The organism is Duganella guangzhouensis (assembly GCF_009674535.1).
Taxonomy (GTDB): Bacteria; Pseudomonadota; Gammaproteobacteria; order Burkholderiales; family Burkholderiaceae_D; genus Rugamonas; species Rugamonas guangzhouensis.
Window position 1 is genome coordinate 1 of record NZ_WKJK01000028.1, and the last position, 55,116, is coordinate 55,116.

Annotated in this window: 42 protein-coding genes, 1 tRNA gene and 1 rRNA gene; 18 read left to right on the forward strand and 26 right to left on the reverse strand. The window is 63.2% G+C overall.

What is annotated here, in order from left to right:
- Positions 1-116: ribosomal RNA gene (locus tag GJ699_RS31240) — 16S ribosomal RNA — on the reverse strand; the annotation flags it as partial.
- Between the two features lie 293 nt (positions 117-409).
- Positions 410-1,186, reverse strand: coding sequence for an enoyl-CoA hydratase (locus GJ699_RS31245; RefSeq protein ID WP_154383334.1), 777 nt, complete (start codon positions 1,184-1,186; stop codon positions 410-412).
- Between the two features lie 72 nt (positions 1,187-1,258).
- Here GJ699_RS31245 and GJ699_RS31250 point away from each other — a divergent pair, with 72 nt between their 5' ends.
- A complete protein-coding gene (locus tag GJ699_RS31250; protein ID WP_229262386.1) occupies positions 1,259-2,551 on the forward strand; it encodes an MFS transporter in 1,293 nt (430 codons plus the stop codon).
- Positions 2,552-2,614: 63 nt separating this feature from the next.
- Positions 2,615-3,052, forward strand: a complete 438-nt coding sequence (locus GJ699_RS31255) for a universal stress protein (RefSeq protein ID WP_154383335.1) — start codon at positions 2,615-2,617, stop codon at positions 3,050-3,052.
- Here GJ699_RS31255 and mltA read toward each other — a convergent pair.
- Positions 3,049-4,272: a murein transglycosylase A gene (gene mltA / locus GJ699_RS31260; protein ID WP_154383336.1), complete on the reverse strand. Its 1,224-nt coding sequence runs from the start codon at positions 4,270-4,272 to the stop codon at positions 3,049-3,051. The genes GJ699_RS31255 and mltA overlap by 4 nt on opposite strands.
- A gap of 98 nt (positions 4,273-4,370) precedes the next feature.
- Positions 4,371-4,745 (reverse strand): Co2+/Mg2+ efflux facilitator ApaG/CorD, encoded by a 375-nt coding sequence (gene apaG, locus GJ699_RS31265; RefSeq protein ID WP_154383337.1) that lies wholly within the window; start codon positions 4,743-4,745, stop codon positions 4,371-4,373.
- A 169-nt stretch (positions 4,746-4,914) separates the two neighbouring features.
- On the opposite strand from apaG, the gene rpe reads away from it, so the two are divergent.
- The 7 genes from rpe to trpC all read left to right on the forward strand — a co-directional run bounded on the left by rpe (position 4,915) and on the right by trpC (position 11,069).
- Positions 4,915-5,580: a ribulose-phosphate 3-epimerase gene (rpe, locus tag GJ699_RS31270; protein ID WP_154383338.1), complete on the forward strand. Its 666-nt coding sequence runs from the start codon at positions 4,915-4,917 to the stop codon at positions 5,578-5,580.
- Between the two features lie 4 nt (positions 5,581-5,584).
- A complete protein-coding gene (locus GJ699_RS31275; RefSeq protein WP_154383339.1) occupies positions 5,585-6,277 on the forward strand; it encodes a phosphoglycolate phosphatase in 693 nt (230 codons plus the stop codon).
- A 200-nt stretch (positions 6,278-6,477) separates the two neighbouring features.
- The gene (gene trpE, locus GJ699_RS31280; protein ID WP_154383340.1) at positions 6,478-7,974 is read left to right on the forward strand and encodes an anthranilate synthase component I; all 1,497 of its coding nucleotides are present in this window, start codon (positions 6,478-6,480) and stop codon (positions 7,972-7,974) included.
- Between the two features lies 1 nt (position 7,975).
- On the forward strand, positions 7,976-8,539 hold the full coding sequence (locus GJ699_RS31285) for an anthranilate synthase component II (protein WP_154383341.1): 564 nt from the start codon (positions 7,976-7,978) through the stop codon (positions 8,537-8,539).
- Positions 8,540-8,556: 17 nt separating this feature from the next.
- Positions 8,557-9,594, forward strand: a complete 1,038-nt coding sequence (trpD, locus tag GJ699_RS31290) for an anthranilate phosphoribosyltransferase (RefSeq protein ID WP_154383342.1) — start codon at positions 8,557-8,559, stop codon at positions 9,592-9,594.
- A gap of 3 nt (positions 9,595-9,597) precedes the next feature.
- Positions 9,598-10,266: a LysE family translocator gene (locus tag GJ699_RS31295; RefSeq protein WP_154383343.1), complete on the forward strand. Its 669-nt coding sequence runs from the start codon at positions 9,598-9,600 to the stop codon at positions 10,264-10,266.
- Positions 10,267-10,268: 2 nt separating this feature from the next.
- Positions 10,269-11,069 (forward strand): indole-3-glycerol phosphate synthase TrpC, encoded by an 801-nt coding sequence (trpC, locus tag GJ699_RS31300; protein ID WP_154383344.1) that lies wholly within the window; start codon positions 10,269-10,271, stop codon positions 11,067-11,069.
- Here trpC and GJ699_RS31305 read toward each other — a convergent pair.
- From GJ699_RS31305 to GJ699_RS31335, 7 genes are all read right to left on the reverse strand, one after another.
- Positions 11,066-12,238 carry a GGDEF domain-containing protein gene (locus tag GJ699_RS31305; RefSeq protein ID WP_229262387.1) on the reverse strand — a complete coding sequence of 391 codons (1,173 nt, stop codon included), beginning with the start codon at positions 12,236-12,238 and terminating at the stop codon, positions 11,066-11,068. The genes trpC and GJ699_RS31305 overlap by 4 nt on opposite strands.
- A 146-nt stretch (positions 12,239-12,384) precedes the next feature.
- Positions 12,385-14,205, reverse strand: coding sequence for a M61 family metallopeptidase (locus tag GJ699_RS31310; protein WP_154383372.1), 1,821 nt, complete (start codon positions 14,203-14,205; stop codon positions 12,385-12,387).
- Positions 14,205-14,771, reverse strand: coding sequence for a nucleotidyltransferase family protein (locus tag GJ699_RS31315; RefSeq protein ID WP_154383345.1), 567 nt, complete (start codon positions 14,769-14,771; stop codon positions 14,205-14,207). The genes GJ699_RS31310 and GJ699_RS31315 overlap by 1 nt, the downstream gene beginning before the upstream one ends.
- A 5-nt stretch (positions 14,772-14,776) precedes the next feature.
- Positions 14,777-17,002 (reverse strand): xanthine dehydrogenase family protein molybdopterin-binding subunit, encoded by a 2,226-nt coding sequence (locus GJ699_RS31320; RefSeq protein ID WP_154383346.1) that lies wholly within the window; start codon positions 17,000-17,002, stop codon positions 14,777-14,779.
- A gap of 13 nt (positions 17,003-17,015) precedes the next feature.
- Positions 17,016-17,474: a (2Fe-2S)-binding protein gene (locus GJ699_RS31325; RefSeq protein WP_154383347.1), complete on the reverse strand. Its 459-nt coding sequence runs from the start codon at positions 17,472-17,474 to the stop codon at positions 17,016-17,018.
- Between the two features lie 31 nt (positions 17,475-17,505).
- Positions 17,506-18,234 carry a DsbC family protein gene (locus GJ699_RS31330; protein WP_154383348.1) on the reverse strand — a complete coding sequence of 243 codons (729 nt, stop codon included), beginning with the start codon at positions 18,232-18,234 and terminating at the stop codon, positions 17,506-17,508.
- A gap of 21 nt (positions 18,235-18,255) precedes the next feature.
- Entirely contained in the window at positions 18,256-19,476 is a 1,221-nt protein-coding gene (locus GJ699_RS31335; protein WP_154383349.1) for an FAD-dependent monooxygenase, read from the reverse strand.
- 77 nt (positions 19,477-19,553) lie between these two features.
- Here GJ699_RS31335 and GJ699_RS31340 point away from each other — a divergent pair.
- Together GJ699_RS31340 and GJ699_RS31345 are read left to right on the forward strand one after the other, a co-directional pair.
- Positions 19,554-19,629 (forward strand) — tRNA-Phe (locus GJ699_RS31340).
- 276 nt (positions 19,630-19,905) lie between these two features.
- A complete protein-coding gene (locus GJ699_RS31345) occupies positions 19,906-20,136 on the forward strand; it encodes a hypothetical protein (RefSeq protein ID WP_154383350.1) in 231 nt (76 codons plus the stop codon).
- A gap of 303 nt (positions 20,137-20,439) precedes the next feature.
- On the opposite strand, the gene GJ699_RS31350 is transcribed toward GJ699_RS31345, so the two are convergent.
- On the reverse strand, positions 20,440-21,936 hold the full coding sequence (locus GJ699_RS31350; protein ID WP_195763690.1) for a family 43 glycosylhydrolase: 1,497 nt from the start codon (positions 21,934-21,936) through the stop codon (positions 20,440-20,442).
- Positions 21,937-22,211: 275 nt separating this feature from the next.
- Between GJ699_RS31350 and GJ699_RS31355 the strand changes: the two genes are divergently transcribed.
- From GJ699_RS31355 to GJ699_RS31375, 5 genes are all read left to right on the forward strand, one after another.
- Positions 22,212-22,982 carry a ParA family protein gene (locus tag GJ699_RS31355; protein ID WP_154383352.1) on the forward strand — a complete coding sequence of 257 codons (771 nt, stop codon included), beginning with the start codon at positions 22,212-22,214 and terminating at the stop codon, positions 22,980-22,982.
- A gap of 86 nt (positions 22,983-23,068) precedes the next feature.
- Entirely contained in the window at positions 23,069-26,053 is a 2,985-nt protein-coding gene (locus GJ699_RS31360; RefSeq protein ID WP_154383353.1) for a ligand-binding sensor domain-containing diguanylate cyclase, read from the forward strand.
- An 82-nt stretch (positions 26,054-26,135) separates the two neighbouring features.
- Positions 26,136-27,491: a prephenate-dependent tRNA uridine(34) hydroxylase TrhP gene (gene trhP / locus GJ699_RS31365; RefSeq protein WP_154383354.1), complete on the forward strand. Its 1,356-nt coding sequence runs from the start codon at positions 26,136-26,138 to the stop codon at positions 27,489-27,491.
- Between the two features lie 79 nt (positions 27,492-27,570).
- Positions 27,571-28,434 carry a CAP domain-containing protein gene (locus tag GJ699_RS31370; RefSeq protein WP_154383355.1) on the forward strand — a complete coding sequence of 288 codons (864 nt, stop codon included), beginning with the start codon at positions 27,571-27,573 and terminating at the stop codon, positions 28,432-28,434.
- A gap of 76 nt (positions 28,435-28,510) precedes the next feature.
- Positions 28,511-30,523 (forward strand): DUF4910 domain-containing protein, encoded by a 2,013-nt coding sequence (locus GJ699_RS31375; protein ID WP_154383356.1) that lies wholly within the window; start codon positions 28,511-28,513, stop codon positions 30,521-30,523.
- Here GJ699_RS31375 and GJ699_RS31380 read toward each other — a convergent pair whose 3' ends face one another.
- From GJ699_RS31380 to GJ699_RS31405, 6 genes are read right to left on the reverse strand one after another with little or no spacing between them, the layout of a single operon-like run.
- Positions 30,524-31,060, reverse strand: a complete 537-nt coding sequence (locus GJ699_RS31380) for a DUF2058 domain-containing protein (RefSeq protein WP_154383357.1) — start codon at positions 31,058-31,060, stop codon at positions 30,524-30,526.
- A gap of 38 nt (positions 31,061-31,098) precedes the next feature.
- Complete coding sequence (locus GJ699_RS31385) at positions 31,099-32,532, reverse strand: efflux transporter outer membrane subunit (RefSeq protein WP_154383358.1); 1,434 nt, start codon at positions 32,530-32,532, stop codon at positions 31,099-31,101.
- Between the two features lie 13 nt (positions 32,533-32,545).
- Positions 32,546-33,430: an efflux RND transporter periplasmic adaptor subunit gene (locus GJ699_RS31390; RefSeq protein WP_154383359.1), complete on the reverse strand. Its 885-nt coding sequence runs from the start codon at positions 33,428-33,430 to the stop codon at positions 32,546-32,548.
- 2 nt (positions 33,431-33,432) lie between these two features.
- Complete coding sequence (locus GJ699_RS31395) at positions 33,433-33,639, reverse strand: DUF1656 domain-containing protein (RefSeq protein ID WP_371867726.1); 207 nt, start codon at positions 33,637-33,639, stop codon at positions 33,433-33,435.
- Positions 33,636-35,684, reverse strand: a complete 2,049-nt coding sequence (locus GJ699_RS31400; protein ID WP_154383360.1) for an FUSC family protein — start codon at positions 35,682-35,684, stop codon at positions 33,636-33,638. The genes GJ699_RS31395 and GJ699_RS31400 overlap by 4 nt, the downstream gene beginning before the upstream one ends.
- 18 nt (positions 35,685-35,702) lie before the next feature.
- A complete protein-coding gene (locus GJ699_RS31405; RefSeq protein ID WP_154383361.1) occupies positions 35,703-36,152 on the reverse strand; it encodes a MarR family winged helix-turn-helix transcriptional regulator in 450 nt (149 codons plus the stop codon).
- A gap of 115 nt (positions 36,153-36,267) precedes the next feature.
- Between GJ699_RS31405 and GJ699_RS31410 the strand changes: the two genes are divergently transcribed.
- Both GJ699_RS31410 and GJ699_RS31415 read left to right on the forward strand, forming a co-directional pair.
- Entirely contained in the window at positions 36,268-38,106 is a 1,839-nt protein-coding gene (locus GJ699_RS31410) for a S9 family peptidase (RefSeq protein ID WP_154383362.1), read from the forward strand.
- Positions 38,107-38,134: 28 nt separating this feature from the next.
- Complete coding sequence (locus GJ699_RS31415) at positions 38,135-40,090, forward strand: alpha/beta hydrolase family protein (RefSeq protein ID WP_154383363.1); 1,956 nt, start codon at positions 38,135-38,137, stop codon at positions 40,088-40,090.
- Here the strand turns inward: GJ699_RS31415 and GJ699_RS31420 are convergent.
- The 8 genes from GJ699_RS31420 to GJ699_RS34295 all read right to left on the reverse strand — a co-directional run.
- Positions 40,074-42,503 carry a cyclic nucleotide-binding domain-containing protein gene (locus tag GJ699_RS31420; RefSeq protein WP_154383364.1) on the reverse strand — a complete coding sequence of 810 codons (2,430 nt, stop codon included), beginning with the start codon at positions 42,501-42,503 and terminating at the stop codon, positions 40,074-40,076. The two genes, GJ699_RS31415 and GJ699_RS31420, sit on opposite strands and share 17 nt — an antisense overlap.
- Before the next feature lie 2 nt (positions 42,504-42,505).
- On the reverse strand, positions 42,506-43,855 hold the full coding sequence (locus GJ699_RS31425) for a multiheme c-type cytochrome (protein ID WP_154383365.1): 1,350 nt from the start codon (positions 43,853-43,855) through the stop codon (positions 42,506-42,508).
- Complete coding sequence (locus GJ699_RS31430) at positions 43,852-47,613, reverse strand: LVIVD repeat-containing protein (RefSeq protein ID WP_154383366.1); 3,762 nt, start codon at positions 47,611-47,613, stop codon at positions 43,852-43,854. Before GJ699_RS31430 ends, GJ699_RS31425 begins: the two co-directional genes overlap by 4 nt.
- A gap of 1 nt (position 47,614) precedes the next feature.
- Positions 47,615-49,789 (reverse strand): SH3 domain-containing protein, encoded by a 2,175-nt coding sequence (locus GJ699_RS31435; protein WP_195763691.1) that lies wholly within the window; start codon positions 49,787-49,789, stop codon positions 47,615-47,617.
- Positions 49,779-51,665, reverse strand: coding sequence for a heme-binding protein (locus tag GJ699_RS31440; protein ID WP_229262388.1), 1,887 nt, complete (start codon positions 51,663-51,665; stop codon positions 49,779-49,781). Before GJ699_RS31440 ends, GJ699_RS31435 begins: the two co-directional genes overlap by 11 nt.
- A 17-nt stretch (positions 51,666-51,682) precedes the next feature.
- Complete coding sequence (locus tag GJ699_RS31445) at positions 51,683-53,137, reverse strand: cytochrome c3 family protein (protein ID WP_154383368.1); 1,455 nt, start codon at positions 53,135-53,137, stop codon at positions 51,683-51,685.
- 4 nt (positions 53,138-53,141) lie between these two features.
- Entirely contained in the window at positions 53,142-53,957 is an 816-nt protein-coding gene (locus GJ699_RS31450; RefSeq protein ID WP_154383369.1) for a hypothetical protein, read from the reverse strand.
- A gap of 107 nt (positions 53,958-54,064) precedes the next feature.
- The coding region (locus tag GJ699_RS34295; RefSeq protein WP_195763692.1) for a tetratricopeptide repeat protein at positions 54,065-55,116 on the reverse strand (1,052 nt) is incomplete at its 5' end.

Sequence of the window (55,116 nt, forward strand, 5' to 3'; positions counted from 1 at the left end):
TATATTACTCACCCGTTCGCCACTCGCCGCCAGGTTGCCCCGCGCTGCCGTTCGACTTGCATGTGTAAGGCATGCCGCCAGCGTTCAATCTGAGCCAGGATCAAACTCTTTAGTTTAATCTCTGTTTATGACCACTGCTGGTCATGGTTCGCTCTTCTCAAAATACTGACAGTATTTCTACTGAATATTTCTTTGTTGAGCATTTAATGCTTTTTGTTGCAGCATCAAACGCCCACACTTATCGACTGTAAATTTTTAAAGATCCTGTTCGGTCTTGCTAGCTGAAGAAGCGTTTTGTTCATCAGCAGAGAAGAAAGAGTATGAAGCATTTCTTATTTCTCGTCAACCCCTCGCTTTCTTCGTTTTCGCTTTTCAGCGTCTGCGTTGTCTTGCGAGGGACAGAATCATATCAAAGACCCTCGAAGTTTGGCAAGCGCTTTTCGAGGAAAGCTTTCATGCCCTCTTTCTGCGACGGCGTGCCGAACGCCGACTGGAACAGTTGGCGCTCATAAGAGACGCCCTGCGACAGCGTGGTTTCAAACGAACGGTTGACCGCGTCTTTAATCTGGATCGCCACCGAGGTCGACATCGACGCGATCTGCTTGCCCACCGCCAGCACCTCTTCTATCAACTTATCCGCCGGCACCACGCGCGACACCAGGCCGATGCGTTCCGCCTCAGCCGCATCAATGGTGCGCGCGGTCAGCAGCATGTCCATGGCCTTGGCCTTGCCCACCGCGCGCGGCAGACGCTGGGTACCACCCGCGCCAGGCGGCACGCCGACCTTGATTTCCGGCTGGCCGAATTTGGCGCTGTCGGCCGCGATCAGGAAGTCGCACATCATGGCCAGCTCGCAGCCGCCGCCCAGCGCAAAGCCGGCCACGGCGCCAATCACTGGCTTGCGCACGCGCAGGATGTGCTCCCAGTTGCGACCTATATAGTTGTCGCGGTGCGTGTCTGGATAGGTATAGTCCACCATGGCGGCGATATCGGCGCCGGCTGCAAACGCTTTTTCGCTGCCGGTCAGTATGATGCAGCCAATGGCCGGATCGGCGTCGAACTTATATAAGGCCTCGCCCAACTCGTTCATCATATTGTCGTTCAGCGCATTCAGCGCCTTCGGACGGTTCAGACGGATCAGCGCGACTTTGTCGTGCACTTCTACGATCAGGTCTTGATACGACATATGTTTCTCCTCCATGGTGGAAATTTACCGACCGATTGTAGCCGCTATCCCCGGCACTGGTATGATTGAAATTTGGCAATCTGTACTAAAGTGCGTGCTTTCCTGAATTCCTTCCGCAGCGACGAGCTGCTGCGCAACGGCGACTTCCGCCGCTACTGGGCCAGCGCCATCCTCAACGGCTTTGGCAGCTATATCAGCGCGCTGGCGCTGCCGCTATGCTCGGTGCTGCTGCTGAAAGCCTCGCCGGCGCAGATGGGCATGATGGGCGCCGCCGCCGCCCTGCCCTATGCGCTGCTGTCGCTGCCGGCCGGTGTCTTCCTCGACCGCAACCGCAAGCTGCCCATCCTATTGGCCAGCAAGGCGATTCAGGCGCTATCGCTGGTCAGCATTCCGCTGGCCTGGTGGCTGGGCATGCTGACGGTGCAATGGATGTATGTGGTGTCCTTCATCTCCGGCTGCTGCGCGGTGGTGGGTGGCGGCGCCGAACAAGTGTTCCTGACTAATATGATCGGCCACGACAAGCTGACCGACGCCCAGTCCAAGTTCACCGCCACCGATTCCGCCGCCCGCCTGCTGGCGCCCGGCTTTGCCGGCGTGCTGATCCAATGGCTGACCGCGCCCTACGCGGTGCTGCTGAACGCCATCGGCTTTGTGGTCTCGATCGGCCTGCTGCGCGATGTGAAAGCCAACGATCCCAAGCCGCCACCATCCAACAAACATCCGCTGCGCGATATCCAGGACGGTTTCCGCTTCATCTGGAGCCAGCCGCTGCTGCGCACGCTGGCCGGGGCCTCGGGCGCATGGCATATGCTGTTCTACGGCTTCGCCGCGCTGCATGTGATTTTCGCCACGCGCGAACTGGGCATGAGCGCCGGCATGCTGGGCGTGGCGCAGATGGTGGGCGGTGTCGGTGTGCTGGCCAGCTCACTGATGCTGAAACCGGTATCGCGCCGCTTCGGGCCGACCGGCACCATGTTGTTCGGCATGGGCCTGTGCGCGTTTGCCTATACCGCTACGCCGCTGATCCCGGCCAATCTGTTGGGCTATCCGCTGGCCAGCGCGATTGCCTGCGCCGCCATGTCGTTCTTCCTCGATTGCGGCGTGATGCTGTTCCTGCTGCCCTACACCACCATGCGCCAGGCGGTGACGCCGGATGAATACCTGGGCCGGATGGTCTCCACCATGCGCTTTCTGACGGTGGCGACCGCGCCGCTGGGCGCGCTGGCGGCCGGCTACCTGGGCGAGCATTTCAGCGTGCGCACCGGCCTGGCTTGCGTGGCGGCCGGCGGCGTCGCGCTGGCGCTGTATCTGTCATTGTCGCCGGCGATGCGCCAGGCGCGCGTAACGGCGCCGGCGTTGTCCTAACGTGCGCCGCTGAAGGCGGCAAGACATTAGGCTGACTCCAGTGCTCACTGCAAGGAGACCGCCATGTTCAAATCGATTCTGTTCCCCACCGACGGCTCGGACCTGTCGGACCAAGCCGCCGCCATCGTGGTGGAATTCGCCCGCCTGCATCAGGCGCGCATTCTCGCCATTTCCGTGGTCCAGCCCTTGCTGATGCCGGCGCTGGGCGACAGCGGCGCCATGCTGGACGCCGGCCAGTACGAAACGCAGATGCAGGACTCCGCCCGCGATCACCTGAACAAGGTGGCGGCGGCCGCCAGCGCCGGCGGCATTCCGTTTGAAGGGGTGATTGCGATGTCGCCCAATCCCTATGAAGAGATTGTCGACGCCGCGAAAAAACACGGCTGCGACATCATCGTGATGGCCTCGCATGGACGCAAGGGCCTGAACAAGCTATTCCTCGGCAGCGAGACGCAACGCGTGCTGTCGCACACCTCGCTGCCGGTTCTGGTGCTGCGTTAGAATTTCTTCGGCAAGAGTACCCAGATACTGCCGCGCTGCTTCATGCGGCCGGCATTCTCGGCCGCCTCGGCGCCAAAGCCGAAGAAGTAGTCGACCCGGATCGCGCCACGAATCGCACCACCGGTGTCCTGCGCCATCACCAGCCGCTGCAGCGGAATATCGCTGTTGGGCTGGGTGGTGGACAGGAATACCGGCGCGCCCTGCGGCAGCTGGGTGGCGTCGATGGCTACCGAGCGCTGCGGCGTCAGCGGCACGCCCAGCGAACCTTTCGGTCCCACTTTCGGGTCAGGCAGCTTCTCCTCTTTAAAGAACACATAGCTCGGATTGACGTTGAACAGCTCCTGCATGCGGGTCGGATGGCCGGCGATCCACGCCTTGATGCCCTGCGCCGACGCCTGCTCCAGGGTCAGCTCGCCCTTCTCCACCAGATATTTGCCGATCGATTTATACGGATGGCCATTCTGGTCCGCATACGCCACGCGCACGGTTTCGCCGGTGTCGGCCAGCTGCACACGGCCCGAGCCCTGCACCTGCAGGAAGAAGGATTCGACCGGATCGTCGACCCACAGCAGTTCCTTGCCGCTGAAGCTGGCCGCTTCAATGTCGGCACGGGTGGAATACGGCACCACCTTCTTGCCCACCAGCTTGCCGCGCAGGCGCATGCCCTTCAGCTCCGGATAGACGCTGGCCAGGTCGATGGTCAGCATATCGTCCGGCACTTTATATAGCGGCGTCTGATACGGACCGCCCTTTTTGCGGGCGCCGTGCAGCAGCGGCTCGTAGTAGCCGGTGATCAGGCCGTCGCTGGCGCCATCTGGCGCGATTACCTGATTCGGCTCCAGGAACGCTTCGAAGAAGGTACGGATCGCCTTTTCATCATTGGCGCTGACGGTGCGCGCCACCGTGCACGGCTCTTTCCAAAGCGCCTGCTTGATCAGCACCGAGCACGACGACGTGAAGGCCGGCCAGGCGGCGCGCAGATCGTCCTTGTCCCAGCCCGGCAATTGGGCGAAAGTGGCTGGCACCATTTGCAGCTTGGTCGGCTGGGCAGGCGGCACAGGTGTTGGCGGCACCGGCGGCGTGGGCGGGGTCGGCTGGACCACTACCGGCGGCACCGGCTCGGCCGGCTTCTCCGGCGGGATCGGGGTGGAAGTACAGGCCGCGAGCGCAAGCGCGACGACGCTCAGCGGAACGAGTAGACTACGACGTGAGTGAGACATAAAAAAGGATAACTATGTGGTTTTTGATGTTAGAAGCAGGCGTGGCCTTCTTCCTGCTGGTCTTCATCGTGTGGTGGACCATGCGCGGCAAGAAGTAATCAGTGCAGCGTGCGCGGCAGCGACAACACGAATTCCGGGATCTTGGCCTCGAACTGATGGCCATCCTCGGCCACGCAGAAGTATTCGCCGACCATCGAGCCCTGCTGGGTTTGCAGCGCGGCGCCACTGGTGTATTCGAATTGCTCGCCCGGCGCCAGCAGCGGCTGGTGGCCGACCACGCCCAGGCCGCGCACCTCTTCGACGTGATTATTGGCGTCGGTGATGACCCAATGACGCGAGATCAGCTGCGCCGCGACCGTGCCGGTGTTCTTGATCGTGATCGAGTAGGTGAACACGAAACTGGTGCGTTCCGGGTCCGACTGCTCCGGCAGGTACTGGGTTCTGACCGACACGGTAAATTCATAAGAGGGCATCAACATTCCTTAAAGCTTGGTAAAAACGTAATCGTTGGCGATTGCATATCGGCCGCCATCCATTGCACCGCAAATCCGCCCCGTATGCAAGGACGGCGCGCCTGAAAACCGGCACGGCCGGCCGGACCAGCGTAAAATAACGCATCTTTTTTATCGCAAGCCTAAAGCCATGACCACTTTCCGCATCGCTCCCAGCATTCTGTCCGCCGATTTCGCCCGCCTGGGTGAAGAGGTACGCAATGTCGTATCGGCCGGCGCCGACATCATCCACTTTGACGTGATGGACAACCATTATGTTCCCAACCTGACCATCGGCCCGCTGGTGTGCCAGGCGATCCGTCCGCACGTGGATGTGCCAATCGATGTGCACCTGATGGTCAAGCCGGTGGACCGCATCATCCCGGACTTCGCCAAAGCCGGCGCCAACATCATCACCTTCCACCCGGAAGCATCCGATCACATCGACCGCTCGCTGCAACTGATCCGCGACCACGGCTGCAAGGCCGGCCTGGTGTTCAACCCGGCCACCCCGCTGAGCTACCTGGAGCACGTGATGGACAAGGTCGACATGATCCTGATTATGTCGGTCAACCCAGGCTTTGGCGGCCAGTCCTTCATCCCGCAAGCGCTGAAGAAAATCGCTGAAGCGCGCCGCCTGATCGACGAATCCGGCCGCGACATCCTGCTGGAAGTCGATGGCGGCATCAAGATCGACAACATCGCCGCCGCCGCGGCCGCCGGCGCCGACACCTTCGTGGCCGGCTCCGCCATCTTCGGCCAGCCTGACTACAAGGCGGTGATCGACGCCATGCGCGCCAACCTGGCCAAGGTATAAACAGATGAGCGTACTGGCAGGCGTCCGCGCCGCAATCATCGACCTCGACGGCACCATGCTGGACACGATCCCCGACTTCCACGTCGCGATCAACGGCATGCGCGCGGAACTCGACCTGCAACCGATCAGCCAGCAGCAGATTGCGCTGATGGTCGGCAAAGGCTCGGAAAACCTGATCCGCTCCGTGCTGGGGCTGGACTGGGACGCCGACCGCGTCGAGGCCCACTTTGCGCAAGCGATGGACGCCTACCAGCGCCACTACCTCAGCATCAACGGCCAGTACAGCACCCTGTTCCCGCAAGTGGAACAAGGTCTGGCGGCGCTGCAGGCACAGGGACTGCGCCTGGCCTGCGTGACCAACAAGCCGATCAGCTTCACCACCCCGCTGCTGAAGCTGAAGGGACTGGACCGCTATTTCGAAGTGGTCTACGGCGGCGACTCGCTGCCGCGCAAGAAACCGGACCCGCTGCCGCTGCAAACGGTGTGCGCCGATTTCGGCCTGCAGCCGTCCCAGGTGGTCGCGATCGGCGACTCCTCGAACGACGCGCAAGCCGCGCGGGCAGCGGGTTGCCCGGTGCTGACGGTGCCATATGGTTATAACCACGGAGAGTCTATACACGATACGGATTCCGATGGTATAGTAGACACGCTGCTAGAAGCGGCTAGCCTGATTCGTTCGCAAACCACCATTAGCTGAACTAACCTGACCGAAATGTCTCTCATCAAAAAACACATCGTCAACCAACCAGGCTCGATTGAGGCCTGGCTGTGGCGACGCTGGCAATCCTGGCAAAACTAAGCCGAACTGATTGCTGTCGTCCGCCCGCTTGCGCGCGACAGGTTTTTTGAAAATACCACCGCCGGCACCTCCTCAATCCGGCGGCATGGAGAGAAGACATGACCGAACTCGAATTCAAATCGTTGGCCACCGACGGCTATAACCGCATTCCTTTGATCGCGGAAGCATTCGCCGATCTCGAAACCCCGCTCACGCTGTACCTGAAACTGGCCCAGAGCCAGAACGCCGGCAAGAACACCTTCCTGCTGGAGTCGGTGGTGGGCGGCGAGCGTTTCGGCCGCTACTCCTTCATCGGCCTGCCGGCCAGCACGCTGCTGCGCACCACCGGCAACCGCACCGAAATCGTCAAGAACGGCGCGGTGATCGAGACCCACGAAGGCAATCCGCTCGACTTCATCGAGGCATATCAGAAGCGCTTCAAGGTGGCGATCCGTCCCGGCATGCCGCGCTTCTGCGGCGGCCTGGCCGGCTACTTCGGCTACGACACCGTGCGCCACATCGAAAAAACGCTGGCCCACAGCGCGCAGAAGGATGATCTGGGCCTGCCCGACATCCAGCTGATGGTGACCGAGGAACTGGCCGTCATCGATAACCTGAGCGGCAAGCTGTATCTGATCGTCTATGCCGACACCACCCAGCCCGAATCCTACGCCAAAGCCAAGCAGCGCCTGAAAGACCTGCGCGTGATGCTGCGCCGTGGTGTTGAAGTGCCGGTGGCCACCGCCTCGGTGCGCACCGAAGCGGTACGCGAATTCGCCAAAGAGGATTATCTGAAAGCGGTCGCCCGCGCCCACGAATACGTGCTGGCCGGTGACCTGATGCAGGTGCAGATCGGCCAGCGCATCCGCAAGCCGTATGTCGATTCGCCACTGAGCCTGTACCGCGCGCTGCGTTCGCTGAACCCGTCGCCGTATATGTACTACTACAATTTCGGCGACATGCAAATCGTTGGCGCCTCGCCGGAGATTTTGGTACGCAACGAGACCGCCGCCGACGGCGAAAAGAAAGTCACGCTGCGTCCGATCGCCGGCACCCGTCCACGCGGCGCGACGCCGGAACGCGACGCCGAACTGGCCAAGGAACTGCTGGCCGACCACAAGGAAATCGCGGAACACGTGATGCTGATCGACCTGGCGCGCAATGACCTGGGCCGCATCTCCAACATCGGCAGCGTCAAAGTGACCGACCGCCTGGTGATCGAAAAATACTCGCATGTGCAGCACATCGTCTCCAACGTCGAGGGCAAGCTGAAAGACGGCCTGTCGAATCTGGACGTGCTGCGCGCCACCTTCCCGGCCGGCACGCTGACCGGCGCGCCGAAAGTGCGCGCGATGGAAATCATCGACGAGCTGGAAATCTCCAAGCGCGGCATCTATGGCGGCGCCTGCGGCTATCTGTCGTTCGGCGGCGAGATGGACGTGGCGATCGCGATCCGCACCGGCGTGATCAAGGACGGCAATCTGTACGTGCAAGCCGCCGCCGGCATCGTCGCCGACTCGATCGCCGAGATGGAATGGCAGGAAACCGAACACAAGGCGCGCGCTGTGCTGCGCGCCGCCGAGCAAGTGCAAGATGGTCTGGATGGGGAGTTCTAACATGCTGCTGATGATCGACAATTACGACTCCTTTACCTACAACATCGTGCAGTATTTCGGCGAGCTGGGTGAAGATGTACGCGTCTACCGCAACGATGAAATCACCATCGCGGAAATCGAGGCGCTGAACCCGGACCACATCTGCATTTCGCCGGGTCCGAAAGACCCGTCGCAGGCCGGCATTTCGATTGAAGTGCTCAAACACTTCGCCGGCAAAAAGCCGATTCTAGGCGTCTGCCTTGGCCACCAGGCCATCGGCGAAGCGTTCGGCGGCAAGATCATTCGCGCCAAGCAGGTCATGCATGGCAAAACTTCTTTAATCGCGCATACGGGTGTGGGCGTCTTCAAGGACATCCCATCTCCCTTCACAGTGATTCGCTATCACTCGCTGGCAATCGAGCGTAGCTCGCTGCCGTCCTGCCTGGAAGTCACGGCATGGACCGACGATGGCGAAATCATGGGCGTGCGGCACAAGGAATACGACATCGAGGGTGTGCAGTTCCACCCCGAGTCCATCCTGTCCGAACACGGCCATCAACTGTTGAAGAACTTCCTCGTCCGCTGATTAAAGAAGGAACCGTCATGCCTATCACTCATCAAGAAGCACTGGTGCGCTGCATCGAGCACCGCGAAATTTTCCACGACGAGATGCTGCACCTGTTCCGCCAGATCATGTCGGGCGAAATGTCGCCCACCATGGTGGCCGCCCTGACCATGGGCCTGCGCGTGAAAAAAGAAACCATCGGTGAAATCGCCGCCGCCGCCACGGTGATGCGCGAATTCTCCACCAAAGTGCCGATGGCCGACACCACCGGCCTGCTCGACATCGTCGGCACCGGCGGCGACGGCGCGCATACCTTCAATATCTCCACCACCGCGATGTTCGTGGCCGCAGCTGCGGGCGCGCGCGTGGCCAAGCATGGCGGCCGCAGCGTGTCGTCGTCGTCCGGCAGCGCCGATGTAATCGAATCGCTGGGCGCCAACATCAACCTGAAGCCGGAGCAGATCGCGCAATCGATCGCGCAGACCAGCATCGGCTTCATGTTCGCGCCGAATCATCACGCCGCCATGAAGCATGTGGCGCCGGTGCGCAAGGAACTGGGCGTGCGCTCCATCTTCAACATTCTCGGCCCGCTGACCAATCCGGCCGGCGCGCCGAATATTCTGATGGGCGTGTTCCATGCGGACCTGGTGGGTATTCAGGTGCGCGTGCTGCAGCGCCTGGGCGCGCAGCACGCCATCGTGGTCTATGGCCGCGACAATATGGACGAAGTGTCGCTGGGCGCATCGACCATGGTCGGTGAGCTGATCGACGGCGAAATCCGCGAATACGAAATTCATCCGGAAGATTTCGGCATGCAGATGATCGCCAGCCGCAATCTGAAGGTAGCCGATGCCGCCGAATCCAAGCAGCGCATGATGGAAGCGCTGCGCGGCGAACCAGGTGCGGCCTACGACATCGTGGCGCTGAATGCCGGCACCGCGCTGTACGCGGCCGGTGTGGCCGGCTCGATCGAGGACGGCATCAAGCGCGCGCGCGAAGCCATCACCTCGGGCGACGCGCTGCGCAAGATCGATCAATTCGTCGCCGTCACGCAGGCTCTCGGCAAGGGGAACTGACCCATGTTCGGCATCCACGACCTGACCTTGTTTATCATCTCGGGCCTGCTGCTGAACATCATGCCCGGACCGGACTCGCTGCTGATCATGACGCGTAGCGCCACCCAGGGCTGGCGCGCCGGTTCGGCCGCCGCGCTGGGCATCGGTGCCGGCACCATGGTGCACATTCTGGCTGCGGCATTGGGTCTGTCGGCCGTGCTGTCCACTTCCGCCGCCGCCTTCACGGTGGTGAAATGGGTGGGCGCTGCCTACATCGTCTACATGGGCATCGGCATGCTGCGCGCGAAGCTGCGCGGGGAAGCCGATGTCGTGGCCGAAGTTGAGGCCAACCTCGCAGCACGCACCCGCGCGGCCCAGCCGCTGGCATGGCGTAAAATCTTCCTCCAGGGTTTTCTGACCAATGTGCTGAACCCTAAAGTGGCGTTGTTCTTCCTGGCGTTTGTGCCGCAGTTTATTTCGGCCGATTCCGCCAGCAAGCCGCTGGCGTTTATCGTGCTGGGGGCGATCTTTAATTTCAATGGCATGCTGTACTGCCATGGCCTGGCGCTGTTTACCGCCTTCGCCAGCGCGCGCCTGAACATCAAGCCGCTGGTCTCACTGTGGCTGAACCGCACCATGGGCGGTCTGTTTCTGGCCCTCGGCGTGCGCCTGGCACTCTCGGAGCAAAAATAATCATGTCTGACATTCTGAACAAAATCCTCGCGGTCAAAGCCGATGAAGTGGCGGCCGCCAAAAAATACCGCAGTTTCGCCAGCCTGCGCGACGAAGTCGAATCCAACGCCGAGCTGCGCGCCGGCCTGCGCGGCTTTGAAGCCAGCCTGCGCGCCAAGATCGCCGACGGCAAAGCCGGCATCATCGCCGAGATCAAGAAGGCATCGCCGTCGAAAGGCGTGATCCGCGCCGACTTCCGTCCGGCGGAAATCGCTGCCACCTACGAGGCCAATGGCGCGGCCTGCCTGTCGGTGCTGACCGACGAGCAGTTCTTCCAGGGCTCGGTGGATTATCTGCAGCAGGCGCGCGGCGCCTGCGCGCTGCCGGTGATCCGCAAGGACTTCATGATCGACATCTACCAGATCTACGAAGCGCGGGCGATGGGTGCCGATGCCATTCTGTTAATCGTGTCGGCGCTGGATCATGGCCTGATGGCGGAAATGGAAGCCGTGGCGCACGAACTGGGCATGGGCGTGCTGGTGGAAACCCACGACGGCGACGAGCTGACCGCCGCGCTGAAGCTGAAATCGCGTCTGGTGGGCGTCAACAACCGCAATCTGCGCACCTTCGAGGTATCGCTGAAAAACACGCTGGATCTGCTGGACCGCATGCCGGAAGACCGCCTGGTGATCACCGAATCGGGCATTCTGGCGCCGGCCGACGTGCAAACCATGCGCGACGCGAATGTCCACGCCTTCCTGGTGGGCGAAGCCTTCATGCGCGCGCCGGATCCGGGCCTGGAACTGGCCCGCCTGTTCGGCTAAGCCCTGGCCACTGTACGCAGCGGCGTCACGCTATCCTGCGCGACCTCGACCCGGTCGCGCCCTCTTTCCTTAGCGCAATACAACGCCTTGTCGGCGCGGACCAGAATGCCGTCCAGGCTTTCGTCCGCGCTGCTCTGGCAGGCCACGCCGATGCTGACCGTGTATAGCGGAATCGCCGGGCGTGGCTCACGCAACGTGTCCTGAATGCGGCCGGCGATGTGCAGCGCCCGTTCCACGCCGGTGTCTGGCAGCAGCACGACAAATTCCTCACCACCGAAACGCGCCACGTGATCGGATTTACGCAGTGCTTTGGAAATCATTTGCGCCACGTCGACCAGCACGCGGTCGCCAACGGCGTGGCCGTAACCGTCATTAATCCGTTTAAAGTAATCGACGTCGATATTCAGCATGGTCATGCAGCTGCTTTCGCGGCGCATCAACGCCAGCTCTTTGGCGTAAATATCGGCAAAACCGCGGCGGTTTAATACTTCGGTTAATGGGTCCAGCGTCGAACGACGTTCCAGCGTGGTTTGCAGACGGCGCGTGCACATCATCATAAAGCCTACGCTCATCAGCAATACCATGAAATGGGCGGTGGCCAGATACAGGCTGGCAAACATGCCGGTATCCATCAGATTAACGTCTATGCCTTTGGTTAATGCCAATATGCCGCGCGCCATGACCATCATCGCGTCTATCGCCATTAAGGTGCCGAATAATACGGTGGAAAAATGCCGATTGCCGTATTTAAACACCACGTAAATACCACGCGCGTGCAATATAAATACCAATAACGAGGCAATCGCCACGCGGCTATGGAAATTTGGTTGTACCCACAGCCAATATCCCAAGCCAAATACAATGATCAACCATACGGCGTGGAATAAATTCCAGGAGGGGCGCAGCTGATAAAACTTTTCCGTCCCGATGAGCATTAATCCCAGCCCCCAGGTCATGACGATATTCGAGCACAGCAGCAATATATTCGACTTGCCGTGGACGCCAAAAATCACGGCGCCAGCCACCAGCAATATCAGAGCCAGCGCCCAGTCGCGCAAGCCTTTTATCTCGCGGGGGAAATTCAAATGCGCTGAATACAGCACCCCGCTCATGGCGAACGCCATTAGCGTCGCCATCACGAGGATGGTGTTGGGGTCGAGCGGGATCATGAGCGGCGATTCTAAACCACATTCGCCAGCAGTTGGGGAATTAGCCCGGCACATGCCGGAAGCTGGCATTTACATGCTAAAAACTAGCATGAAATCGGGGTAAAAAAAGGCCGCATCGTTTCGATGCGGCCTTTTTGATAACAAAATCAGCGGCTTGCGCTGGGTCGCAACGGACCGGAGGATTTCTTGGCCGCTGCTTCCACCGTCAGCGAAATACCCGGCACGCGGTCGCCCTGCAGGGTGACATCGAACGCCATTAATTCATCGCGGCGGAATGCCATTACCTGTACGGTTTCACCCACCGCATAACGCGACAGCAGATTATCCAGATTGGTGGCGGTAACGCGCAGACCATCGACGGCAATCAAAATATCGCCGGCCGATAATCCGGCACGATGCGCGGCGCCATTTTCATGGACGGCAGACAGTTTGCAATCATTGCCATCCTTGCCCAGATTGGCATCGAAACTCGGTTTGGCCGATTTACGCTCGTCGTTATATTTAACGCCGAATGGCGCCAGCAGTTTAGCCAATGGCAAATCTTCCGTGCCACGGACATATTTATCGAAGAACGGTTTAAAACGGCCACCGCTGATTTCATCGAAAACTGCTTCCGCTTCGGCTGGCGTAACACCACGGCCGGCGCCAGAATAGAAATCGCGGCCATAACGCTCCCACAAAGTGCGCATGACATCATCCAGCGACTTTTTACCGCCGGTTTTGGCACGGATACTTAAATCCAGCGCCAATCCCACCAGCGAACCCTTGGTGTAATAACTGACGATGGAATTCGGCGCGTTTTCATCCTGGCGATAATATTTACCCCAGGCGTCGAAACTGGAATCAGCCACACTTTGCTTGGTACGGCCGGCGCCACGCAACACGCTGCCCACGGTTTTACCCAGCAATTTGAAATACGCCGGCTCGCCGATAATACCGGCACGCACCAGCATCAAATCGTCGTAATAACTGGTGAAGCCTTCGAACAGCCACAGCAGCGGCGAATAATTCTCGACCTGCAGGTTATACGGCGCAAACGCCGCCGGTTTGATGCGTTTGACGTTCCAGGTGTGGAAATACTCATGGCTGCACAGGCCCAGGTATTGCAGATAGCCGTCGCTGATGTCCTTGCCTTTGGCGGCCGTGGTCGGCAAGTCGCCGCGATTGCAGATCAGCGCGGTGGAGGCGCGATGCTCCAGGCCGCCATAACCGTCACCCACCGCCATGGTCATGAACACATAACGGTCCATCGGCGCTTTTTTCGATTTCGGCTCGAAGAAGGCGATCTGGGTTTCGCAGATCTTTTTCAGGTCGGCGCTCAGGCGCGCCAGATCCAGATTCGGCACACGGCCGGTGATGACGATGTCGTGCGGGATGCCGTGCGCCTTGAAGGTGGCCAGCGCAAAATCGCCCTGCTCCACCGGATGGTCGATCAGCTCATCGTAGTTGGACGCGATGTAGGTGCCGAAACCATAACGTTTCGCTTTCAGCTCCGGCAGCGAGGTGGCCACGCGCCAATCCGCCGCCGCTTCGTCGGCCGGACGCTGGAGATCCACCACGTGCGGCAGGTCTTCCTGGCCCAGCACGCGCAGGAACACGCTGGTGCCGTTGAAGAAGCCGTGATTCTGGTCCAGGTGAGCGGCACGCACCGACAGATCCCAGGCGTAGATTTCGTAATGCACGGTCAGCGCGGCGCGGCTGTCGGCCAGCGCGGCGGCCTGCCACGAATGCTTATCCAGCTTGATCAGCTCCACCGGCTGGCCGTTGGACTCGGCGCGGATGCGGACAATATTGCGCGAAAATTCACGGATCATGTAACTGCCCGGGATCCAGGCCGGCAGCGCGAAAATCTGGCCGCCTTCGGCCGGTGCGGCCACGGTGACGGAAACGTGGAACAAGTGCGCGGCCAGATCATGGCCGACGATGGTATAGGCGATCGCCGCTTGAGTTTTGCTCGGTTTTTTCATCATAAATCCTGTTGGGTGTCGATGTCGCGTACGACGCCTTCATCATCGACCACTACTTCACTGACCGCATGGCTTTTTAAAATCGCGCGCGCGCCCTGATCGCCTTCCAGCGCCAGCAACAGCGGCAAGTGATAAGCACTGAACGCGACCGGATTGCCGCGTCGTCCTTCAAACACCGGTGCGGCGATGCGCGCGCCACGCTCTATTGTAGCGACCAATGCGCGCATGGTGTCCGGACGGACGTGGGGCATGTCACCGAGGCCGATCAGCCAGCCCTCGGCGCCCTTGGTGAATTCGATCGCGGTGGTCAGCGAGGCGGCCATGCCCAGATCGGCGTCGGCGCAGACCCGCACCTCGCAACCGAGGCGGCCCAGCAGCGCGGCGACGCGGTCGTCACCCTCGCGCACCACGGCCAGCACGCGCGGCAGCACGGCCAGCATGTTCTTCGCACTGGCGGCGACGACGATCTCGCCATCCGCCAGGGTTTGCAGCAGTTTGTTTTGTACGCCGGACGGGTCGAAGCGTCGACCGCGTCCGGCTGCGAGCAGGATGCCGGTTAGCGCCATCCAGCTCAGGCGCTGGCCAGGTCGAACGGCAGCTTGCGCAGACGTTTGCCGGTCAGCTTGAACAGCGCATTGGCGAAGGCCGGCGCCAGCGGCGGCAGGCCCGGTTCGCCCATGCCGGTCGGTGGATCGTTGGACGGCACAATGTGGACGTCGATCTTCGGCATGTCGGTCATGCGCGCCACCGTGTAGTCGCTGAAGTTCTGCTGCTCGACCACGCCGTCCTTCAGCGTGATGGCGGCGCCGGACAGCGTCATGCCGAGGCCCATCAGCGCCGCGCCCTGAATCTGCGCTTCGATGGTGAGCGGATTGACGGCGGTGTTGCAATGCACGCCGGCCGTGACCTTGTGCAGCTTAGGGTTGCCGTCTTTAATCGAGGCCACCACCACGTAAGCGATCACGGTGTTGAACGATTCATGTACCGCCACGCCCCATGCCTGGCCCTTCGGCAGCTTCTTGCCGTAGCCCGATTTGGCCACCGCCAGATCCAGCGCGGCGATGTGGCGCTTGCCCTTCTCGCCGACCAGCTTTTTGCGATAGGCCACCGGGTCCATATTGGCCGCGTGCGCGGCTTCGTCGATCAGGGTTTCCATCACAAACGCGGTGTGGGTCGAGCCGACCGAACGCCACCACAGCACCGGCACATTGGTTTTGACGGTGTGGGCGCTCAGGTTCAGCGGCACTTCGTACGGTTCGCCCATGCCTTCGACCATGGTGGAGTCAACGCCGTCCTTGACCATCATCGGCTCGAACGGCGTGCCGCTGGTGATGGACTGGCCCACAATCACATGGTCCCAGGCGACGATCTCGCCCTTGGCATCGATGCCGATATCGGCGCGGTGCACATGCGACGGACGGTAGTAGCCGCCCTTGATGTCGTCCTCGCGGCTCCAGATCACTTTGATCGGCTGCGTGTGGCCTGCGGCCTGCCATACCTTGGCGATGTTGACCGCTTCCACCAGATAGTCGGAAGTCGGCACCGCGCGGCGGCCAAAGCCACCACCGGCCATCATCGTATTCAGCACCACCTGCTCCGGTTTCAGGCCGGCGGTGGCGGCGATCGCGCCCTGATCCACGGTCTGGAACTGCGAGCCGGCCCACACCGTGCAGCCATCCTTGCGCAGGTCGACCACGCAATTCAGCGGCTCCATCGGCGCGTGCGCCAGATACGGGAACTCATACACGGCGGAGATTTTCTTGGCCGCGCCGGCCAGCTTGGAGGTATCAGCCTTGCGCACCGGCGTGCCGGCTTTCTGCGCCAGCGCCTTGTACTCGGTCAGCTGCTTGTCGCTGCTGACTTTCTCGACGCCGCTGGTATCCCATTCGATGGCCAGCGCTTCGCGGCCGCTCTTGGCCGGCCAGTAGCCATCGGCGATCACCACCACGCCGCTGCCGCCACGGTCGGTCTTCACTTCCAGCACATCGATCACGCCCTTGATGGCCTTGGCCTTGCTGGCGTCGAACTTCGCCACCTTGGCGCCGAATACCGGCGGACGCGCCACCACTGCGACCTTGCTGTCCGGCGCCTTGAAGTCCATGCCGAACTGCTGCTTGCCGGTCGACTTGGCGCGCGCATCGAGGCGCTTGACCGGCTTGCCGATGATGGTGAAGTCTTTCGGATCTTTCAGCTTGACGCTGGAGGACACCGGCTGCTTCATGGCCGCATCGGCCATGGCGCCGTAGGTTGCCTTCTGGCCTGCGGGGCCGATCAGCGTGCCCTTGACGGTCTTGATCTGCTCCGCCGGCACATTCCACTGCTGGGCCGCCGCCGCGATCAGCATCGCGCGCGCCTTGGCGCCGATTTCGCGGTACTGGATAAACGAGTGCGCCACACTGCCCGAGCCGCCGGTGATCTGGATGCCGAACAGTGGGTCTTTGTATTGATCGCCGGCCGGCGCCAGCGCGCCACGCACGTGCGACCAGTCGGCGTCCAGCTCTTCCGCGATCAGCATCGGCAGCGCGGTTTGCACGCCCTGGCCGAATTCCAGCCGGTTGACCTGTACCGTCACGCTGTTGTCCGGTGCGATGTGCAGGAAGGCGTTTGGTTCATACACCTTGGCGGCCGGCTGCTGGGCCTTGGCCCAACGGCCTGCGCCCGGCATGAAGAAGCCCAGCACCAGACCACCGCTGGCCACCGCGCCAGCTTTCATGAAGCCGCGACGCGACAAGCCGCGCTCCGAGACGCTGGCAAAGGTCGTTGCAACTGAGCCCTGATTAAGCCATTCGATACGCATGATCGTGTCCTCCTCAGGCAATTGCTTTGGCAGCGTCTTTGATGGCAGCGCGAATGCGCTGATAGGTGCCACATCGGCAGATGTTACCGCTCATGGCGTTGTCGATATCAGCATCGGACGGATTCTTATTCGTGCGCAGCAGCGCCGTCGCGCTCATGATCTGCCCACTCTGACAGTAGCCGCATTGCGGCACGTCGATCTTGACCCAGGCATCCTGCACCGCCTTGCCCACCTTGTCGGTCTCCATCGCCTCGATGGTGGTGATTTTCTGCCCTGCGGCCGCCGAAATCGGCGTCACGCAGGAGCGAATCGGCTGGCCGCCCAGATGCACGGTGCAGGCGCCGCACAGCGCCATGCCGCAACCGAACTTGGTGCCGGTCATATTCAGATTATCGCGCAAGGCCCACAGAATAGGCGTCGACGGATCGGCGTCCACCTGCACATCTTTACCATTGATATTCAACGTGATCATGCAAAAATCTCCCTGTAGTGGACTGCGATGGTTACTGCTTAATCTTGGTGAATTTGTCTTCGAGCGCCTTGTGATCGATCGCGCCAGGGATGCGCGAACCATCGGCAAAGAAAATCGCCGGCGTGCCGGCCACGCCCAGCTTGCGGCCCAGCGCCAGCACCTGGTCGTTCGGTGCCTCGCAATTGGCGGCGGCCACGGGCGCGGCTTTGCCGCTGACCATCCAGTCATCCCATGCCTTGCTGCGATCCGGCGAGCACCAGATGTTCTTCGACTTGACGAAGGAATCATCCGACAGAATGTTGTACATGAAGGTGTAGATGGTGACGTTGTCGGTTTCCTTCAGCGTGGTCTGGCGCAGGCGCTTGCAGTAGCCACAGTTAGGATCTTCGAACACCGCGATCACGCGCGAGCCATCACCCTTGACGGTCTTGATGGCTTTGTCCAGCGGCAGATCGGAGAACTTGATCTTGGTGATTTCGTCGATACGGTCGCGGGTCAGGTCGGCGCCGGTCGACAGATTGAAGATATGACCGTTGATCAGATAGGTGGCCGTTTTATCGGTGTACAGAATGTCAGTGCCGATGCGAACTTCATACAGGCCGCTGTAAGGCGTCGCGGTGATCGAATCGACCTTGACGTTGGTGCCCAGGCGCGGCTCGATCAGCTTCTTGATCGCCTCGGTGGTCGGCGGCGTTTCCGCGCCCACGCAGGAGGCCATCAGCACGGACAGGGACAACAAAACGGACTTACTCTTTCTCATGACTTCTCCGGTAAGTGCTGACTATTTGCCCATCGCGTGCGAGATGAGGCGGCGCTTCAGCACAGGTAATTTATCCAACAAGTTTAATCCGAAATTGCGAACCACGCGCAGGGGCTCGATATCGGTTTCGAAAAGGCGCGCCAAGCCGTCGGTGGTCAGCTGCATCAGCAGCACATCTTCCTTGCGCGCGCGCGCATAGCGGGCCAGCACGCGCTCGTCGCCGACGCTGCGTTGCGGCTCGCGCTCGGACAGGGTTTTAATCAGCTGCGCCACATCGCCAAAGCCCAGGTTCATGCCATGGCCGGCCAACGGATGCACCACGTGGGCGGCGTCACCAATCAGCGCCACGCGCGGTGCCGTCATCGCGTGCGGCCGCATCAAGCGCAACGGGAAATCACGCACCAGTTCCGGCTGCAGTGGCGTCAGCGCGCCCAGCTTCTCGCGCGCGTACAGCGCCAGACGGTCGGCGATCTGCTGCGCCGACTCGGCACGCAGCGTATCGGCCAACTGCTCCGGCGCCGACCACACCAGCGACACCTGATTGCCCGGCAGCGGCAGCAGCGCCACGATACCCTCGGCGCCGGTGAACCACTGATAGGCCGCGCCATGGTGCGGCAGTTCGCATGCAAAATTGGACACCACCGCACTCTGGTTATAGCTGCGGTAATCGAGACCGATATCGCACTGGCCTCGTACCCAGGACTGGGCGCCATCGGCGCCGACCACCAGCGCGGCCTTGATGCTGCCGCCATCGTCCAGCGTGACGGTGGCGCTATCGGCCGCGCGCAGCAGACCGATGGCGCGGCCGCTGACCATCTTCACGTTCTGGGCGAAGCGCAGCGCCGCGTCCAGCGCCTGGTTCAGATTGCGGTCTTCCAGAATCCAGGTCAGCGTATTGGCGTGGGCGCCATAGGAATCGAAAGACAAGCCGCCGGCTTGCGGACCGTCGCCATGGACGATCATCGCATCGACTGGCGCCACGCGGGCGTGGTCCAGCGCGTCCCACACTTTAAGGGACGACAGCAGATGGAAAGCCGTGTGATTCAGCGCGTAGACGCGCGCGTCCCACCCCGGATCGGCTGCCGGCGCACGGGCCGGCGGCGCCGGCGGCACCAGCAAAGTGACACTCAGGCCGGCCTGGGCCAGGCCCAGCGCGGCGGTCTTGGCAATCGCGCCATTGCCAACTATGCAAATATCACTTTCAGTCACGCGCAGCGCTGCGGAAGGGGTGGGCTTATTCATCCGGCCATTATAGCGTTTGTGGGAAATGAAAATTGCCCCTTGCAATCCGCGACCCGCGTGCTATAATTCTGCTCCTTGGCCTGGTAGCTCAGTTGGTAGAGCAGAGGATTGAAAATCCTTGTGTCGGTGGTTCGATTCCGCCCCGGGCCACCAAGATTCCAAAAAGCCCAGCTGCAAAGTTGGGCTTTTTTGCATTCTGCCACGCCAAACTAAGCAGACTCAGCAAACTGCTCAGCCGGATACCGACTCCCTGACGCGGTAAGTGACAGACCCGCCATTCAGCTGAATGCTACAACGGATGCCAGCTGGGCGGCGCAATACCGGCGCAATCTCCTAACGCACCACATCATTCCGCCATCTCCCTATTTTCTTTTGTTTGCGCCGGATTCGACCTATCTGTGGTCCGCCGGCAAAGGCAAAGACGCCGAAATGCCTGCGACGCAAGCCAACACGAATACGATCCTGGCCCGATATCTGCCCAAACGAGATCCCGCGATCAGTACAACCGGCCTTGAAATGGCGGTGCAATCATGGCTGCTCGACCTGACCATGGAACCGCCCACCAGACAACTGGAAGGGGACGAAAAACGCTTGCTGGTCGACTCTGGGCTGCTTCGCAAAATCAACTCTGGCTCACTGACGCTTGAACCTTCCTCGTGATCGTCTATGTCGAGACCAACTTCGTGCTGGAACAAGCCTTCCTGCAGGAAGAGCATGGTGCTTGCACGCGTCTGCTTGAGGCTGCTGAAGCGAAGGCAATTGTCCGAGCGCCTACGTCAAGAGCTGCATGAGCTGAGACGATCCGCGCCTCAAAGACGTTCTGACCTCGCCGTGCAGACCGACACACGATGTTTTATCAACAAAAATACCAGGGACTTCCTGGAGCCGCGCGATGCCACGGAATGAAAATCCTTGTCTTGATGGCCGATCCCGCTGAACTGCGGAATCGGCCAGGGCTAGTACTCAGTTCGACACAATGTACGGCCAGCCGTCCGAGGTGAAGGCCAGCGGGTTGATGCCCAGCGTGGCGGCGCCGTTGTTGTTGCCGTCGTAGTAGTGGTACACAAAGGTCGGGGTGTTGTTGTTGCCGGCATCAGTGAACACGCTGCCGCCGCCTGGCCCGATGATGTTGCCGTGGGTGCTGAGCAGGATGGTGCCGCCGCCGGCGGTCAGCGCCACGCCGCCGCGATCCACATACGGTCCGGTCACGCTGGTCGAGCGGCCGACGATGGTGCGGTAGGTGCTGGAGGTGCCGTTGCAGCAGACGTTGATCGGCGCGAAGTAATAGTAGTAGCCGTTGTAATAGTAGATGAACGGCCCCTCCTCCCCCGCCGATGGCGAGCCACGCTGCGCCAGCGTGTAGACCGTGGTGTTGGTGGTCGACTTCAACCCCGTGCTCGGATTCAGCTGGATCAAATGGATGCCGTCGGTCCACGATCCCCACGTCATCCACCAATTACCGCTGGCATCGACAAACGGCGCCGGGTCGATCGCATTATCGGTGGTGGCGGAAAAGCCGGACGGCGGCGAGGTGGTGGTGCTGGTCCAGGATTTGGTGACCCAGCCCTTGTCGGTCCACGGCCCCTGCGGCGCGCTGCTGGTGGCCAGGCCGATCAGCGCTTCGGCGCCGGTGCTGGGCAGATACGGTATCGAGTAATACTGGTAATAGGTGCCGTTCACCACCATCAGGCTGGGCGCCCAGATATCCGTGTTGGCGCCGCTATTCCATCCCTTCGGCGTTTGCAGCCCGCTCCAGCTGCTGAAGTCCGGCCCGATCACCGGGCAGGTGACATAACCGCCCAGCTGCGTGGTGGTGCAACTGGTGTACAACGTGAAGTTGGTGCGGTCGGTCGAATAAGCCAGCGTCTGGTGGGTGCCGTACAACCAGTAGGTTCCGGCAGAGTCGCGCAGCATGTACGGGTCATGCACGTAGATGCCGTTGCCGGCCACCGTGCGCGGCGCCGGGTACGCCGCCACGCCGGTATTCACGAACTGCCATTCCTGGCAGGTGCAACCGGTGGACGACCACTGGTCGATGGTGGCGGTGTTCAGCGTGCTGGCCAAGTAGGCTTCCAGATACTTGCCGCTGTTGACGTTCTGGATCAGGAAGTTGCCACTGGCTGCCTGGGTCACGGTCCACAAATGATCCGCCGTGCCGTTGTCGGACCATTGCACGATCTGCGCGCCATCGGCGGTGGAGGCGTTCGTCACGCCCAGCACCTGGTGCGTCAGCATATTCTCGATATTGTATTGCCCATTCCCCATCGGCATGAAGTGCCACAGGTGGTCGCTGGTGCCGTTGTCGGCCCACTGAACCACCTTGGTGCCGGCGGCCTGGCTGGCGCCGGACAGTCCCAGCACCAGGCCGCTGTTCACATTCTTGATCTTGTACTGCACGGTGGTGTTCATGGTAATCGCCGCGTGCGCGGAGATGGCAAAACTGGCCATGAAGATCAGCATGGCGACCAGCACTTTCCAAACCAATGGGCGATGAGGGACTAAGCCGCCGAGTGGCGGCCTGAAGCATGTCTGCATAGTAGTCTCCGTAATTGTAATTTTTGGGGTCACGGTAAAGTCCGGCGTTAGCGGCTTTACGACTTCATCGTAGTTGGCATATAAAAATGACTCCAATCACATTTTTATCTTTTTTGATATACATTCAGACATCCCGGCGCCTTTGCCGCATCGCAGCATGCTAGAATCGTTGCACTCTTGGCCATCTGATGGGGCGGCATATGAAACGTGTGATCTTCAACCAGAAGGGCGGCGTCGGCAAATCCACCATTGCGGTGAATCTGGCCGCCATCGCGGCGCACCAGGGCAAGCGCACGCTGCTGATCGACATCGATCCGCAGTGCAATTCCAGCCGCTACGTGCTGGGCGCCGCCACCACCGATGTGGCCCCTACCCTCGGCGCCTACTTCGACCAGATGCTGAGTTTTTCGATGTTCGCCCGCCCCGCCGGCGAATACGTGCACCAGACGCCGTTCGAGAACCTGTCCATCATGGTGGCCCACCCGGAACTGGGCGATCTGCAATCGAAGCTGGAATCGCGCCACAAGATCTACAAGCTGCGCGACACCCTCAACGAGCTGAGCAAGGAATACGACGAGATCTTCGTCGACACCCCGCCGGCCTACAACTTCTTCACCCAATCCGCGCTGATCGCGGCCGACCGCTGCCTGATCCCTTTCGACTGCGACGATTTCTCGCGCCAGGCGCTGTACACGCTGATTAACAACGTCAAGGAAATCAAGGCCGATCACAATGCCAACCTGGAAATCGAAGGCATCGTGGTCAACCAGTTCCAGCCGCGCGCGCTGTTGCCGCAGCGTCTGGTCGACGAGCTCAAGGGCGAAGGCTTGCCGGTGTTCGACAACAAACTGTCCAGCTCGATCCGCATCCGCGAATCGCACGAGCGCAACCTGCCGATGATCCACCTCGACCGCAGCCACAAGCTGAGCCAGGAGTTCATCGCCTTGTACGACGAGTTGCAAGCCTCCTAAGCATTAGTTGCTCGCCAGCAACCGAAACCCAGCAAGAATGCGGGCTGGCGGCCAGTCTGGATATTGTCTTCAGGTATTATGGATTCATGAACCTGCTGACCCGCGTCCGCATCCGCTGTTACTGCTGGCTGGCCTTGCTGCTGCTCGCGGCACCCGGCTGGGGCCAGCAATTGCCGCTACGTCACTACAGTCAAGCGGACGGGCTGGCCAATCTGGCCGTGACCAGTCTGCTGCAGGATCGCGAAGGTTATCTATTGGCCGGTACCGAACACGGCCTGTACCGTTTCGACGGCAACCGCTTCACGACCTACGGCGAGAAGGAAGGCTTGGCGCGCGGCTTGCTGTTCACCGCGCTCAAGCTGGATCAGGCGGGACGGCTATGGGCCTGCACCGATCGCGGTCTGTTCGTCCAGGATAACGGCCGCTTCAGCGAAATCCGCAACCGCGACGGCAAAAGCCTATCCTGCCAGGCCGGCGGACAACGCATCACACCACTGACGGCCGGCGGCATGCTGCTCATCAGCGGCAACGTGCTGCACCACATCCGCCCGGACGAGGGCGGCCATGGCTGGACCGCGCAACCCTACTTCAGCGCCCAACAAATCACCGACCATCCAGCGCTGGCCGATCCGGTCACCGTGCTGGAAACACGCGACGGCGCTGTCTGGGTGGCGACCTGGCATCCGCAAGGCGATCGCCGCCATCGCCAAATGCTGGGCCGGTTATACCGCAGCACCCTGGGCCAACTGGACGAGTTCGGCACGGAGCGCGGCATACCGCCGGCCACCTTCTGGGGCGGCATGCTGCAAGCGGCGGATGGCCGGCTGTGGCTGCGCAGCCATGACAAGTTGCTGGAACTGGCACCCGCCGCTACCCGCTTCAGCGACCGCACCGGCAACCTGCCCACCTCGCCGCTGCTGGAAGTCTATCTGCCGCTGGCGACCGACCATGACGGCCGCCTGCTTGGCGGCTTGAGCAATGGCCTGTTCCGCAGCCAGGACGGCGGCTGGGAAGTGATGAGCCGCGAGCAAGGCTTACTCACCAGCAGCGGCATCACCGCCATCCTGCAGGGCCGCGATGGCGAGCTCTGGATGGCCATCGGCGGCCAGGGTCTGACCCGCTGGCAGGGCTACGGTTACTGGAACAACTGGACCCAGAACCAGGGGCTGGCCGGCAACGATGCCTGGTCTTTCCTGCGCAGCCGCGACGGCAGCATGCTGGTCGGCACCGGCTCCGGGCTGGCGATCCAGCCGCCCGGCAGCGGCCGCTTTCGCATGCAGCCCGTCAGCGCCGGCAGCCTGGGCCAGGATGGCCAATGGAGCGCCATGGCCGAGGACCATGAGGGCAATCTGTGGGGCGCCACCTTCACCGGCTACCTGATGCGACGCGAGCGCGGCGGCACTACCCTGACCACTCTTACCCGGCTGCCACTGGTGTTGCGCATCGTGCCCGACCAGCAGGGGCAATTGTGGATCGCCACCAGCGAGGGCTTGTATCTGCTGGCCGATCCGCGCACCCAGCGCAAGCCGCGCTATCTGGAAGAGCTGGCCGCCGTGCTCGGGCGCGCCAACGCCAGCTTCACCAGCGCCTGCGCCACCGCCGACGGCAGCCTGTGGTTCCTCAGCGATCTCGGCCTGGTGCGCTGGTCCAACCAACACTGGAGCCGCATCCAGTTGCAAGGCAACGCCGAGCATTTGCCCAACACCATGGCCTGCGGCGCCAACGAGTTGTGGTTGCTGGACGCCCACGCCAGCACGGTCTGGCGTAGCGGCCCGCTGGCTGCCGGCGACCAAGGCGACCAGGGCGACCAGCTCAAGCTGACCGCGTTGACTGGCGTGCCGGCGCAACTCAGCGGCGCCCTGCTGCAATCAATCCTGGCCGACCGCCGTGGCTGGCTGTGGCTGGGCAGCGACTCCGGGCTGGCGGTGTGGAATGGCAAGCGCTGGCTGATCTTCAATCAGGCAAGCGGCCTGGTGTGGAACGATTTGAACCAGTACGCGCTGTACGAGGACAGTCTGGATGATTCGATCTGGGTCGGCACCAGCAATGGCGTATCGCAAGTGCGGCCACGCGACTTGTTCGACCTGCAGCCGTTGCCGCTGAAAATCGCCGCGCTGCAGTTCGGTGATCAGGAGTATCGGCCCACGCCCGGCCTGGTCGTGCCCTGGAGCGGCAAGGCGCTGCAAGTCACGCTGGCCTCGCTGGCGTTCCGCAATCACGAAGCACTGAGCTTCCGCTACCGGCTGAAGGGACTGGAGGACGACTGGTCCAGCAGCGACAGCCCGATCCTGCGCTATGCCGCACTGCCACCGGGCGCCTATGTGCTGCAGGTCCAGGCCGGGAATAGCATGTTGCAGCAACACTCGGCGCTGCTGGAGTGGTCGTTCCAGGTGGAGCCGCCGTGGTGGCGCACGCGCTGGTTTTACGGCGCGGCGGCGATCACCGCCCTGATACTGCTGTGGACCGGCATGCGATGGCGGCTGCGCGTGGTGCTGGCGCGCCAGCGCCAGCTGGACCGGCTGGTGCGCGAACGCACCGCCGAACTGGAAGCCTCACGCGAAGAACATCGGCTGCGCTCGCTGAAAGATGGCCTGACCCAGGCCTGGAACCGCACCGCCATGCTGGAGCGCATCGGCCAGCGGCTGCAAGCCATGGAGGCCGGCGGCGACACCTTTGTGCTGATCCTGCTCGACCTCGATCATTTCAAGCGCATCAACGACACCTACGGCCACCTGGCCGGCGACGCGGTGCTAAAGGAAGTGGTGCTGCGCCTGCAGGGGCGGCTGCGGCCGACCGATGCCGTCGGCCGCTATGGCGGCGAGGAATTCATCGTGCTGCTGCCCGAGCTGGACGCGGCGCGCGGCCAGCAGCGCATCGGCGAGCTGCATGGCGCCATCAACGCCCAGCCAGTGCTGGCGCCGGACGGGCAAAGCATTCCGGTCACCAGCAGTTTCGGCGTGGCGACCGCCAGCCCCGGCCAGCACCAGACCGCCGAATCGCTGCTGCACGCGGCCGACCAGGCGCTGTACCGCGCCAAAAACGGCGGCCGCAACCGCATCGAATATGCGTGAACCGGCCAAGCCATGATTTTTTGATCTGGCGCAAAGTCGCGGCTGGACGGGCTGTCTAGAATCCACGACTTTGCCCGCAATCATGCTTAAAGCTCCAGAACTACTCCTGCCCGCCGGCTCGCTCGCCAAGATGCACGCCGCCTTCGACTTTGGCGCCGATGCCGTCTACGCCGGCCAGCCGCGCTACAGCCTGCGCGTGCGCAACAACGATTTTTCCACGCTGCAGGCGCTGCAGGAAGGCATCGAGGGCGCGCATGCGCGTGGCAAGCAGTTCTTCGTCGCCTCCAACATCTTCGCCCACAACGCCAAGCTGAAGACGTATCTGCGCGACATGCAGCCGGTGATCGAGATGAAACCGGACGCGCTGATCATGGCCGATCCCGGCCTGATCATGATGGTGCGCGATAAATGGCCGCAAGTGCCGGTGCACCTGTCGGTACAGGCCAACGCCGTCAACTGGGCCGACGTCAAATTCTGGCACCGCATGGGACTGACCCGCGTGATCCTGTCGCGCGAGCTGTCGCTGGATGAAATCGAGGAAATCCGCCAGCAATGCCCGGAGATGGAGCTGGAAGTGTTTGTGCACGGCGCGCTGTGCATCGCCTATTCCGGCCGCTGCCTGCTGTCCGGCTATTTCAACCATCGCGACCCCAACCAGGGCACTTGCACCAATTCCTGCCGCTGGGACTACAAGGTGCAACACGCCGCCGAAGACGCCACCGGCGATTTCGCCCAGGTGATTCCGCTGCGGTTCAACCAGGCACTGCAGGAGGCCGAACAGCGGCCGTTCTCGTCGCTGCACCAGCAGCCACGCCATCCGCTGGCCGACCAGGCTTATTTGATCGAGGAAGCCGAGCGGCCCGGCCAGCTGATGCCCATCATGGAAGACGAGCACGGCACCTACATCATGAATTCCAAGGACTTGCGCGCGGTCGAGCACATCGAGCGGCTGGTCAAGATCGGCGTCGATTCGCTCAAGGTGGAAGGCCGCACCAAGTCGCTGTACTACGCGGCCCGCACCGCCCAGGTGTACCGCCAGGCGATCGACGACGCGGTGGCCGGCCGCCCCTTCAACATCGACCTGCTGGGTCAGTTGCAGGGGCTGGCCAACCGCGGCTACACCGATGGCTTCTACCAACGCCACCACACCCAGGCGCACCAGAACTATATGCGCGGCGCCTCCGAAGCCAACCGCAGCCAGTACGTCGGCGATGTGCTCAGCGTACAGGACGGCTGGGCGCGGGTGGAGGTGAAAAACCGCTTTGCCGTCGGCGACCGGCTGGAAGTGATCCACCCCGGCGGCAACCGCGATCTGGCGCTGAGCCGCATGCTATCGGACGACGGCACCGAGATCCAGGTGGCGCCCGGCAGCGGCCACATCGTGCGCATCGCGCTGGACCCGGCGCTGGATCGCGCCCTGCTGGCCCGATATCTTTAGACATTATCAAAACGGATATTGCAATGAGGAAATTATCGTGAGATGATTTAGGGAAACTAATTTCCCTAGCGAAATAATCTTGCTCTCCAGGCTCATCCTCGTTGCAGCACTCCTGACCGCCGGCAGCGCCTCCGCGCAATCCGACGCGGACGCGCTCGCGGCGATGATCAATGCTTACCGTTCGTCGCCGGACGCCTGCCATGAAGGCGAGGCGCAGGCGCTGCCCCAGCTGAAAACCCAGGCCACGCTGGAAGCGGTCAAGCTCAAGCCGGGCGTGCGGGTGCTGGTCGCGCTGCAAAACGCCGGCTTCTCCGGCACCAAGGCCGATGCCATTTCGATTTCCGGTGCCGGCAACCTGCAAGTGGCCTTCGCCACCATCCGCAAGGCATACTGCCGCATTCTGCTGAACGCCAGCTACACCGACATCGGCGTCTCGCGCCAGGGCGGTGACTGGACCGTGGTATTCGCGCGCGCCGCCGCACCGCTGCCATCGGTTGCTTACCCCGACTGGCACGATGCCGGCATGGCGCTGCTGGACGCCGTCAACCAGGCGCGCGCCGAAGGCCACACTTGCGGCGCCCAATACTTCCCACCGGCGCAGCCGCTAAGCTGGAACGCCCAGCTGGGCGAGGCCGCGCTGGAACACAGCAATGACATGGCGGCACAACAGTATTTCGACCACACCGGCAAGGATGGCAGCAACGTCGGCGAGCGCTCGCGCAAGGCTGGCTACCAATGGGCGCGTGTGGGCGAGAATCTGGCCTACGGCGTCTACACGCCGCAGGAAGCGGTGGCGGGATGGCTGAACAGCCCTGGCCACTGCGCCAACATCATGAACAAGGACTTCACCGAGTTCGGCGCCGCCTACGCCATCACGCCGCAACCGGCGGTGGGCGCAATCTACTGGTCGCAGGTGTTTGGCCGGCCGAAACTGCGCGCCTGATTTTTTCCCCGATGGCGCACTGCTTGCAAGTGTGCCAAGATGGACGGTAATACCATCCAGTCCACGGGAGCCTCCCTTGTTCAAACCGAAGCTGCTGATTGTCCTGCTGCTCAGCGCCGCCATTACGACCATGGCCGCTGCGGCCGAGCGCCACATCCCCTTCTGGCCCGACGCGATACCGGAAGCCATTCACGCCAACGTTGACGGCCAGGCCGCGCTGGAAAGCGTGCGCACCTTGGGCCGCTTCCACCGCGTTCATGGTTCGCCCGGTTATGCGGCGGCGGCGCAGTGGGTTCAGCAGCAGGCCAGCGCCGCCGGCCTGCAAGACGCCAAGGTCGAACACTTTGCCGCCGACGGCAAGACCCAATACGCCCACTTCCGCAGCTATCTGGGCTGGGACCCGCAACAGGCCAGCCTGGACGAAGTGACGCCACACCCACGGCCGGTAAGCCGCTTCCCTGAATTACCGGTCGCCCTGGCCGACTACAGCCAGGATGCCGATGTCACCGCGCCGCTGGTCAGCGTGGGCAGCGGCGCCAGCGCCGCCGATTACGACGGCAAGGACGTCAAGGGCAAGCTGGTACTGGCCAGCGGCTCGCTGCCGCAGGTGCACAAGCTCGCGGTGGAACAGCGCGGCGCGCTCGGCATCCTGTCCGACTATCCGAACCAGACCACCGCCTGGTCGGGCGACGATACGGACCTGGTACGCTGGGGCCATCTGTCGCCCTACCAGACGCAGAACCGCTTCGCCTTCATGCTGTCGCGCCGCCAGGCCAACGATTACCGCCAGCGTTTGTCGGCTGGCGAAGCGATCACGCTGCACGCGCAAGTGCGCGCCCACATGACGCCCGCCAGTTTCGACGTGGTCAGCGCCACCATCCCCGGCACCGATCCACAGGCCGGCGAGGTGATACTGACCGCCCATCTGTGCCATCAATCCGCTGGCGCCAACGACAACGCCTCCGGCAGCGCCGCCATTCTGCAGGTGGCGCGCGCGCTCAACGCCGCCATTCAGTCGGGCGCGCTGGCGCGGCCGCGCCTGACGATACGCTTCCTGTGGACGCCGGAAATCGTCGGCTCGCAGGCATGGCTGGCCAGCCATCCGGAACTGCAAGGCCGCATCGTCGGCGGCATCCACATGGACATGGTGGGCGCGCTGCTGGGCACCACCCACAGCAGCTTCCACCTGGCGCGCACCGCGCAAACCAGGCCGCATGTGCTCAACGATATCGGCCAGGCGTTCTTCGACGAGGTGAGCGCCGCCTCCACCCGCTACGCCGAACGCGGTGGCGATGCCTATGCCGGCTTCGTCACAACGGGCGGCTCGCGCGACGCCTTCATTGGCGACGTGCGCAACGTGGAACTGGGCAGCGACCATGAAGTGTTTCAGGCCGCCGGCTGGGGCGCACCGATGCTGTACTTCCACGACTGGCCGGACGTCACCATCCACACCAACAAGGACCAGCCGGAAAATCTGGACGCTACCAAGCTGGGACGCGTAATCTACCTGGGTGCCGGCGTCGCCTACACGCTGGCCGCGCTGCCCGAGCGTGAAGCGCCGGTGCTGCTGGCCATGGCGCGCTACAACGACGAAGCCAGGCTGGCCCAGGCTCGCCTGCGCGCGGCCATCGGCGGCGACCAGCGCGACGGCGTGCTGGCGGTGCGCGAGGCGCTGGCCACCAGCATCGTCAATCTGCAGTCGGTGGCGTCACGTTGGCCATCCACCGAAGCGGCGGTGCGCCAGCTTGGCGTTCAACTGAAGTCACAAAGCGCTGCGCTGCCGGCGCTGAAGGAAAGCGACCGCCGCAAACCGCAGCGCGCGGCGGCGGTGCGCGGCCCGCTCAGCGTCTACTACTACGATCATGTGGGGGAAAGAGAAAAGGCGCTGGGCATCACGCCCAAGCCGCTGCCGGCGTATGACGGCGATACCGAACTGTTGCTGTATGAAGCGGTGAATCTGGCCGACGGCCAGCATACCGTCAGCCAGATCCGCGATATCCTCAGCGGGCGTTACGCGCCGGTGCCGCAGGCGCTGATCGCCGCCTACTTTGAGCAGTTGGCGGCGGCCGGCATCATCGCGTGGCAGTGATTACCACATCAGGTCATCCGGGATCTTGAAGGCGGCGTATGGATCGTCTTCTTCCACCTCGGCGCTGGCCTGCTTGACGCGCACCACGATATCCGGATTGCGCTCGGCGATTTTATCGGCGAACACGCGCGGCACGAGCTCATAGCCCTCGCCCTGCGCCACGATCACCAGACGGCCCGCCACCAGATGCTCGCGCACCTGGGTCGACACGTAGATGCGTTCGATCTTGGTGCCCAGCGTGAAGTTGTAGGCGATGTCGGTGACCTTGCCCTTGCTCTGCTTATTCTGCTGCACCATCTGCGTGATCTGCGCGGCGATGGCTTTCTGCTGCGCGGCGGCGTCGCGCTCGGCGTTGGCCAGGCGCGCCTTTTCAGCGGCCTGGCGCTGCTGTTCCTGCGCCGCCAGCTTGACCGGGTCAACCGTCTCTACGCCAGCGCGGCGGTCTTCCTTCTGCTGCTTGCTCTTGCTCTGATGGGCGACCTTGACTTTGTTCTTGTCGACCAAGCCGGCTTTTAATAACTGATCCGCCAATCCCATGATGCTCACTCCTTTTCAACGAAGGCGATAGCATACCATCACGGCTTGGTCGGCTCCCAGCCGCCGCCCAGCGCCAGGAACAGCGCGATCTGGTCTTTCGCCAGCGCGGCGTCGGACGCGGCCCAGGCGGCGTCGGTGGCGGCCAGCGTGCGGTCGGCGTCCAGCACCGACAGGAAATCGGTGCGGCCGTACTGATACAACTTGTGCGACTGCTCGGATGCCAGCGCGCTCTGATCGCGCGCGGTCTTCAGCGCGGCGTTGCGGTCCAGCTCACGGGCGTACACAGTCATCGTACTTTCCACTTCCTTCAGTGCGTTCAGCACCGTGCCGTCGAATTTGGCCAGCGCGCCTTCGGTGCCGGCTTCGGCCTGCTTGATGCGGCTGTGCGCGGTGCCGGTGTTGGGCAAGGTCCAGCTGATCAGCGGGCCCAGGCTCCAGCGGAAGGCATTGCCGGCGCCGAAGTGGTCCAGCAGGCCGGTGCTGCCGACCGAGGCGCCCAGCTCGATGTTCGGATACAGGTCGGCGGTGGCGACGCCGATGCGCGCGGTGGCGGAAGCCAGATTGCGTTCGGCCTGGCGGATGTCCGGACGGCGGCGCAGCAGCGCGGTGCCATCGCCCACCGGGATCTGCTGCGTCAGGCGCGGCGCGGCCTGGCACTGCAGCAGGTGCATATTCATTTCCTGCGGCGTCTTGCCGGTCAGCGCGGCCAGACGATAATAGGCGACGCGGTGCTGCGCCTGCAGCGGCGGCAGCGCCGACTGCATCTGCGCCAGCTGGCTGCGGGCGCGCGCGGCGTCGATGGCGGTGCCACGGCCGGCGCGGATACGCTCATCGGTCAGCTTGACGAACTTCTGCTGCAGGTCCACCGCGTTTTCCGCCACCGTGATCTGACGCACCGCCGAGCAAGCATCGGCGTAGGCATGCGCGGTATCGGCTGCCACCGTCACCCGCACCACGTCAACGGCGGCTTGCGCGGCCTGGGTATCGGCATCGGCGGCTTCCACCGCGCGCTTGATCTTGCCGAACATGTCGGTCTGGTAGGAGACGTTGACGCCGATGTTGTACATGTAGGAGTCAGGCAGTTTTTCCGGCTGTGCCAGCGACACGCCGGAAATGCGGCCCACCATCGGCTCAAAGCCGACGCTGACGTCCGGCTTGCGTGCCTCTTCCACCTGATCCAGCACGGCGCGGGTGCGCTCCAGATTGGCGGCGGCCACGCGCAGATCGGTATTGGCGGCCAGCGCCTGTTCGATCAGTTGGTCCAGCACCGGATCGTCATACAAACGCCACCAGTGCTTGGGCAGCGGTTCCGACTTGTAAGCCGATTCCTGCTGCGCGCCAAGGAACTTGGCTGCGGCTTCCGGGCGTTTGGCCACGGCCTGTTCTGGCACTTTGTAGTCGGGACCCACTGTGGTGCAGGCGGCCAGCGTGGCCAGCAAGGCCGCGCCGCTCAGTATTTTCAAGGAGTTCATCAGATCCTCCGCATTACGATTTTTTGGACGGCTGCTGTACATCCACCGTCACGGTCTGGCCGGCCACCAGGCGCGCGCCGGCCGGCAGCGGATCGAGCTTGATGCGCACCGGGATGCGCTGCGCCAGACGCACCCAGTTAAAGGTCGGGTTCACGCTGGACAGCAGATTGGACGAAGTGCTGCGGTCGCGGTCCGCGATACCGCCGGCCAGGCTTTCAACCTTGCCCTTGAGGCGCAGCGATTCACCCATCGGCAGCACCACCACTTCGTCACCAACCTGAATCGCCGGCAGCTTGGTTTCTTCGAAATAGCCTTCGACGTAGTAGGAGTCGTTGTCGATCAGCGCCATCACGGCACGGCCGGCGGTAACGTAGGAACCCATGCGCAGATCGAGGTTGGAGATGGTGCCGTTGACCGGCGAGACGATGCGGGTGCGGTCCAGATTCAGCTTGGCGACATCACGCGCCACTTCGGCCTGCGCCAGCGCGGCACGCAGCTGGTCGACGCGCGACGAGCCTTGTTCGCGGGTTTCGGCCGACACCAGGTCGCGCAGATCGGTGTTACGGCGCTCTTCCTTCAGCGCCTGCGCCAGTGTGGCGCGATGTGCCTGCAATGCCGCATCGGCCTGGCGCAGCGCCAGTTCGAAACGCGCGCGGTCGACTTCAAACAGCACATCGCCCGCCTTCACTTTCTGATTGTCGTGCACCAGCACCGCCGTCACCTGGCCGGTGACGTCCGGCGCCACCTGCACCACGTCGGCCTTGACGCGGCCGTCGCGGGTCCACGGTTCGACTTCGTAGTGCTGCCACAGACGCCATCCCAGCACAATCGCAACGGCAACCGCCGCCATGGTGACAATAAACCGGCCCAAGGCCATCGCTATATTTTTGAGGTTCATGATTAGCCCCGATTCGTTAACAAGGTAGAGAAGCTGCCCAGCAAAATGAAGAACAGCGCAAATTCAAACAGCGCGGGATGCCATACCAGGCGGTAAAAGCCAACGCGCATCAGCAGCTTGCCCAGCACCCGCGTGCAAATGAACGCGAGGATGGACAGCAGCAGCAAGGTGGGTACGTATAGTCCGTACAGACTGAGTTCAGCGATCACGATGCAATCTCCGGTTGGTAAGCGGCGGCGCGCGGGAACAGGTCGCGGCGCATGCTGGCCAGGACGGCGGCGGCTTGCGGCCGCGCCTCGCCGGCGGTATTCGATGCGGCGCCACACACGGCGCGCAGGGTCTGATCCAATCCCTGCAGCAGCGTGGCCGGGGCCTGGCCGTGTTCATGTCCGCCACGGCCGAAATAGGCGGCCAGTTTGTCCAGCAAGGGACGCAGCGTCACACCGGCCTGCGCCAGTTGCTGCTCCATGCCGCACAACGCCGCCACGTGGATGCCGACGCGCAGTTCGCGCAAGCCGTCCACCGCCACCGCACGCGCTTCCGGCGTCGGATGGGCGACGGCCAGACGCGGCATCAGCAGGCCAATACGGTCCACCATGCGCGCCGACACGTGCAGCAGCGACTGCGGTCCGCGCACCAGGCCGGGACGCGCGATCTGCGCCACTTCGCGGCGAGCGGCACCCAGCATCCGGCGCGCCATCCAGTCGCCGCCCACGGTGCGCAACAAGCTGGTCATGACGGCGGCGGCGATAAAGCCGAACAACTGCGCCGCCATGCTGTTGAGGAAGCTGGGGATGTCCAGCGTGCCAGTATCCTGCAGCGACAGGGTACCGGCCACACCGATCAGGAAGGCCAGAGAACTGCCCATGGTGGCCGGGCGCGGCATGAACACGCCGCCGATCAGGAACACCGGCGCGATCACCAACGCCAGCATCTCGTAGCTGTGCACCGCCGGCAGGATGAACATGATGTAGATGGCGCCGGCCGGCATCGACATCACTGTCCACACCGAGAACGAGCGGATCGCCGGCACCGGGTCGTCCTGGGTGGCGAAGAAGCAGCACAGCACACCGGCCATCATCGGCGCGGCGGCGCCGGACGGCCAGGCGGTGGCGATCCAGAAGGCACAGCAGATCAGGATGGTGATCACCGCCGCCAGCGCCGAACGCAGGGCCATGCCGTGGTCGCGGTGCAGCACCGCCGGCGACAGGTGCGGGGTGTAGCTGGCGGCGCCGCCCGCCATCACGGTGCCAACGTCGCTGCGCAGTTCGAGGCCGTCTTCGCAGGCTTCGATCAGGGCATCCAGGCGCTGCGCCAGATTCAGACGCAGGATCTCGCTCCAGCTGGCGCCAGCCACCAGTTCGGGCCTGAGCTGCGCCAGTTCGGCGCGCAGCTGGGCGGCGCGGGCCGGATCGGCGGCGCGGCCGTCAGCCACCCAGGCCGAAATGTCGTCCAGCACGCGGCGCCAAGGTATCAGGCTGTCCGGGTCCACTTCGCGCAGGGCGTTAAGACGGTCTTCCACCGCCAGCAGCAGCGGCACCATGATGGTCAGGCGGTCGTGCAGGCCGTGCACCATGCCGGCGGTCCAGCGCAGTTGCGAGGTGTCGAACGGCAGATGGGTCGACATCAGCCGCATTTCGCTGATCTCGCCGGCCAGCGCCAGCCGGGTGTGCGGATTCGGTGCCTTGATGGCGCCGGGTTTCAGCACCTCGCTCATCCAGCGCTGGGAGTCGGCGATGGCGCGATCCAGCCGCGCCAGCAGCGCCGGCCCCACGCCTTGGGGGAACACCAGCGAATGCACCACTGTGGCGGACAGGATGCCGATGGTGATTTCCTCAACCCGCGCCAGGCCGGTATCGAACACGCTGGCGGGGCTGGTCACGGCCGGGAAGCCGATCAGGCCCGCCGTGTACCCCGCCAGCATGAAGATGTAGGAGCGTGGCGTCCGGTCCAGCAGCGACACGTACAGGCACAGGCCCACCCAGCACGCCAGCGCCAGCGACAGCAGCTCCGGCGCATTGGCCAGGCGCGGCACCAGATAGATGGTGACGACGCTGCCGATCAGGGTGCCGCAAACGCGGAACAGCGCCTTGGAACGCACCGCGCCGGAGAACGGGCTTGCGACGATATAGGCAGTCATCATCGCCCAGAACGGGCGAGGCAAACCGGCGGCCAATGACACGTACAGTGCCAGCATGGCGGCCATAAAGCATTTGAGCGAGAACAGCATCTCGCTGGACTTGGGCATCTGCATGATGGAATCCCCGGTCGTTTAACCTGCGCTGCGCTCGGCCAGCACCTGGTCAAGCTTCAATAATACGCGCACTGTGGCCTCTACCTCATCCTGAGGCATATCCTTGAACAGCTCACGGCGGAATGGCGCCAGCGCCTTTTCCAGACGTTCGGCGATGCGTTTGCCCTCGACGGTCAGCGACAGCGTCTTGGCGCGGCGGTCGCTCGGGTCGTCCTGGCGCAGCACCAGGCCGGAGGCCACCAGCTGGTCGATGATGCGCACCAGCGACGGCGGCTCGATGCCGACAGCATCCGCCACCCGCCCCGGACGCACGCCGTCGCCCAGGCGCGAAATCATCAGCACCGGCCAGGCGCTGGCGTGCGACAGCTCGAAACCGGCGGTCAGCTCGTCGGCCGCGCTCTTGTAAGCGCGCGCCACGTGGATCAGCGTATTGGTCAGGGACAGCAGTGTTTTGTCGTAGGAGCTCATGATCGACTCGTTCAAATTTACTTAGGATGCTAAATATTAGCATCAAACGCAAAACTTTGCTGGGCGGCACTTAAAAACTGGAGTATCGTTATCTTTTCACTACCATTTCGATGCCATGAAATTGCTCGCCCTACTGCTGTCCGGCGCTCTCGCCGCCCCGGTGCTGGCGGCCGATAGCGCCCCGATCCCGGTCGAGAAGTTCTTTCAGAAGCCCGACATGACCGGCGCCAGCATCTCGCCCGATGGCCGCCATGTCGCGCTGCGCGCGCAGGGGAACTCCGGCCGCAGCATGCTCAACGTAGTGAACGCGGAGACCCGCGAGCAGCGCGTGGTCGCCAATTTCAACAACGCCGACGTGAGCATGTTTTACTGGCTGGACGACCAGCGGCTGGCGTACACCGTCATCAACTTCGATCAAGGCGGCGACATCGGCAAGCCCGGGCTGTTTGCGGTGGACCGCGATGGCAAGGATTTCATGCCACTGGCCGAAGTCCTGACTGCGGCGCGCTCCTTCGCCGACAATGATTCCTCCGACACGACCTATCTGAGCGAGGTCTCGATCCACGGCTTCCCCAACCGCAAGCCGGATATGATGTACGTCGTCAGCGCCACAGGGCAGGACCGCTTGCTGTCCCGCATGAACACCCGCATCGGCTACCGCAGCCTGACCAATGTACGCGCGCCCGACACGTCCAAGTGGCTGACCGGCCCCGATGGCGAGGCGCGCATCACATTGACTCACCTCGACGGCAAGGATGTGGTGTACTACTCCGAGAACCATCAGTGGCGCCAGATCGCCGCCTTCGCGCCGGGTGCGCCGGAAGCATTCACTCCGGTGCTGTACACCGACAGCGCACTGTATGTGCGCGCCAACCAGGGCAAGAACGAAACGGCCATCTATCGCTATGACCTGCAAAAGAACAGCATCGCCGAGACCCCGACCATCACCGTGCCTGGCTACGACGCCAACGGCTATTTCCTGCTCGGCGACAAGGACATGCGCGGCTACCGCGTCCACACCGACAGCGAAAACACCGTGTGGTTCGATCCGGCGATGAAAGCGCTGCAGAAGGAGGTCGACGACATCCTGCCCGGCACCGTCAACACGCTGAGCTACGGTGCCCGCAGTGAAACGCCTTACGCGCTGATCGACGCCCACCGCGACATCCAGGACCACATCTACTTCCTGTACAACCGTGACACCAAAAAGCTGCTACGCCTGGGGGCCGCCCATCCCGATCTTGATCCCGACCGCATGGCGCCCATGGCACTAATGCGCTACCCGGCGCGCGACGGCATGCAGATTCCGGCCTACCTCACCATTCCCGAATCAGCCGGGAAAAAGCCGGCACCGACGGTGGTGCTGATCGGCGCCCAACAGGGTAAACGCAACGGCCGCTGGGAATGGAACGACGAAGTGCAGTTCCTGGCGTCGCGCGGCTACGTGGTGCTGCAACCGAATCCACGTGGCACGCGCGGCTTTGGCCTGGCGCACGAAAAGGCTGGCGTCAACGCGCCGGAGGCGGTGCTGGACGATATCTTCGACGCAGTGAAGTGGGCGGTCCAACAAGGCTACACCGATGCGGCGCGGGTCTGCATCGCCGGCACCGGCTACGGCGGCTACGCGGCCATGAAGGCGCTGGCGCGCGACACCACCGGTTTCAAATGCGGCATCAGCTGGTCCGGCGCCACCACCAACGGCGATGACAAGGTCGACCCCGCGCGCATCACCCAGCCGGTGCTGCTCGCCTACGGCAAGGAAGACCGCCGCGTGCCCTACGGCGAGGGCCGCAAGTTCTACGACACGCTGGCCGCCGCCAACCCGAAAGTCGTATGGCTGGAATACACGCCCAGCGCGGAAAGCTGGAAGACCCAATCCAACCGCATCGACTTGTGGCGACAGATAGACACCTTTCTTCAACGTAATATTGGGACGCGACCGGCCGGGTTATAGTTGACTTTTCAATATTGTCAACTATTCCATGCTACCTGCCCTCACGCGCACCGCCGCGCTGCTCGCCGCCGCCTTCGCCGCCAACCTGTCGGCGGCGGCGGAACAACTTCCCATCGAACAGTTCTTCCAGCGGCCAGCGATGAGCGGCGCCAGCATCTCGCCGGACGGCAAACACCTGGCGTTACGCCTGCTGTCCCCGCAAAAGCGCGTGATGCTGTATGTGATGGATATCGCCACCCGCAAGCAGAAGGTGGTGGCGCAATACGATAACGGCGACGTCGAGACGTTCGCGTGGATGGACGACCACACGCTGGCCTACAACGTGGTCAATACCGACTTCCAGAGCGACCTGACCCAACCGGCCACGGTGGAAGTGGACATCGACGACCTGGGACGCAAGCCGCAGCCCGGCCGCTCCTTCTTCATGCGCCAGCGCTCCTTCGCGGACCCGGACTTCGACAGCCAGTCCTACCTCAGCGCGCCCACCGCGCACGGATTCTCTTCCAGCGTGGCCGGCTTCCGCGTTTTCCTGGAAGTGGAGTACACGCAGGACATGCTGCAGTACGTCACCCCCGACAACGACCGGCGGCGCATACTGGCCCCCAGCCAGGTCTACACCTGGCTGAATGACGAAGATGGCAAACCGCGCATCACGCTCTCGCATACCAGCGGCAAGGACATCGTCGGCTACTACGATGGCAAGCAGGTACGCGAAATCGCCAGCTATGTGCCGCAAACGGCCAGCATGCTCAAGCCGGTGCTGTACGCGGGCGGCGCCATGTACGTGAGCGCCTATAATGGCCAGGACCAATCCGCCGTCTACCGCTACGACCTGGAACAGCACCAACTGGACGCCAAGCCACTGATCTCTGTACCGGGCTACGATGCCGAAGGCTACTTCCTGCTGGACGATCACAAGATTCTTGGCTACCGCATCGACACCGATTCCGAAACCACCGCCTGGTTCGATCCGACGATGAGGGCGCTGCAGGAGCAGGTGGACGCACAGCTGCCCAACACCATCAACACCATCTCGGTCGGTTCGCACAGCCAGACCCCGTATGTGCTGGTCGATTCGCATTCCGATGTACAAAGCAACCGCTACATGCTGTACGACCGTGATGCCAAAACGCTGAAGCAGTTGGGCGAAGCCCATCCTGGCGTGGGCAGCGCATCCATGTCGCGCATGAGCATGATCCGCTACACCGCGCGTGACGGCCGGCAGATCCCTGCCTACATCACACTACCGGTCAATGGCGGCAACAAGGCGCATCCGATGGTGGTGCTGATGGGCGGCACCCAATGGCAGCGTAACGGCCACTGGGAATGGAACGATGAAGTGCAGTTCCTGGCGTCGCGCGGCTACGTCGTGCTGCAGCCGGACACGCGCGGCACGCCGGGCTTCGGCCGTTCGCTGCAAACAGCGGGCGACAAGCAGTGGGGCCGCGCCATGCAGGACGATATCGCCGATGCCACGCAGTGGGCCATCAAGCAAGGCTACGCCGACCCGGCCCGGGTCTGCATTGCCGGCGGCGACTACGGCGGCTATGCCGCCATGATGGGACTGGCGCGCGATCCGGCGCTGTTCAAATGTGGCATCAGCTGGTCCGGCATCGTCGACATCGGCGTGCTGTTCGCGCGCGACTGGAAGCAGATCGTGTCGCGCCGCGAGACCGAACCGCTGTATGTCAGCATAGGCGATCCGGCTCAGGACAGCGCACAGTTCAAGGAGACTTCGCCGCTGTACAACACCGCCCGCATCAAGCAGCCGGTGTTGCTGGCCTACGGCGATGAAGACCACCGCGTGTTGTACAGCGAGGGGCGCGACTTCTACAACAAACTGTCGGCCACCAATCCGCAGGTCGAGTTCCTGAAGTACAGCGCCACGGTGGAAGACGCCCGCAGCCGCGCCAATCGTGTCGACCTGTGGAAGCACATCGAAGCCTTCCTGGCCAAGAACCTCGGGCCTACATCTGGTTCTTGAAGAACTTCTCCGGCGAGATGCGGATGGCGGCGCCGGTCGGACAGGCGCGCACGCAGGACGGGCCGCCTTTCAGGTCTTTACACAGATCGCACTTGACGGCCTTCTTCTGCACCGCCGGATCGTAGTCGGCCTGGCGCTCGCCGGGCGCGGCGCCGAGGCCGAACAGCAGCCACGATAAGCCGCCGCCACGCTTGGGCGGCTTGTCCACCGCCATCTGGATCACGCCATACGGGCAATTGCGTTCGCAGTTGCCGCAGCCGATGCAGGCGTCGCTGATGAACACTTCACCCTGCAGCGAACGGCCGATGGCGTCCGGCGGACAATCCTTCATGCAGTGCGGATTCTCGCAGTGGCGGCAGGCGGTCGGCAGGTGGATGTTGGCGAAGGTCGGGCCCAGGGCACGTTTCAGGCGCGACGTGCCGTTGTGCGTTTCGGCGCAGGCGGTCTCGCAGTTATTACACTGGATGCACATGGTCTCGTTGATCAGCAGGACATCCGACGCCTCGCCCACGCCCTGCCCCAGCAGGAACTGCATCAATTCGCCATCGCGGCTCTTGGTATGCTCCAGCAGCAGATTCTGCTCGGTGCGATTGATGATCTGATCTTCCACCGACTTGCGCCAGCTTGGATTGGCGATCAACTGATCGCGCACCGTTTCCGCATCCAGCACCAGCGCCTCGGTCAGCACCGTGGCGGTCACCGTGGCGCTGCGCGGCGCATCGCGCAACAGCGCCATCTCACCGACATAGTTACCGGCGGCGACATAGGACAGAATCCGTTCGCCACCACGCACATCATCCTTGCGCGATACCGTCACCGAGCCACGCCGGATCAGATACATGCCGTCGGCCCGATCGCCTTCCTTGAACAGCGTCTGCTTGGCTTCGTAGCGGCGCACCGTGATGCCGCCGGCCACCAGCGCATCGATGGCGGTGCGCGACAGCATATTGCCGAGGTAGTTGTAGATCGCGTTGCGCACGAAGACCATGTCCATGCGGTGCCGCACATCGTCCACCGAAGCGATCAGCTTCAGCATGGTACGGCGCGGCGTCTCCATCAGCACGCAGTTGGCGCCGGCGCGGATGGTGGCGCTACGGCGGCGGCCCGAGATCAGGCCCATCTCACCGAAGTACTGGCCCTTGTCCAGTTTGATGTTGCGCACCTTGCCGTCGTTACCGGTCAGCTCCAGCTCCACCGTGCCTTCCAAAATCGAATAGAAGGTGTTGGTGTAGTCGAACTTGCGGAAAATGATGGCGCCCTGCTGCGGTGTCAGCAAGGTCGAATCCAGCATGAACTCGCGCAACTGCAGCGTGGTCACGTCGCTGAACAGCGGCACATTGGCCTTGATCTCGTCGATCACGCGCGCCACCTGCAAGCCGGGGCGCCACGGCACCAGCTTCTCGCGCAGCAGCGATTCATCGACCGGCTGCACCGGCTTGCCGACAATGGTCTGCACCACCTCGTAGCCCTGGTTCATGGCCTGCTTGATCAGCGGGTAGCCGCCCAGCGCGCCGACGATGAACAAACCGGGCACGTTCGATTCATACGCATCCGACAGCGCCGGCGTCGATGCCGGATTCGCGTTCGGGAACTGCACGCCGAAGCTTTCGATCAGCTTGCGCGGCGGCGTCGCGCCCAGACGCGCGATCACGCGATGCGCATGCACCCGCTCTTCGCCGTGCTTGCCGTTCATGACGAACAGCAGCGGCGTGTCTTCCGCCGGCTCGATGTATTTGGTGGAAGCGCTGTAGCGCACCTTGATCTTGCCGCTCTTTTCCGCCGCCGTAATCAGCACGCGGTTTCCCTCTTTACAGGTAGCGAATTCCTCCTGGCGATTCAGGATGTAGACCGTGTTCTTCTCGGCCAGCGCCAGCGCATTCTCGATACCGGCATCACCGGCGCCGACCACCACGATGGTCTCGCCCTGGTATTCGTCCGGATCGGACAGCGTGTACTGCACCCCCGGCAGATCCTCGCCCGGCACACCCAGCTTGCGGATATTCCCCTGCATGCCGATGCCCAGGATAACGTGGCGTGCCTGCCAGCTGCGCGCGGGCGTGCCGTTGCTCTGACTGGTGATGGTGAAGATGCTGGTCTCCGCATCGCGCACGATGGCGGTCACACGCTGGCCATGCACCACGTTGACGTCCTGCCCGGCCATCTCCTGGTTCCAGGTAGACAGCAGCATCTCGCGCTTGCCGGCACCGAAACTCAGGTCGCTGCGCAGCGGCAGGATGCCCGGTTCGGCCATCACGTGCTTGCCCTTCTGGTACTGGTAAATGGTGTCCGACAAATGCGGCTGCGCTTCCAGCAGCACGTGGCTGACGCCCAGCGCCTTGGCGCGGGCGGCGGCCGACAGGCCGCCAGGCCCGGAGCCGACGATGACGATTTCGTACAGGTCTACAGCGTCCATGATTAATTCACCTGAGGAGTAATGGTGCGCGACAGCCCTTGCAGACCTTTCGCAAACAGGTCCGGTTTGAACGCTTCTTCATTGGCCAGCGTGACGCGCAGCGCCGCCAGCTTGCGGTTCATGTCGGCCACGCCGGCGGCGCCGCCCAGCGCGCCCTGCTTCGCCAGCGACGACGACAGACTGGAGATCGCCATATATGCCTGCTCGGCGCCGGCGTAATCGGAGAACTGCTGGCGTTTCGCTTCATCGATCAGGCCCGCCAGCACGGCGCGCTGCAAGGCCGGCGTGAAGCGCTGCTGTTCCAGCTTGCCGATGTAGCGCTGGATGGTGGCCGACAGCGACGACGCCAGCGCCAGCGGATCGGCGCCGTGAGCGGCGGCATTGCCCGCCACCGCCTGGTGCAGCTGCGTCACCTGGTCGCTGAAGGCGTTGGCGCCATTCGGATCGGTGGCGCGCACAATCGCGCGCAGCATCAACAGGTTGCTGTCGTTGAGGCGCATGCGGCCGGGTCCCACGCCCAGGCGCGGAGTCCACTTCTTCTCGCTCATCGGGTGATGGCAGGCGTGGCAATCGAACAGCGCCAGCTCCGGGAACAGGCCATCGCGGCCGCGCTTCGGATCGGCCAGCGCATCCAGCTGGTTTTTCGAGGCCAGCGCCTGGCCGATGGCCCACAGCCGCACGCTGTCGTAATCGCCCTTGCGCTTGTGCCAGTCGTCGTCGATCTTGTAGTGGGCCGGCGCCAGCTGGGCGAATGTATCCAGCTCAAAACTCAGGCGCGGGTGGCCGGCCCCCATGATGCGGTGCGAGACAAAGCGGCTGTTGTCGCCGACGTGGCAGGACAGGCACAACTTGGCCTGCTCGACCGGCTTTTCGGTCGGGTACATGCCATTGGCGACATTCTCGGCGTGCGTGGTGCCGGGCACGGTGTGCGAACGTATCCATTTATCGGCCGGGCCGTGACAGGCTTCGCAGCCGACGCCGTCGGACAGCATGTGACGCTCGCCGCGCAATGCCGGCGGTGGATTGTGCGAGTGACAGTCCAGGCATTCCGGCGCGTTCTCCGCACCCTGCTTGAGTCCCAGCTTGGCGGCGATGGAGCGCGACTGCGCGTTCAGCAGCACCGCGTACGCCTTGGCGTGCTTGTCGAGACGCGACCAGGTGGTGTACTCGTTTTGCTGCACAGTGGAGCCGGTCCATGGCGCCACCGCGCCGTGGCAGGTGCTGCTGGCGCAGTTGACGGTGCCGACCGACTGGTGCGGCGAAGCGTTGGGCAGCACTGCCGTGGAGGGCGAGCTGGCGGCCAGCACCAGCCCGCAGGCCAGCATCAGGCAGGCGGACAGCATCCTTTTCATTTCTTTCCTTTCTGCGCGCGCGGCACGAAGTCGCCGGGCACGCCGCGGTCGTCCACCGTCCACACCTGGGAATCCGGCCGCAAATACAGTCTCGCCATTTCGGCGGCGTTGAACGGACGCGAGCCGATACGGCCGAACACCGCGATCTGGCCACCGGTTTCATCGACCGCGCGGTCGCGGTCCAGACCTTTGGACAGCGCCAGCGCCGGCGTGCGGGTACGGCTCCAGGCGATCAGCTGCGGCTTCGGCTCCGGCGAGAAACCGTAGAAGCGCGGCTGCGTGTCCGGTGCCGTCAGCTGCAGCACCTTCAGGCCATTGACGCCATCCGCCACGTAGCCGAACAGCGAAGCGTTGGTGGAGCCGACGATGATGTCGCGCGCATCGTTCAATTTACCATCCGCGTCGAACATCTGATACACCTTCGGTTCGGCCGGTTTCTCGACATCGACGATGGCCACGCCCTGCTTGCCCGCCGCCACGTAGGCGTAGGTGCGCGCCACATAAACCTTGTGCGCATCGGCCAGCGCCACGCGGCCCGGCAGCAGCACCGGCTTGGCCGGCAGCGTCACATCGATCACGCGCAGGCCGCTCTTGTCGGTGACGAACAGGTAGCGGAACTGCAGCGCCGACGAACGCGCCTCGTCCAGCGGAATGGTGGCCAGGTGCCGTGGCTTGAGCGGATCGTCCAGATCGAGGATCACCATGCCGGCATCGGCGGCGATGTAGGCAATATGCCCGCCCAGCACGATGTGGCGGGCGCCGTTCAGCAAGCCGTTCGGATTCCAGGTCAGCGCGCGCTTGAGGAAGTTGTTACGCGGTTCGCCATCGGCCAGCGTATCCACGTTCACCAGAATCAGCCCTTCCTGCGAATCGCTAATGGCGGCGTAGTGATAAATCGGGTGGAACGCCTGCTCCTGATTGGTCACGCGCATCAAGTCGCCCTGATTGCGGGTCGGCGCGATCGGCTGGTTGGTCGGCAGCGCCATGCAGGTCGCGTTCTTCGACGGCACCTGGGTGTTCTGGCCCAGCGGCGAATACGGCGCGGTGATGATGCGCTCGGAGACACCTTTGTTGGCGATGCTGGCCACGTCGTACACGCGCAGACCACCCTTGCCTTCGGCGGTGAACAGATATTCGCCGCGCAGCTGCAGGCAGTTGGCCGCGCCTTCGGTGCTGTGCGAGTGGGTTTCGGTCAGCTCCATATTGCGCGCCTTGTGCTGCTCGTACCAGTCCGGATAAGCGTAGCGCTGCAGGTAGCTGCCCTTCACCGCCTGCGGTTCATCCCATTCGGTGACGGTGGTGGCTTCAACATGGCCGGCTTCACCGATCCATGCGTTGTAGCCAACGAAGTTGACGAAGTTGGTCCCTTGCAGCAGCAGCTGCGCCATGATGGCGTTGTTGTCGTTATTCTTCGACACGTGACAATCGCTGCAGGTCTTGGTCTCTTCCTTGCGCTCGGTGTGCGGATAGTGCGGCGCGAATGCCTGCGACGAGAAACCGCTGGCCGCGATCGGCGGCTGCTGGATGTAGATCTTCTCGCGGTTGGCATTGGTCGACGACAGCACCAGCGCCGAGCTGGAACGCACCGGCGTGATCTTCGAGCCCTTGACCGGACCGGCCACACCCAGCTGGAACATATCGTCGCGCGCCACCTGCGGGTTGTACGATGCGTAGTTACGCGATTCGCCGCCCTCGTAGTGCAAACGCTCCGTCTTCCAGTTGGCCTGAATCGGCAAATGGCAGCCGGCGCAGCTGGTGGTCCACGACAGGTGGCAGCTGTGGCAGCTCATCTTCTCGTTATCGTGCGCGAACTTGGTCACGCCCGGTCCCCACTTGCCCTGCTGGCCGTCGGCGCCTGCGCTCATCAGCTTGGCGCGCGCGGCTTTCTCGTTGTAGTGCGGGTTGGATGGGTTGACCGAATCCTTCACCAGGCTGACTTCCCATTCCTTGTTAGGATCGGTGGCGGCGCGCTGGTACAGACGGCCTTCGCGCCATTCGAAGCGCTGACGGCCGTCCTGGGTTTTCAGGGTCGACATGTCCATGCCACCCGGCTTGGCGGCCGGACCGCTGGTGCGCAGCGTCGGGTATTTGGTGGCGCTGCCGTGGCAGTCGATGCAATCGACTTCGATAGCGGCGGCGACTTCGCCATAGATGTGGCCATTGCTGTGCGCATCCTGCGAGAAGTGGCAGTCCACGCACTGCATGCCCTTCTCCATGTGAATCGATGCCAGGTGCACGGTTTTCTTGAACTTGTCCGGATCGTTGTCGTCGATGATCTTGCCGTTTTTATCCAGCAGCGCGCCCTTGCGGTCACGCTTGTAGATAGCACGGAAATTCCAGCCGTGGCCGTGATAGTCGGCGAACTGGGTGTCCTTCAGGGTTGGATTCAGCTTGGAGACGTTCTTCAGGAATTCCGGATCGCTCCAGTTGCCGCGCGTGGCCGCTTCCTCCGGATTGCGCGCCTGGATGGCGCGGATCTCGGCGTCGGTCGGATACTTCTGCTTCTTCGGCCACATCGACGGCGCGTCGGACTCGTAGTCCCACATGGTGTAGCCGTAGAACGAATTCACGAAGATGTTCGGCTGGTGCATATGGCAAGTCATGCACTGCGAGGATGGAATCGCGCGCGTGAACTCATGCTTGATCGGGTGGCCCGGCTGGTCTTTCGGGATGGTCGGGTCTTTGGTCAGCGTGCTGCCGTTATTGCCGGCCGCCGCGTACGGACCGGAATGCAGCGGGTCTCGGTCGTTGGCGTAGATGACGTGACATGCGCTGCAACCGGACGAGCGATAGTCGCCCGGCTGGTCGTTGGTCCCCAGGAACCACAGGTGCGGGTCGTTCAGGCGGGTCTTGGTGATGTTGATGGCCGGGACGGCGATACGGCCGCCGGTGCCGGGACCACGGTTCGATTGGTGGATGTCCGGACGGCCCGGTTCATCCAGCTTTTGCAGCGTGCCGGAGCTGTTCGGCAGGCCGATCTCCGGGAAGGCGCTGCCGATCACGCGGCCACCCGGCTCGAACACGCGGAACACGTCGGCGGGAGCGATGGTTTCCCACGCTGGCAGCGGATACAGGCGGTCCAGAATACCCTTGTGGACAAACAGGTCGTTATCCACACGCAGCGGATTGACGATGGCGGCCGGCTTGCCGTCCGGCGTGTAGGACTCGCCCAGGATGTAGCGCTTGTACGGCAGGATGCCGTTGTTGTAGCTAGCACCGCCCCACAACATGGCCGACGTGGCCATCAGGCTGCGCTCCTGCGCCTGAATGATCGGCAGGTGGCAGGCGCCGCAAGCGTCGCGCGCCACGCGCAGGTCGCCGGGGTTGATGAAGCGGACGTAGGCCGGGTGCTCTTTATTCAGCTTGGCGTACGATTCCTTGGGATTGGCGGACGATGGATACTGCCAGTACTTTTCATCGCGCGGCAGGATGTGGGCCTTGTCCATGTCGGCGCGATAGGCGTCTGTGCCTGGCTTGGCGCTGCTGGCGATATTCGAATTGCCGCCGTGGCAGTCGGTACAGCCCAGCACCACGGCCGGATTGGCGTGCATGGTGTGGCGGTCGGTGACGGTGTGGCAGCTCAGACAACCGGACGATTTGGCGTCGGCCTGCTTTTCAGTCTGCGCGGCCGGCGCCGGCAGCGCCATGATGTATTCGCGCAGGCTGAGTACCGCGCCGGAATTGGCGCTCACCAGCGTAACCGTCGCTGCCGCGATCAGCAGCAGCGCCAGTGCGAGAATGTGTTTGAACGCCTTCATATCAGAAACTCAATACCATGTTAAGTACAACGGAATACAGCGTGCCCTGGTTTTCGCCATACAGCGCTTTCAGGGCCTTACCCGGCCGCAGTGCGGCGACCGAGCTGTTGATGATGACGTTCTGGCTGTAGAACGGACGCCAGTGAGCGCCGATCGAGAAGTCCACGCCCATCTCTTTCGATGGAATGGTCTGCGCGCGCAGCACTTCCAGCACGCGGGTGTCCATGAAGCGCAGATAAGAGACGTTACCGAATACGCGCAGCTCGGGCTTGAGATCGAAGTCGGCGCCTACGCCCAGCAGCATCAGGCCGGGATTGACGAAGTTGGACTGGCCTTCATCCTTGGACGAACGCAGCGACGGCAGGATGCCATTGCGGCCGGACAGCGCAACGCCACCGCCACCGATCAACGGAATCGCCTGGCGGATCGAGAAGCTGGTGTCGGAGCCGGCGATCTGCGGGTTTTCCATGATGGCGTCGTAGCCGGTGGACTTGTTGTCGTACGGGTCTTTGTCGCCGGAGGCCAGCACCAGCGAGGCGCGGGCGCGGATCCAGTTGAAGTCGCGCGACAGTTCGCTGGCGTGGAAGCCGGCGCTGATCTGCTGCGGCGCGTGCGCCAGCGGATCATGGTCGCTGTGGCCGAATACGTAGTAGGTCGAGGTGGCCAGGTTCCAGTCACCGATATGGCCGTCGCCACTGTAGCCCAGGTAGGTGACGTGGTAGCGGTGCGAGCGCAGGTCGCCCAGCACGGCGGGCCGCACCAGGAAGCCGTTGGTGTCGTAGGTCTTGTCGGTTTCCTCGTTGCGGTTGTGGACCACGCTCGCTTGCGAGGTGAAGCCGGTGAACGGCCAGTCCTGGCGGTACAGATTGGCCACGTACACCTGGTCGCGGCGCAGCCCTTTGCCGACGGCGTTCAAGCCGCTGTTGCTGTCTTTTTCGATGCGGGCAAAGGCGGCCAGGTTGTACTGCCAGCGGTTGTTGTCGCGATTGCCAAACAGGCGGATGCCGAATGGCGAATCCTGGAACAGGAAGCCGCGGAAGTCGTTGGTGAACGGCTGGATGCCGACCCGCAGGCTGTCGAAGTCGTAGCGGTCGGAGACGTTACGCAGGTGGACGTCGGCAAACAGTTCCTGAATGCCGACGAAATGGTCGGTGCGGCGTTTGCCGGACGACGGGTCGGCGCGCAGCGCACCGGCTTCTTCCACCAGTGCGCGGTTGATGTTGAAGACCGGGACGAAGCGGAATTCATAATCCGGCGGGCGGAAGGTGGTGTCGCCCTTGATCAGGCCGAAGTTGAGGATCAGGTTTTGTACCGTCACCGTTTGCTGGTTGCGACCGAAGATATCGTTGGCGCCGGGGTTGATGCCGATCTGGCCGGCCACTGGCGTCGGCAAGCGGCGCAGCTCGACCAGCGTGTCGGAGATGGCGCCGACGTTGATGAACAGGTCGGGCGCGTATTCCTTCAGGACTGGCAGGTCGGCTTTCAGCACGTTCTGGTTGTACGGGTCGTACCAGGGGAACTTGAAGCCCAGGGCTTGCATCAGGCGCCAGCGATCCGGCACCGACAGCGATTCGCGTGGCAGATTGGCTTGCGGCGGCGGTACTTGCGATGGGTCGATGGTCGGCAGCACCGCCAGTTGCGGCACGTTGCCTGCGGCGCCACCAGGGCGGGCGGGCAGAATGCCGGATTGGTCGTCAGCGGCACCGGCTGCGGGCGTGGCGCCGGCAGGGGCGGCGAAGACCGTGATGGTGGTATCGTCGTATTCAGTGGGGGCTTGCAGGATCCAGCCGGAGCGCTCGGCATTCAGCGCGACCTTGTACCAGTCGCCACGCTGCTCAAGAATGCCGATCACCGCACCGCGCGACAGCTGCGCCAAGGCCAGCGAGGCGGCCGATGGTTCGGCGCGCACCGGCACGCTGATCGCCAGCACCTGCAGCTGCAACGCCGACGCGGCGACCGGCGCATCGGCCGACGACGACGCGACTGCGGCCCGCGATGCAGCTGCGCTGAGCGACGCGGAGGGCTGCGAGGCGCTGGCGGTCGACGACGGCGTGACTGCGGCCTGCGCGGCGACGGCATTCTGCTGCGCGCCCTCCTGCGCCATGGCGACCGGGCCGACGCAGGCGCTGAGCGCGATGGCGGCGATGCGCTGGGAGCGGGTCACGTTAAATGCCATCGCACACACTCTGCTCAGTACTGTTGATGAACGGCGTCTGCGGGCACTGCGCGTAACGCAGGTTTTTGCCCTGCGGCGTCAAGGTATCCGCCCGCCGCGCCGCCGGCGCATGACCAAAGCCGGTCTTCAGCGACGCCGCCGCGCGCGACACGCCCAGCATGCCAATCATGTCATCCTGATCCACGCCATCACCCGACACACCAATCGCCCCAATCAGCGTAGTGCCACGATAAATCGGGAACCCACCCGGGAAAATCTGCATCCCGTTATTCAACCCGATCGCATTGCCAGTGCAGCTCTTGTTAGCCGACGACGGCGACAGAATCGCCCCCACCAGCGATGGATACACCAGATCCAGCTGCAAGCCCACATTGAACGGACTCCAGGTCGCCGCGCTCTTGGACAGCGGCCCAGGTGAATTACCATCTATCCCATCCGGGAAATACGGCCGCGCGATATTGCCAATCGAGCGCGCCGAAAACGCGATGCCATCGCTGAACGCCGCCATATTCGCAAAGAAGCTGCGCGAGGCCGACATATAAGTATCCAGCCCAAACAAGGTCCCCTGCTGCAGCGAACCATTAAAGTAACCCAACTGCGGCAGGGCCGAAATCGCCGCCGACGCGCCGGCCGACGAGAAAAACGCCGCCGTGCGCGCCTTCTGCAACGACACGTCCACACCAAACACCGGCCCGTCGCCAGTACGCGCCAGACCAAGCACATTGCCCGCTGTATCAACGATGGACACCGTCACCTCCGCCGACGAACCGACCGGAATCCGGATCTGCGCGCGCGCCTGTCCGGCCACGCCGAGCGCCTGCGTCAGCACCTCCTGCACCTCGACCGCGCTCAAGCCGGTACCACCAGCCGCCACCGGCACCGGCGACAACGAAGCGCTGGCTGGATAACGATTGGTCGACGAAGCATCCACCAGAATCTGATTACTGCCCTGCGCGATAAAGCCAGACGCCGCCTCGCCAAACGCCACGCCGGCCAGCATCGCCGTACCGTCGTAATAACCGTCCACCGCCAGCAGACTGCCAGCCATGCCGCTGATACTCTTCGAAGACACCGACACCGCCGCCGAATCCGAATTCGCATACACCAGCGTCACACCGCCAGCCGTGATGCGGTCGGCACGAATGCAATCCGGCGCCGCAAAGCCGCTCAGCGCAGACAAGGCGATGCGTTCATCCAGATCCGAACCACTGGTAGTCGGGCTCAGATCCAGCCCATATACGCCATCCGCGATCACACCGACGCCGCCCACCACACGGCCGTTCTTATACAAGGGGAAGCCGCCCGGATCGGCCGACAGTCCCAGCGGCGAACGCTTCGGACCAATGCCGATGCCAGCGCCACGCTGCACCAGATCACCGCAAGGCAGTTGGCTGAACTGCACACCAAACAGCGGACCAGCCGCAGTCTGCGTAATGCCCGGCACAAAGTGCTCCTGCACGATATAGCCGGCGGTGCGGGTGCTGAACGCATTCCCCGACGACGACAGATAAGCACCGGTCAGCGCCTTGGCCAGCGCCGCCAGATCGGAGCCGATCAAACCACTCAAGCCATCCAGACCCTGTGGGCTGGACGCGCTGTTCTTGCCATTCCCGCTGAGGATATTCACGGTGGCGCCGGCGCCGGTCATGCGGTACACCGCCAGCACATTGCCGGCGCGGTCCGTCACCGCGATGGTCGCCTTGGCGCCCAGTTTGGACGCCGCCTCGGCGCCCTGCGCCACCACCTGCTCCACCTCGGCGGCGGTCAGCGACTGCGCCGTGGTGGCGGGCGTGAAGCAGCTGCTGCTGGCGCCACTGGCACTGCCAGACGAGCCGCCGCCGCTGCAGGCGGTCAGCACGGCCGCGATCAAAGCCATTATTGTTACGCGCTTCTTCATGGCTTCACCGATTTCATATGAGCTGCTGCCGGTGCGGTATGCAGGTCCGGCATGTGATAGCCGTGGCACATCGCGCAATCGGATTTGACCTTGCCGACCACCGGCTCGGAACCGACGTGGCAATCACGGCATTCTTTAATAGTAGGCATCAGCACATCGCTGGACTTGCTCGATTTGGCGGCCAGGTGGCAGTCTCCGCATGGCGTCTGCTTGTGCGACGCGTGATCGAAGCTGGCCTTCGGCAGCCACGCATGCGGCGGCGTTACCGGCGCGATCTTCCACTGCGGCAGATCGGCGCCCGGCGTGCCGGCCTTGCCCGGACCGGGCACGCGGCTGACAACGTGGCAGACGACGCACGAGGTTTTCTCAAACAGCTCAGTGGCGGCAGCGGCGGCGCGGGCACGCGCATCTCCCGGCCCCTGCACGAAGCTGGCCGGTGCGCTGGCCGGCATGCCGGGACGCACAGTGAATACTGGGCCGTTGGCCGGCGGCGTATCGAGCGGCACTTTGCTGCTGTTGACGTAGCCGTAGAATTCGCGCAGCGTCGACAGCACTTCCGGCACCGAACCATGCGGCACCTGGCGCTGCGACAGCGCCGGCTCAAACGCCAGCGCGTGGCACGACTGACAGTCGCGCGCCATCTTCACCGGCTCGAAGCCGACGCCACTGGCGTTGGGCTTATGGCAGCTGGAGCAATCGAGGCGGGTCTTGCCGTCCGGGCCGGCGATGCCGGCTTTGGCCAGGTGCAGATCGTGCGGGAACTTGAGGGTATTCGGCTGCGACAGCGGCGCGCCACCCTGGCGCAAACGCACCAGCGTGGTGTTGGACACCGCCACCTGCACGCGGAACTGCGGGTGAGCCTTGGCGAAGTCCTTGACGTTGCCGACCTGGGTGCCAGGCAGCTTGCTTTCCAGGTCGCCGTGGCAGGACGCGCAACCGCTGCCGATATAGCGGCGGTTCTGCGATACCAGTCCCTCCGCGCCCTGGTGGTCGCGGTGGCAGGTGGCGCAGCGGGTTTCGTGCAGCGCCGGCATCGCGGCGATCTTGGTGGCGACGTGGTTGCCGATGTCGCGGTGGCACGCCAGACAGTCGCGATCCTGCACCGGCTGGAACGGTTTGGAGTGGCAGGATTTGCAATCCAGGCCAAACGGCTGGTGTGCCGAGGACAGCGGACCTGGGGTCCATTGCGCGTCCAGCCCCAGCGCGGTTGGCGAGGCGCGCATGTAGGCGGTGTTCAGCACCTGCGCCTGTTCCGGCGTCTTGCGCAGGCCGGCGGTCTGCTGCTCCACCGGCTGGAACAGCGCGGGCCACACCGAGGCCGTCACCGGCAGCACCAATGCGCCCAGCAGCACCAGTACAAACAGCAGCCAGGACATGAAGCGACGCCCGATCAACGGGCGTTGCAGCGCATCGATCTCCTGCTGGAGCTTGTCGTTGTTACGCGTTTGCATAGGCTTACCAGTAGAAGAAGACCGAGACGATGTGCGCGGTCAGCGCCACCAGCAGTGCGATCGACATCGGCACATGGAACAGCAGCCAGATTTCGGTCAGGGTCCGCTGGCGCACGTAGGAACGGATGCGCTTCAGCTGTTGCAGGCGACGGAATTGCAGGGTGTAGATTTCGTTGCTGCTGGCGTCAGCCTGGTCGCCCACCACACGCAAGCGCGCCAGCACGCGCGCGGTGGCGCAGTGGCGATTGCGGCCGGTGAGGCGCTGGCGGCGCAGCGAGAAAATTTGCGCGCCGGACGATTCTTCCACCAGCGCCAGCAGAGTCGGACGATCTTGCGCCAGCAGGCGGCAGCGGTCATCGAGGTCGCGCAGGTCTTGCGCGATCTGGTCCAGCGTGCGGCCGTCCAGCCGGTCGCTCATCAGCGAGGGTTGATGCAGGTACAGCACCACGCCCCAGATGCCGCTGATGATGACGGCCATGGTCAGCGCGTAGGCGAAGGTGTGGATGTTCCAGCCGAATTCAAAGCCGCAGTGCAGCGTGGCCACCACCGCCAGCGCCAGACCGAGATAAACGTGGGCCGACAGCCAGCCGCGCAGAGTGCCCATGCGCGAGGCATAGGCGCGTTTGCGCATGCCGAGCAGCAGCAGGAACACGATCAGCAATGCGCCGAGCGTGCCGAGGCCGTAGCCCAGCACAGTGCCGCCTCCGGGTTTGATGGGCGGATTGTCTAGAACATAAAGCGCGATGCACAAGACCAGCAGGGCGATGGCCCATTTGGCGTAGCGAAAGCGCTGGAAGGACATGAAATTGTCTTGCAACATAAGTGCATCTGGCGGTGGCTGGTGACTTTTTATTTAACTATCATTGCAAATAGTCAACTATGTGCGCGAGTCTAACACCATCTGATGGTGCACTGCGGGCGATATTTTTATTTGCTGCGTATACGCAACTTTATTTGTGTTTGGCCCGGCGTTACTGGCTGTGGAGGCGATTCCAGATCGCCTGGCGCGGCTATTGCGTTGCCAGTTTTGGAGATGCGGGCGCTGACGGTCAGCTTGTCGAATTGTGACAATTTGACACCGGGCATCATGCCCATGGTGTCATCGAGCGTGAATTGCAGCGGCAGGTCGCGCACTTGTTTGCGCAGCACGGCCAGTGGGAAGCGCGGGCCGTCGACGGCTTTGGCGACCACGAACACGGTGTCGTTGTCGGAGACTTGGGCGCGCAGGGATGGATCGAGTTCGACGACGCCGCTGATGCTGGTGGCGCCGGGTGCCGCAGTGTTGGCGTTTGCGGTGGCGGGCGCCGGCTGCGGCGCGGTGGCTGCGGCGAACGGCGCGGCGTTGGCCGCCGGTGCGGCGGTTGGCGTGGCGGCGGCTTGGGCGCTGCCAGCGTCGCCGGTCGGGGCGCCGATGTGGTTCAGGTTATCGCGCGCCATCTGGGCGAATTCGGAGCCGGGGGTGGCGTTGGCCAACGCGGCTTGCCAGTGCACGGCGGCGGCGGCCAGGTCGCTGCGCTCGAACGAGGCGTCACCCATCAGGATGTGGGCTTTGACGTTTTTCGGATCGGCGGCCAGGGCGCGGGTCAGCAGGCGTTCCGGTTCGCCGGACAGCTTTTGATTCTGCGTCATGGCGAGGACGTCGGCGTAGTCGGACAGGATCTGGGCGTCGTCGGGGATCAGCGCGATCAGGCGCGAGTAGGCGCCGCTGGCGGCGACGAAGCGGCCCATCGCGCTGTAGGAACGGGCCAGCAGTGCCCAGCCGTTTGGATCTTGCGGCTCGCGCGCCATGCGTTCGGCCAGTTTGGCGACCATGGCTTCGGCTTCGGCGCTGCCATTGCCGTGCGGGTCGGCGTCGGCGGAGGCCGTGGCCGGCGCGGCGTCCGGCGCGACCAGCGCTTGCGGCGTGCCGAGTTTGGCGTACAGGCCGGCCGCGGCGGCCACCATCAGGACGGCCAGCAAGCCGGCCTGCCAGCGCGGCA

Bases quoted from the DNA above. Each gene is read 5' to 3' on its own strand.
- GJ699_RS31245 (WP_154383334.1), bottom strand. From the start codon at position 1,186: ATGTCGTATCAAGACCTGATCGTAGAAGTGCACGACAAAGTCGCGCTG.
- GJ699_RS31255 (WP_154383335.1), top strand. From the start codon at position 2,615: ATGTTCAAATCGATTCTGTTCCCCACCGACGGCTCGGACCTGTCGGAC.
- mltA (WP_154383336.1), bottom strand. From the start codon at position 4,272: ATGTCTCACTCACGTCGTAGTCTACTCGTTCCGCTGAGCGTCGTCGCG.
- apaG (WP_154383337.1), bottom strand. From the start codon at position 4,745: ATGCCCTCTTATGAATTTACCGTGTCGGTCAGAACCCAGTACCTGCCG.
- rpe (WP_154383338.1), top strand. From the start codon at position 4,915: ATGACCACTTTCCGCATCGCTCCCAGCATTCTGTCCGCCGATTTCGCC.
- GJ699_RS31275 (WP_154383339.1), top strand. From the start codon at position 5,585: ATGAGCGTACTGGCAGGCGTCCGCGCCGCAATCATCGACCTCGACGGC.
- trpE (WP_154383340.1), top strand. From the start codon at position 6,478: ATGACCGAACTCGAATTCAAATCGTTGGCCACCGACGGCTATAACCGC.
- GJ699_RS31285 (WP_154383341.1), top strand. From the start codon at position 7,976: ATGCTGCTGATGATCGACAATTACGACTCCTTTACCTACAACATCGTG.
- trpD (WP_154383342.1), top strand. From the start codon at position 8,557: ATGCCTATCACTCATCAAGAAGCACTGGTGCGCTGCATCGAGCACCGC.
- GJ699_RS31295 (WP_154383343.1), top strand. From the start codon at position 9,598: ATGTTCGGCATCCACGACCTGACCTTGTTTATCATCTCGGGCCTGCTG.
- trpC (WP_154383344.1), top strand. From the start codon at position 10,269: ATGTCTGACATTCTGAACAAAATCCTCGCGGTCAAAGCCGATGAAGTG.
- GJ699_RS31305 (WP_229262387.1), bottom strand. From the start codon at position 12,238: ATGATCCCGCTCGACCCCAACACCATCCTCGTGATGGCGACGCTAATG.
- GJ699_RS31310 (WP_154383372.1), bottom strand. From the start codon at position 14,205: ATGAAAAAACCGAGCAAAACTCAAGCGGCGATCGCCTATACCATCGTC.
- GJ699_RS31315 (WP_154383345.1), bottom strand. From the start codon at position 14,771: ATGGCGCTAACCGGCATCCTGCTCGCAGCCGGACGCGGTCGACGCTTC.
- GJ699_RS31320 (WP_154383346.1), bottom strand. From the start codon at position 17,002: ATGCGTATCGAATGGCTTAATCAGGGCTCAGTTGCAACGACCTTTGCC.
- GJ699_RS31325 (WP_154383347.1), bottom strand. From the start codon at position 17,474: ATGATCACGTTGAATATCAATGGTAAAGATGTGCAGGTGGACGCCGAT.
- GJ699_RS31330 (WP_154383348.1), bottom strand. From the start codon at position 18,234: ATGAGAAAGAGTAAGTCCGTTTTGTTGTCCCTGTCCGTGCTGATGGCC.
- GJ699_RS31335 (WP_154383349.1), bottom strand. From the start codon at position 19,476: ATGAATAAGCCCACCCCTTCCGCAGCGCTGCGCGTGACTGAAAGTGAT.
- GJ699_RS31345 (WP_154383350.1), top strand. From the start codon at position 19,906: ATGCCTGCGACGCAAGCCAACACGAATACGATCCTGGCCCGATATCTG.
- GJ699_RS31350 (WP_195763690.1), bottom strand. From the start codon at position 21,936: ATGCTGATCTTCATGGCCAGTTTTGCCATCTCCGCGCACGCGGCGATT.
- GJ699_RS31355 (WP_154383352.1), top strand. From the start codon at position 22,212: ATGAAACGTGTGATCTTCAACCAGAAGGGCGGCGTCGGCAAATCCACC.
- GJ699_RS31360 (WP_154383353.1), top strand. From the start codon at position 23,069: ATGAACCTGCTGACCCGCGTCCGCATCCGCTGTTACTGCTGGCTGGCC.
- trhP (WP_154383354.1), top strand. From the start codon at position 26,136: ATGCTTAAAGCTCCAGAACTACTCCTGCCCGCCGGCTCGCTCGCCAAG.
- GJ699_RS31380 (WP_154383357.1), bottom strand. From the start codon at position 31,060: ATGGGATTGGCGGATCAGTTATTAAAAGCCGGCTTGGTCGACAAGAAC.
- GJ699_RS31385 (WP_154383358.1), bottom strand. From the start codon at position 32,532: ATGAACTCCTTGAAAATACTGAGCGGCGCGGCCTTGCTGGCCACGCTG.
- GJ699_RS31390 (WP_154383359.1), bottom strand. From the start codon at position 33,430: ATGAACCTCAAAAATATAGCGATGGCCTTGGGCCGGTTTATTGTCACC.
- GJ699_RS31400 (WP_154383360.1), bottom strand. From the start codon at position 35,684: ATGCAGATGCCCAAGTCCAGCGAGATGCTGTTCTCGCTCAAATGCTTT.
- GJ699_RS31405 (WP_154383361.1), bottom strand. From the start codon at position 36,152: ATGAGCTCCTACGACAAAACACTGCTGTCCCTGACCAATACGCTGATC.
- GJ699_RS31410 (WP_154383362.1), top strand. From the start codon at position 36,268: ATGAAATTGCTCGCCCTACTGCTGTCCGGCGCTCTCGCCGCCCCGGTG.
- GJ699_RS31415 (WP_154383363.1), top strand. From the start codon at position 38,135: ATGCTACCTGCCCTCACGCGCACCGCCGCGCTGCTCGCCGCCGCCTTC.
- GJ699_RS31420 (WP_154383364.1), bottom strand. From the start codon at position 42,503: ATGGACGCTGTAGACCTGTACGAAATCGTCATCGTCGGCTCCGGGCCT.
- GJ699_RS31425 (WP_154383365.1), bottom strand. From the start codon at position 43,855: ATGAAAAGGATGCTGTCCGCCTGCCTGATGCTGGCCTGCGGGCTGGTG.
- GJ699_RS31430 (WP_154383366.1), bottom strand. From the start codon at position 47,613: ATGAAGGCGTTCAAACACATTCTCGCACTGGCGCTGCTGCTGATCGCG.
- GJ699_RS31435 (WP_195763691.1), bottom strand. From the start codon at position 49,789: ATGGCATTTAACGTGACCCGCTCCCAGCGCATCGCCGCCATCGCGCTC.
- GJ699_RS31440 (WP_229262388.1), bottom strand. From the start codon at position 51,665: ATGGCTTTGATCGCGGCCGTGCTGACCGCCTGCAGCGGCGGCGGCTCG.
- GJ699_RS31445 (WP_154383368.1), bottom strand. From the start codon at position 53,137: ATGCAAACGCGTAACAACGACAAGCTCCAGCAGGAGATCGATGCGCTG.
- GJ699_RS31450 (WP_154383369.1), bottom strand. From the start codon at position 53,957: ATGTTGCAAGACAATTTCATGTCCTTCCAGCGCTTTCGCTACGCCAAA.